Annotated in this window: 48 protein-coding genes (2 of these 48 only partly in view); 23 read left to right on the top strand and 25 right to left on the bottom strand. The window is 61.3% G+C overall.

All coding sequences use genetic code 11. The annotated features are described in order from the left end of the window. Both HDF16_RS02120 and HDF16_RS02115 read left to right on the top strand, forming a co-directional pair. Positions 1–141, top strand: the 3' portion of a protein-coding gene (locus tag HDF16_RS02120; protein ID WP_221312427.1) for a lactonase family protein. 1125 nt of this gene lie to the left of the window's left edge; only the last 141 of its 1266 coding nucleotides appear in the window; the start codon falls outside the window, past its left edge; the stop codon is at positions 139–141. A 116-nt stretch (positions 142–257) separates the two neighbouring features. Continuing rightward, positions 258–1544, top strand: coding sequence for an SH3 domain-containing protein (locus HDF16_RS02115; protein ID WP_246408584.1), 1287 nt, complete (start codon positions 258–260; stop codon positions 1542–1544). Between the two features lie 54 nt (positions 1545–1598). Here the strand turns inward: HDF16_RS02115 and HDF16_RS02110 are convergent, their stop codons facing one another. After that, complete coding sequence (locus HDF16_RS02110) at positions 1599–2768, bottom strand: DegT/DnrJ/EryC1/StrS family aminotransferase (protein WP_348641218.1); 1170 nt, start codon at positions 2766–2768, stop codon at positions 1599–1601. Between the two features lie 225 nt (positions 2769–2993). On the opposite strand from HDF16_RS02110, the gene hfq reads away from it, so the two are divergent. The 8 genes from hfq (at position 2994) to atpC (ending at position 10321) form a co-directional block, all read left to right on the top strand. Then, a complete protein-coding gene (hfq, locus tag HDF16_RS02105; protein ID WP_184213507.1) occupies positions 2994–3323 on the top strand; it encodes an RNA chaperone Hfq in 330 nt (109 codons plus the stop codon). A gap of 619 nt (positions 3324–3942) precedes the next feature. Continuing rightward, a complete protein-coding gene (locus HDF16_RS02100; protein WP_184213506.1) occupies positions 3943–4407 on the top strand; it encodes an ATP synthase F0 subunit B in 465 nt (154 codons plus the stop codon). 11 nt (positions 4408–4418) lie between these two features. Beyond that, a complete protein-coding gene (locus HDF16_RS02095) occupies positions 4419–5123 on the top strand; it encodes an ATP synthase F0 subunit B (RefSeq protein ID WP_246408582.1) in 705 nt (234 codons plus the stop codon). After that, positions 5123–5662, top strand: a complete 540-nt coding sequence (atpH, locus tag HDF16_RS02090) for an ATP synthase F1 subunit delta (protein WP_184213505.1) — start codon at positions 5123–5125, stop codon at positions 5660–5662. The genes HDF16_RS02095 and atpH overlap by 1 nt, the downstream gene beginning before the upstream one ends. 49 nt (positions 5663–5711) lie before the next feature. Then, a complete protein-coding gene (gene atpA, locus HDF16_RS02085) occupies positions 5712–7262 on the top strand; it encodes a F0F1 ATP synthase subunit alpha (RefSeq protein ID WP_184213504.1) in 1551 nt (516 codons plus the stop codon). 3 nt (positions 7263–7265) lie between these two features. Next, on the top strand, positions 7266–8357 hold the full coding sequence (locus tag HDF16_RS02080) for a F0F1 ATP synthase subunit gamma (protein WP_184213503.1): 1092 nt from the start codon (positions 7266–7268) through the stop codon (positions 8355–8357). A gap of 22 nt (positions 8358–8379) precedes the next feature. Next, positions 8380–9822 (top strand): F0F1 ATP synthase subunit beta, encoded by a 1443-nt coding sequence (gene atpD, locus HDF16_RS02075; RefSeq protein ID WP_184213502.1) that lies wholly within the window; start codon positions 8380–8382, stop codon positions 9820–9822. A gap of 64 nt (positions 9823–9886) precedes the next feature. Further along, on the top strand, positions 9887–10321 hold the full coding sequence (gene atpC / locus HDF16_RS02070; protein WP_184213501.1) for an ATP synthase F1 subunit epsilon: 435 nt from the start codon (positions 9887–9889) through the stop codon (positions 10319–10321). A 196-nt stretch (positions 10322–10517) separates the two neighbouring features. Here the strand turns inward: atpC and aroE are convergent, their stop codons facing one another. After that, positions 10518–12116 (bottom strand): shikimate dehydrogenase, encoded by a 1599-nt coding sequence (gene aroE / locus HDF16_RS02065; protein WP_184213500.1) that lies wholly within the window; start codon positions 12114–12116, stop codon positions 10518–10520. A gap of 176 nt (positions 12117–12292) precedes the next feature. On the opposite strand from aroE, the gene pgeF reads away from it, so the two are divergent. Beyond that, positions 12293–13162 (top strand): peptidoglycan editing factor PgeF, encoded by an 870-nt coding sequence (pgeF, locus tag HDF16_RS02060; RefSeq protein ID WP_246408579.1) that lies wholly within the window; start codon positions 12293–12295, stop codon positions 13160–13162. 130 nt (positions 13163–13292) lie between these two features. Here pgeF and HDF16_RS02055 read toward each other — a convergent pair whose 3' ends face one another. Continuing rightward, a complete protein-coding gene (locus HDF16_RS02055; protein ID WP_184213499.1) occupies positions 13293–13637 on the bottom strand; it encodes an HU family DNA-binding protein in 345 nt (114 codons plus the stop codon). Between the two features lie 153 nt (positions 13638–13790). Further along, on the bottom strand, positions 13791–14840 hold the full coding sequence (sppA, locus tag HDF16_RS02050; protein WP_184213498.1) for a signal peptide peptidase SppA: 1050 nt from the start codon (positions 14838–14840) through the stop codon (positions 13791–13793). A 194-nt stretch (positions 14841–15034) separates the two neighbouring features. Between sppA and HDF16_RS02045 the strand changes: the two genes are divergently transcribed. The 3 genes from HDF16_RS02045 (at position 15035) to HDF16_RS02035 (ending at position 17401) form a co-directional block, all read left to right on the top strand. Next, complete coding sequence (locus tag HDF16_RS02045) at positions 15035–15880, top strand: dolichyl-phosphate beta-glucosyltransferase (RefSeq protein WP_184213497.1); 846 nt, start codon at positions 15035–15037, stop codon at positions 15878–15880. Between the two features lie 244 nt (positions 15881–16124). After that, a complete protein-coding gene (locus HDF16_RS02040) occupies positions 16125–16961 on the top strand; it encodes a proline dehydrogenase family protein (protein WP_246408577.1) in 837 nt (278 codons plus the stop codon). A gap of 62 nt (positions 16962–17023) precedes the next feature. After that, positions 17024–17401, top strand: a complete 378-nt coding sequence (locus HDF16_RS02035) for a DUF2185 domain-containing protein (RefSeq protein WP_184213495.1) — start codon at positions 17024–17026, stop codon at positions 17399–17401. A 45-nt stretch (positions 17402–17446) separates the two neighbouring features. Here the strand turns inward: HDF16_RS02035 and HDF16_RS02030 are convergent, their stop codons facing one another. The 3 genes from HDF16_RS02030 to HDF16_RS02020 are packed head-to-tail and all read right to left on the bottom strand — an operon-like array spanning position 17447 to position 24729. Beyond that, positions 17447–18823, bottom strand: coding sequence for an ethanolamine ammonia-lyase subunit EutB (locus HDF16_RS02030; protein WP_184213494.1), 1377 nt, complete (start codon positions 18821–18823; stop codon positions 17447–17449). A 31-nt stretch (positions 18824–18854) separates the two neighbouring features. Further along, positions 18855–19433, bottom strand: coding sequence for an outer membrane protein (locus HDF16_RS02025; RefSeq protein ID WP_184213493.1), 579 nt, complete (start codon positions 19431–19433; stop codon positions 18855–18857). Positions 19434–19467: 34 nt separating this feature from the next. Beyond that, complete coding sequence (locus tag HDF16_RS02020; RefSeq protein ID WP_184213492.1) at positions 19468–24729, bottom strand: Ig-like domain repeat protein; 5262 nt, start codon at positions 24727–24729, stop codon at positions 19468–19470. A 312-nt stretch (positions 24730–25041) separates the two neighbouring features. On the opposite strand from HDF16_RS02020, the gene murC reads away from it, so the two are divergent. Further along, a complete protein-coding gene (gene murC / locus HDF16_RS02015) occupies positions 25042–26436 on the top strand; it encodes a UDP-N-acetylmuramate--L-alanine ligase (RefSeq protein WP_184213491.1) in 1395 nt (464 codons plus the stop codon). Positions 26437–26862: 426 nt separating this feature from the next. After that, positions 26863–28962, top strand: a complete 2100-nt coding sequence (locus tag HDF16_RS02010) for a SpoIIE family protein phosphatase (protein ID WP_184213490.1) — start codon at positions 26863–26865, stop codon at positions 28960–28962. A gap of 176 nt (positions 28963–29138) precedes the next feature. Here the strand turns inward: HDF16_RS02010 and HDF16_RS02005 are convergent, their stop codons facing one another. Both HDF16_RS02005 and HDF16_RS02000 read right to left on the bottom strand, forming a co-directional pair. After that, on the bottom strand, positions 29139–29894 hold the full coding sequence (locus HDF16_RS02005; RefSeq protein ID WP_184213489.1) for a carbohydrate-binding family 9-like protein: 756 nt from the start codon (positions 29892–29894) through the stop codon (positions 29139–29141). Positions 29895–30026: 132 nt separating this feature from the next. Then, positions 30027–30419: a hypothetical protein gene (locus HDF16_RS02000; RefSeq protein ID WP_184213488.1), complete on the bottom strand. Its 393-nt coding sequence runs from the start codon at positions 30417–30419 to the stop codon at positions 30027–30029. 237 nt (positions 30420–30656) lie between these two features. Between HDF16_RS02000 and HDF16_RS01995 the strand changes: the two genes are divergently transcribed. The 6 genes from HDF16_RS01995 (at position 30657) to tsaE (ending at position 39227) form a co-directional block, all read left to right on the top strand. Beyond that, positions 30657–31997, top strand: coding sequence for an FtsQ-type POTRA domain-containing protein (locus tag HDF16_RS01995; RefSeq protein WP_348641217.1), 1341 nt, complete (start codon positions 30657–30659; stop codon positions 31995–31997). Next, the gene (gene ftsA, locus HDF16_RS01990; RefSeq protein ID WP_184213487.1) at positions 31994–33223 is read left to right on the top strand and encodes a cell division protein FtsA; all 1230 of its coding nucleotides are present in this window, start codon (positions 31994–31996) and stop codon (positions 33221–33223) included. The genes HDF16_RS01995 and ftsA overlap by 4 nt, the downstream gene beginning before the upstream one ends. Before the next feature lie 172 nt (positions 33224–33395). After that, positions 33396–35678 carry a cell division protein FtsZ gene (ftsZ, locus tag HDF16_RS31765; protein WP_432432228.1) on the top strand — a complete coding sequence of 761 codons (2283 nt, stop codon included), beginning with the start codon at positions 33396–33398 and terminating at the stop codon, positions 35676–35678. Between the two features lie 224 nt (positions 35679–35902). Further along, the gene (locus HDF16_RS01980) at positions 35903–37147 is read left to right on the top strand and encodes a penicillin-binding transpeptidase domain-containing protein (RefSeq protein ID WP_246408575.1); all 1245 of its coding nucleotides are present in this window, start codon (positions 35903–35905) and stop codon (positions 37145–37147) included. Between the two features lie 35 nt (positions 37148–37182). Continuing rightward, a complete protein-coding gene (locus HDF16_RS01975) occupies positions 37183–38781 on the top strand; it encodes an NAD(P)H-hydrate dehydratase (protein WP_184213486.1) in 1599 nt (532 codons plus the stop codon). Next, positions 38778–39227 (top strand): tRNA (adenosine(37)-N6)-threonylcarbamoyltransferase complex ATPase subunit type 1 TsaE, encoded by a 450-nt coding sequence (tsaE, locus tag HDF16_RS01970; protein ID WP_184213485.1) that lies wholly within the window; start codon positions 38778–38780, stop codon positions 39225–39227. The genes HDF16_RS01975 and tsaE overlap by 4 nt, the downstream gene beginning before the upstream one ends. Before the next feature lie 155 nt (positions 39228–39382). Here tsaE and HDF16_RS01965 read toward each other — a convergent pair whose 3' ends face one another. The 7 genes from HDF16_RS01965 to HDF16_RS01935 all read right to left on the bottom strand — a co-directional run bounded on the left by HDF16_RS01965 (position 39383) and on the right by HDF16_RS01935 (position 47595). Continuing rightward, entirely contained in the window at positions 39383–40132 is a 750-nt protein-coding gene (locus tag HDF16_RS01965) for a class I SAM-dependent methyltransferase (RefSeq protein ID WP_184213484.1), read from the bottom strand. Between the two features lie 10 nt (positions 40133–40142). Next, positions 40143–40499 (bottom strand): metal-sulfur cluster assembly factor, encoded by a 357-nt coding sequence (locus HDF16_RS01960; protein WP_184213483.1) that lies wholly within the window; start codon positions 40497–40499, stop codon positions 40143–40145. 6 nt (positions 40500–40505) lie between these two features. Beyond that, positions 40506–41480, bottom strand: a complete 975-nt coding sequence (locus HDF16_RS01955; protein WP_184213482.1) for a polyprenyl synthetase family protein — start codon at positions 41478–41480, stop codon at positions 40506–40508. 24 nt (positions 41481–41504) lie between these two features. Next, positions 41505–43193, bottom strand: coding sequence for a hypothetical protein (locus HDF16_RS01950; protein WP_184213481.1), 1689 nt, complete (start codon positions 43191–43193; stop codon positions 41505–41507). A 32-nt stretch (positions 43194–43225) separates the two neighbouring features. Next, entirely contained in the window at positions 43226–43765 is a 540-nt protein-coding gene (locus HDF16_RS01945) for an MOSC domain-containing protein (protein ID WP_184213480.1), read from the bottom strand. A 5-nt stretch (positions 43766–43770) separates the two neighbouring features. Next, the gene (locus HDF16_RS01940; RefSeq protein WP_184213479.1) at positions 43771–46380 is read right to left on the bottom strand and encodes a penicillin acylase family protein; all 2610 of its coding nucleotides are present in this window, start codon (positions 46378–46380) and stop codon (positions 43771–43773) included. 120 nt (positions 46381–46500) lie between these two features. Continuing rightward, entirely contained in the window at positions 46501–47595 is a 1095-nt protein-coding gene (locus tag HDF16_RS01935; RefSeq protein ID WP_184213478.1) for a CPBP family intramembrane glutamic endopeptidase, read from the bottom strand. A gap of 95 nt (positions 47596–47690) precedes the next feature. On the opposite strand from HDF16_RS01935, the gene HDF16_RS01930 reads away from it, so the two are divergent. Continuing rightward, positions 47691–48677: a phosphoesterase gene (locus tag HDF16_RS01930; RefSeq protein ID WP_184213477.1), complete on the top strand. Its 987-nt coding sequence runs from the start codon at positions 47691–47693 to the stop codon at positions 48675–48677. Between the two features lie 92 nt (positions 48678–48769). Here HDF16_RS01930 and rseP read toward each other — a convergent pair whose 3' ends face one another. The 9 genes from rseP to HDF16_RS01885 all read right to left on the bottom strand — a co-directional run. Continuing rightward, a complete protein-coding gene (rseP, locus tag HDF16_RS01925) occupies positions 48770–50128 on the bottom strand; it encodes an RIP metalloprotease RseP (protein WP_184213476.1) in 1359 nt (452 codons plus the stop codon). Positions 50129–50187: 59 nt separating this feature from the next. Next, on the bottom strand, positions 50188–51372 hold the full coding sequence (locus HDF16_RS01920; RefSeq protein WP_184213475.1) for a 1-deoxy-D-xylulose-5-phosphate reductoisomerase: 1185 nt from the start codon (positions 51370–51372) through the stop codon (positions 50188–50190). 96 nt (positions 51373–51468) lie between these two features. Next, the gene (locus HDF16_RS01915) at positions 51469–52311 is read right to left on the bottom strand and encodes a phosphatidate cytidylyltransferase (protein WP_184213474.1); all 843 of its coding nucleotides are present in this window, start codon (positions 52309–52311) and stop codon (positions 51469–51471) included. Between the two features lie 185 nt (positions 52312–52496). Continuing rightward, positions 52497–52715: a hypothetical protein gene (locus tag HDF16_RS01910; RefSeq protein WP_184213473.1), complete on the bottom strand. Its 219-nt coding sequence runs from the start codon at positions 52713–52715 to the stop codon at positions 52497–52499. A 69-nt stretch (positions 52716–52784) separates the two neighbouring features. Then, positions 52785–54446: a phosphoglucomutase (alpha-D-glucose-1,6-bisphosphate-dependent) gene (gene pgm, locus HDF16_RS01905; RefSeq protein WP_184213472.1), complete on the bottom strand. Its 1662-nt coding sequence runs from the start codon at positions 54444–54446 to the stop codon at positions 52785–52787. Between the two features lie 103 nt (positions 54447–54549). After that, a complete protein-coding gene (locus HDF16_RS01900; protein ID WP_184213471.1) occupies positions 54550–54891 on the bottom strand; it encodes an Hpt domain-containing protein in 342 nt (113 codons plus the stop codon). A gap of 36 nt (positions 54892–54927) precedes the next feature. Further along, on the bottom strand, positions 54928–55302 hold the full coding sequence (locus HDF16_RS01895) for a response regulator (protein ID WP_348641216.1): 375 nt from the start codon (positions 55300–55302) through the stop codon (positions 54928–54930). A gap of 121 nt (positions 55303–55423) precedes the next feature. After that, positions 55424–57220 (bottom strand): ATP-binding protein, encoded by a 1797-nt coding sequence (locus HDF16_RS01890; protein ID WP_184213469.1) that lies wholly within the window; start codon positions 57218–57220, stop codon positions 55424–55426. Between the two features lie 156 nt (positions 57221–57376). After that, positions 57377–57671, bottom strand: the 3' portion of a protein-coding gene (locus tag HDF16_RS01885; RefSeq protein ID WP_184213468.1) for a 1,9-bis(guanidino)-5-aza-nonane synthase. Its footprint extends 779 nt past the window's final position; the window shows 295 of its 1074 coding nt (coding positions 780–1074); the start codon falls outside the window, past its right edge; its stop codon occupies positions 57377–57379.

The raw sequence follows: 57671 nt of genomic DNA, 5'->3' as shown, positions 1-57671 counted from the left end.
ACGGCGTCGGGAGGAAGCCCGGACCTAGAGATGTTCAGCTTCGATGCGACGACTGCGGGCAAGCTGGATACGTCGACGACGGCTTCGACTGGCGATCCGACGGAGCCAGCGGGAGCGGTGGCGATCGCCCTGACTCACTAGTTCCGATTGCGTGATGAATTCGGCAGGTGATCCAGCGGAGTAATACGCTGGGACGATGCAGCGCGCGATAATGAGTCTCAGGGCAGCAGGTGTGCGGAGCGCTGCCCGGAGGCCTATTGAAGCGTTTCGGATGGATGGTGGGGCGGGGACTGGCATTGGGGTTTGCAGTGTTGCTGGTCGGGGGCTGCTCCCGGTTCAAGAGCAAGCCGGAGGCGGTGTACGTCTACGTCACGGCGAAGCAGACGTTTCTCCGGGACCGCGTTGCCGCCGTCTCGAACCGTACCGGCACGGTGGAGAATGGCCAGCGTCTAGCGGTGCTCGAGCGCGGACGGCGGTTCCTGCGGGTGCAGACGGACAAGAACGAGACCGGGTGGATCGACGAGAAGGCAGTCGCGACGCAACAGATCTATGACGAGTTCACGAAACTCGATCAGGATCATGCGAAGGATCCGACCGTGGCGTCGGCGGTGGTGCGGGACGAGGTGTACCTGCACATTGCTCCGGGGCGGTCGACGGAGAAGTTTTACCGATTGGCGGAGGGCGAGCGGCTGAGCCTGATCGCGCGGGCGTCGCTGCCGAAGGGCGGTGGGCCGAATCCGAATGCGAAGCCGGCGCCTGCCCGGAATCCGAAGCAGGCTGCGATTCCGGGGGCGGCTACGGGAATTCCGAAGGCTGGCACCGAGTCCACCCCAGCGGCAAAGGCACCTGCGGCACCTGCGTCGGATGCGAAGGCCGGTAAGAGTGCTACCAGTGCGTCGACCGAGAAGGCGGCAGGTGCCGAGCCAGAGCCGCCACCGCCGATGGAAGACTGGTGGCTGGTGCGGGACTCGCATGGCCGTGCGGGGTGGATGTTGAGCCGGCTGATGGACGTGGACGCGCCGGACTCGTTGCTGCGGTATGCGGAGGGGCAGAGGATCGTCGGGGCGTACCTGCTGGCGAAGGTCTACGACCCGGATGCGCCGCAGGATGACAAGAATATTCCCGAATATCTGACGGTGATGAGCCCGTACAAGGCTGGGCTGCCTTATGACTTTGACCAGATCCGAGTGTTCATCTGGAACGTGAAGAAGCATCGGTACGAGACGGCGTTTCGCGAGAAGAATGTCGAGGGGTATCTGCCGGTCGAGCTAAAGATGATGGAGGATACAGGTGGGAAGGCCGCGAACTCAGCGACACCGCTGCCGGGATTCAGCTATAGAGTACTGAGGGCTGACGCTCCGCCGGTGGTGCCAGACCCGATGACGGGATCAATCGTTCCGGGAGCCACGGTGACGAAGGCCTACCGGCTGGAGGGGAACATCACTCGCCGGATGGTGCCGCCGCTGGGTGTCGCTTTGCCGGATCTCGCGCATCCGGAGCCGGTGACGGAGAAGAAGGATAAGAAGAAGGCGAAGCGACGGTAAGAGGCGAAATGCGGGGATTCTTCGTTAGCTCAGAATGACGGCCAGGTAAGTTGATCAGGCGTAGAAGCTGGCGATGGCGTCTACTACTGTGCGCTGCTCGTCTTCGCGGAGCTCGGGGTAGATGGGGAGAGCGAGGACCTCAGCGGCGGCGGTCTCGGTGACGGGGAAGTCGCCGGGCTTGTAGCCGAGCGAGGCCAGGCTGGTCTGCAGGTGCAGCGGAATGGGGTAATAGATCTCGGTGCCGATCTGGCGGTCGGTAAGGTGCTGGCGGAGGGCGTCGCGGCGGGGAGCGCGGATCACATACTGGTGAAAGACGTGTCCGGCGCGTGGGTCGGTGATGGGGAGGACGATGCCGTTCTGGGTGTCGGCAGCGGCTAGACCGGCGGCGGTGAAGAGCGAATCGTAAATCGCGGCGCAGGTGCGGCGGGCGGCGTTCCAGGCTGGAAGGTAGCGGAGCTTTACCTCGAGGACGACGGCCTGGATGCTGTCGAGGCGCGAGTTCCAGCCCACTTCCTCGTGGATGTACCGTTGCCTCATGCCATGGGCGCGGAGTAACTGGGAACGATCGGCGATCGCCGCATCGACCGTGGTCACCAGGCCGGCATCACCAAAAGCGCTGAGGTTTTTTGTGGGATAAAAGCTGAATGCGGCGGCATCGCCGAGCGATCCTGCGGGCGATCCGTTCCAGTTTGCTCCAAAGGCTTGGGCCGCGTCTTCGATCAGGCGGAGCGAAAATTCTTCTTTGATAGTGCTGAAACTGTCCCAGTCGGCACACTGGCCGTAGAGGTGAACGGGTAGGATGGCGGCTACGCGAGTTCCGGGGAGGTTGCCCTGGATGAAGCGGATTGCATCTCTGACAGCGACGGGCGAGAGGTTGAAGGTGGCGGGGTCGATATCTGCGAAGACCGGCGTTGCGCCACAGCGCAGAATGGCGCTGGCGGTGGCGAAGAAGCTGAAGGGCGTGGTCACGACGAAGTCTCCGGGGCCTACGCCAGCGGCGGCCATGGCGAGCCAGAGGGCGTCGGTTCCGCTCGCACAGCCTACTCCGAACGGGGCATTGCAGGCCTGGGCGGCGGCGTGCTCGAAGCTGGAAACGGCAGGGCCGAGGATGAACTTCTGGCTAACACAGACCTCTTCGACGGCGGCCATGACCTCCTCGCGAATCGCGGAAAACTGGCGGCTGAAGTCGAGCATCGGAACAGGAGCGGAGGTCGCGGTGGTCACAGTACAATGGTACAACCACGAAAGTGGCATTGCCGGATCGCATACCTTGTTGAAGAGATTCCGTCTCTTCAGTTGAAAGTTCTTGTATATCCCCGTATCGTTGTGACGTCCAGTTGCATTAACTGCAAACGCCCTTGCCAATGACTGCCAGGTAGAAGGACTTTTTACGGTCTGGCAAGATTCGCATTCAACCCCAGAAGGAATTGAATAGAGGAGATCGGCACTATGGATTCCAAGCCGGCACAGAATATCCAGGACACGTTTCTCAATACGGTCCGTAAGGATAAGAGTCCCATCACGATTTATCTTGTGAGCGGTGTGAAGCTGACGGGAAAGATCCGCTCTTTCGACAAGTACTCGGTATTGCTCGAGAACAACAGCCAGGAACAGCTCATCTTCAAGCACGCCATCTCTACGGTGGTGAGCGGGCGCGCGGGGATGCATCTTGACCTTCGCCCGGAGAAGGCGGAAGGCCGGGTGGTGCCCTCGTCGGGCGGCCACGTCGGTTCGGCGAGCGCTATGCACGCCGATGGTGCCGCTTCTCTCGATCGCTAGGACACCACTGCCTGTGAGTCGTCGGATGATCGGCTGATTAGCGTCTCATTTCGGGACGTTTCGTACTATCTCTGATTTCCCTTGAGGTCCACTGTGCCTCGGCTACCGGTTCGCGTCCCCGCTTGCGGGGATGCGCATTCACCTGTCGGCGCATGCTGAAGCGATCAATTCGGGAAGCTAAAATTTCTCCTCGCGCAGCGACAGCGTGATGGCTGACGGGCGATGATGTTTCCGTGTACTATTCGTGGGTCAGATCAGGAGAAGTGCAGCTGAAATTAGAACAGGCCGCCTGAAGGGGAGCGGAGGTGGTGTCCCCTGTCACGCGGCCTGTGCGACCCAGATCATAGGGCCTTCAGATGAGTTTTATTTTAGGCTGCTGACGGCGAAAGTCAACCGTTATCGGCGGAGAATTGAACAAAATTCGTGCGTCCGGTAATCGCGATACTTGTGCGATTACCGTCGTTTGATTCATTGACACTCTAGTGAGTGCTTTGCTAAAAATATAGGGACACGACTGTAATAAAGCTCTTCCACTCAACGCTGGCGCACACCCCCCGCCTTGGCCAGCCAGGCAACAGGAATCATAACGGCATAGATCTACCCGCTAGCCGACCTCACTATGGAACAAATACTGAATCAACTTGGTGGACTTATGCTCGGCTCCGTGCCGACTATCCTGCTGTTTCTGCTGCTAATTGCCGCTTATAGCGTGTTGGTGCAGGGACCTCTCAATAAGGTGCTGGCAGAGCGCCGGGCGCGTACCTCTGGAGCAGTAGAGCAGGCGCGCGGTGCCATCTCCGCGGCGGAAGCTGAGACGGCCGTGTATGAGGACAAGCTTCGCGCGGCGAAAGCTGAGATCTTCCAGGCCCGCGAGCAGAAGCTTAAGGCGCTGAACAGCGAGCGAGACTCCAGTTTGGAGCAGGCGCGCACAGCGACACAGGAGCGGCTGAAGGTCGCGAAGAACGAGATTGAGCAGTCTGCGGCAAGCGCGCGGCAACAGATTGAAGGCGCGAGCGCGGCGCTGAGCACGCAGATCCTGCGCGCGATCCTTCCGGCCGGCGTGCCTCCGGAGGCAATTCAGTGAGGCTATCCGGTTTGAAGAAGCTATTTTTTGCAGTGATGTTTGCCGCTTTGCTGGCGAGCCCTTTGCACTCGATCAGGGCGCAGGAACCCTCGAACGGCAAGGTAGCGGCTACGTCCACGCCTGAGTCGCGTGAGGCTAAGGGCGTTGAAGAAGAAGAAGACGAGACGGCTTCGTTCAAGCACTCGGCTTCGGTGAAGAAGATTGGATCGATGCTCGGCATGAGCACGGACCAGGCTGCCACGGCGTTTGAAGTCGCGAACTTCGCGGTCCTGGCGATCCTGATTGGACTGTTCCTGGCGAAGGCGCTGCCGAAGACCTTCCGTGGACGCAATGCGACGATCCAGAAAGATCTGGTCGATGCGCGCACCGCTACTGAAGAGGCGAACAGCCGCTTGAGTGGCGTTGAAGCGCGGCTGGCCAAGCTGGACGGCGAGATTGCCGCCATGCGCGCGAAGGCCGATCAGGACTCTGTGGCGGACGAGCAGCGCATCAAGGCCAACGTCGAGGAAGAGAAGAAGAAGATTCTTGCTTCGGCCGAGCAGGAGATTGCAGCGGCTACGACGCACGCGCAGCGACAGATTCAGAAGTACGCAGCAGAGCTGGCAATCGAGCAGGCCGCTAAGAAGCTGGTCATCACTGCTGAGACCGACCGCTTGCTGATCCAGAACTTTGCGCGGCGCGTCGGTGCGGACGACTCGAAGGAAGGGCAGAACTAATGGCTGTCATTACCCTTCGTTACGCGCATGCGTTTGAGCAGGTTGTGGTGTCGGGCAAGCTCGATGGAGCCGCCGCGCTTCAGCAGTTGCGGGACTTTGCTGGAACTTTTGCGGGCAGCGCTGATCTTCGTGAAGTGCTGATGGATCCTTCGGTGCCGAAAGAGCAGAAGCTCAAGGTGCTCGATGCGATCGGCGTGAAGATCGGGATGTATCCGCAGGTGCGTAACTTCGTTGCTGTGATCACGGAGCACGACCGGCTGCACGAGTTGGATGAAATCATCAACGAGTACGCGCAGGTTGCGGACGTCGATGCTGGAATCTCGGATGCGGAGATTACGACGGCGCTTGCGCTGAATGACGACGATCGCGCTCAGCTTGAAGAGCAGGTTGGCAAGCTCGCAGGCGGCAAGGTGCGGGCGGTTTATACCCAGGATGCGGGGCTGCTTGGCGGCGTGATCGTCAAGATGGGTTCCACGGTTTACGATGGCAGCGTTCGCGGCCAGCTTGAGCAGATGAAGCAGAGACTTATCAACGCGTAGAATTTCGTGCCGGATACGGCACAGAGAAAAGACCAGGTAAAGAGAAGACATGGCACAGATCAAGGCTGATGAGATAACTGAACTGCTTCGCCAGCAGATTGAGAACTACGACCAGCGCATCACCGTCGACGAAGTCGGCACGGTGATCTCGCTGGGTGACGGAATTGCGCGTATTCATGGCCTGGACAAGGTCATGGCGGGTGAGCTCATTGAGTTCCCGCACGGCGTTGCCGGTCTCGCGATGAACCTGGACGAAGACCAGGTGGGCGCGGTGCTGCTGGGCGACTACACTGAGATCTCCGAAGGCGATCAGGTAAAGCGGACGGGCAAGATCATGTCCGTGCCGGTAGGCGAAGCGTTGATTGGCCGCGTTGTGAACGCACTTGGAGCGCCGATCGACGACAAGGGACCCATCAACACGACGGAGTTCCTTCCCGTTGAGCGCCTTGCTCCTGGAGTTATCGATCGCCAGGGTGTCAAGGAGCCGATGGCGACCGGTATCAAGGCCATCGACACCATGATTCCGATTGGCCGTGGCCAGCGCGAATTGCTGATCGGCGACCGCCAGACGGGTAAGACCGCGATTGCGCTCGACACGATCATCAACTCCGCGAAGAACAACCTGATCTGCATCTACTGCGCGGTTGGACAGAAGCGTTCGTCGGTTGCGCAGGTTGTGCAGACGCTTGAAGAGCACGGTGCGATGGCGTACACGATCATCGTGGCCGCGACTGCTTCCGAGCCGGCTCCGATGCAGTACCTCGCTCCGTTCGCCGCAACGGCGATGGGCGAGTACTTCCGCGACAACGGCAAGCACGCGCTGATCATCTACGACGATCTTTCGAAGCACGCTGCCAGCTACCGCGAAATTTCGTTGCTGCTGCGCCGTCCGCCAGGCCGTGAGGCGTACCCGGGCGATGTGTTCTATCTTCACTCGCGTCTGCTTGAGCGCAGCTCCAAGGTTTCTGACAAGCTGGGCGGCGGATCGCTGACCGCTCTGCCGATCATCGAGACCCAGGCGGGCGACGTTTCGGCGTACATCCCGACCAACGTCATCTCGATCACCGATGGACAAATCTTCCTCGAGACGGACCTCTTCAACTCCGGCATCCGTCCTGCTGTGAACGTCGGACTTTCGGTATCGCGCGTCGGCTTCTCGGCTGCGACCAAGGCAACCAAGCAGGTCGGATCGACACTGAAGCTTGATCTTGCTCAGTACCGCGAACTGGCTGCGTTCTCACAGTTCGGATCGGACCTCGACAAGGTGACGCTGAACCAGCTCAATCGAGGACAGCGTTTGACTGAGTTGCTGAAGCAGCCTCAGTTCCAGCCGCTTCCGTTTGAGAAGCAGGTGGCGATTCTTTACGCCGGCGTCAACGGTCTGTTGGATGATGTTGAAGTTCGCGACTTGCGCGCGTTTGAAGATGGCTACTATCCGTATCTCGAGTCGGCGGCTCCTGCGATCTTGACGGATATCGCGACCAAGAAGGCGCTTGATGACGACATCAAGAAGCGGCTTGGCGATGCAATCAAGGCTTATAAGAAAGACTTTCTGGACGGGCTGAAGTCGAAGCAGCCAGTTGCGGCGGCCGCAAAGTAAACCATGGCAAACGTACTCGATCTACGCAGACGCATCCGCAGTGTGAAGAACACGCGGCAGATCACCAAGGCCATGAAGATGGTCTCGGCGTCGAAGCTGCGCCGTGCGCAGGACCGCACGATGCGTGCGCGCCCGTACGCGGAGATGCTCTCGAACGTCCTTGAATCGCTGGTCCGCCGGACTGATCTTTACAACAACGAGACGGGCGAGATTATCCACCCGCTGCTCGTCGAACGGGAAGAGAAGAACGTCCTGCTCATCGTCATCGCGGGCGACAAGGGATTTGCGGGCGGCTTCAACTCGAACATCGGCAAGGCGGCGCAGAAGTTCATCACAGAGCGAACCGGCAAGGGACAGAACGTCGACCTCGAGCCGGTCGGCAAGAAGGCCATCGGCTTCTACAAGAAGCGCTTTCCTGCGGCGAACTACGAGAAGACGGAAGAGCACTACGACAACGATCTCTCGACGCACTACGAGACGATCCGGCATCGCGCGCAGCAGATTGAAGTTGCTGCCGAACACCTCGACCTTCTGCTCAAGGCGGACTTCGGTGCGGTCGCGGAGATTGCTCGCGACATCATCGCCCGCTATGAGCGCTCCGAAATCGACGCTGTCTACATCGTCTACAACGAGTTCAAGTCGGTCATTCAGCAGCGCATCGTCGTTGAAAAACTTCTGCCTATTCGCAAGCTCGGTTCGCATGAGATTACCGCTTCCGAAGAGATGACCGATGAGCAGCGCGAGGCCGCCGTGAAGGCTGCAGCGTCTGAAGGAATCTCTACGCACGCATCCGAGGATAAGGAAGCCGAAGAGGAAGCCAAGAAGTTTGGCACCGCGGATGTCGACTACATCTTCGATCAGTCGCCGGAAGAGATCTTCAGGAACCTGATGCCGCGATATGTGACGACACAGATCTTCCATGCGCTGCTTGAGAGCGTGGCGGCGGAACATGCTGCGCGTATGACGGCGACGGATGCGGCGACGAAGAATGCTGGAGATTTGATCGACTCGCTGAGCTTGACCATGAACCGGGTTCGTCAGGCGGCGATCACCAAGGAAATTATCGAAATTGTGAGCGGCGCGGCAGCGCTGTAACGAAGAGAAAGACAAAGAGACTATGGCTGAGAATATTGGAAAAGTAATCTCGATCAGCGGCCCGGCCGTTGACGTTCAGTTCGAAGAGGGGCACATGCCGCCCATCTTCCAGGCGCTGCGTATTATCAGCGATGGATTTGTGGTTCCTGCGCCGCTCGACGTGGTGGTTGAGGTGCAGCAGCACCTTGGCGAAGGCCGTGTGCGCTGCATCGCCATGGTTGCGACCGAAGGCATGGTTCGCGGCATGAAGGCGATCGACACCGGCGCTGGCATCACCGTTCCCGTGGGTCGCGAGACGCTGGGCCGCGTGCTCAACGTGCTCGGCGAGCCTGTGGACGAGCTTGGCCCGGTCAACGCCAAGGAGCATCGGCCGATTCATCGCCAGGCTCCCGCGTTTGACGAGCAGTCGACGTCCGAAGAGATGTTCGAGACCGGCATCAAGGTCATCGACCTGATCCAGCCGTTCTTGAAGGGCGGAAAGATCGGCCTGTTCGGCGGCGCTGGCGTCGGCAAGACCGTCATCATCCAGGAGCTGATCAACAACGTCGCTCAGCAGCACGGTGGCTTCTCGGTGTTCGCCGGAGTGGGCGAGCGCACCCGTGAGGGCAACGACCTCTGGCACGAGTTCCAGGAGTCGGGCGTTATCGACATCAACGACTTCACCAAGAGCAAAGCGGCGCTGATTTATGGCCAGATGACCGAGCCTCCAGGGGCGCGTTTGCGCGTGGCGTTGACCGGCCTGACGGTTGCGGAGTACTTCCGCGACGAGGAAGGTGCGGACACGCTGCTCTTCATCGACAACATCTTCCGCTTCACGCAGGCAGGTTCCGAGGTATCGACGCTGCTTGGCCGTATGCCTTCGGCCGTCGGATACCAACCGAACCTTGCAACCGAGATGGGTGAGTTGCAGGAGCGCATCACGTCGACCAAGAAGGGTTCGATCACCTCCGTGCAGGCTGTGTACGTTCCTGCCGACGACTTGACCGACCCGGCTCCGGCGACGACCTTTGCTCACCTCGATGCGACGACCGTGCTTTCGCGTCCGCTGTCTGAGTTGGGAATCTACCCCGCTGTAGACCCGCTCGCTTCGACCTCGCGCATTCTGTCTCCGCGCGTCGTTGGCCAGGAGCACTACGACGTGGCGCAGGGTGTGAAGAAGATCCTGCAGCGCTACAAGGACCTGCAGGACATCATCGCCATCCTCGGTATCGATGAACTGTCGGACGAGGACAAGACGACCGTCGCGCGTGCGCGTAAGGTACAGCGGTTCCTCTCGCAGCCGTTCCACGTTGCTGAGATCTTTACCGGCATCCCTGGCGCGTATTGCAAGGTCGAGGATACGGTCCGCAGCTTCAAGGAGATCATCGAAGGCAAGCACGATGATATCCCGGAGCAGGCGTTCTACCTCAAGGGCGGTATCGAAGACGTAATCGCGGCTGCTGAGAAGATGAAGCAGACGGCGTAAGAGCAGGGAATAGGGGTAGGGTGTAGGAGACTGCAACTACCCCAACAGTTTCGATGGGACGGTAATGGCGGAGACTACAAACAATTCGGGGCAGTTGCAGGTTCGGCTGGTGACGCCGGATCGGGTGCTGCTGGATGCGACTGCGGATGCTGTCGAACTGCCTTCGGCTTCGGGATACCTTGAGGCGCTTTATGGGCATGCTCCGCTGCTGGCGGAGTTGGGCGCGGGTGAGGTGCGGCTGCACGGCGGAACTTCGGGCGACAAGAAGTTCTTTGTGGCTTGGGGGTTCGTCGAGGTGCTGCCAGAGCGGGTGACAATTCTGGCGGAGACGGCTCTGCCGCCTAGCGACATTGACGTCGCTGCGGCGCAGCAAGAACTGCAGCAGGGGCAGAAGATGTGGTCTGAGGCTGGCGACGACGCGCATAAATACGACGAGGCCAATGCGGTTACGCGTGAGGCTGAGGCGTTGATTGCTAGTGCCGAGGGCAAAGCGGTATAACAATGGTTGAGATCAAGTAAAAGCCCGGCTCATGGAGCCGGGCTTTTCTCTTTGGTCAAGGAGCTGGAAGCGGAAAGAACGAAATGCGGGGGTCTCTCCACTGCGTCCGCAAAAGCGCGGACTCCGGTCGAGATGACGTTTCTAATAGCTGTCGACGTTTTGTACATCTGCCGACGTTTCTTGTTGCTATGCTAACCTACTTTGCTGTTTTGGCCTTCGCTTTGGGTTTTTCTGCTGGCGCTTCCGGCTCTTCGGCCTTCTGCTTCAATGCGTGGAGGACTACGCGAAGCATCTCTTCTTCGGGAGCGGGCTTGCCGGTCCAGATCTCGAACTGTCGAGCTCCCTGCTGGACGAACATCTCCACACCCGCGACCACAGGAATACCCTTGGCTCGGGCCATGGCGATCAGCGGTGTTTCGATAGGGTTGTAGACGAGATCGAAGACCAGCTTGGTGTTCAGGTCCTTGGCTTCAAGCATCTGCGCGGCCTTATTGCCGGCCATGCCAATCGGAGTGGCGTTGACGATCACGTCGAAGGCGGTCTTGGCGACGGCTTCCTTCTTGATGACCTTCGCTCCAGCCTGCTTTGCGAGCTTCGCGGCGGTCTCAGGCGTGCGGTTGAGTATGTGGACCTCGGCTCCCTTGTCGCGCAGGCCGAAGACGGCGGCGCGGGCGGCGCCACCTGCGCCCAAGACGAGTACCTTCGCTCCGCGGAGCGGCATGCGGCGCTCCAGCGGGGAGATGATTCCGGCGACGTCGGTGTTGAAGCCGTAGAGCTTGCCGTCCTGCGCGCGGAGGACCGTGTTGCAGGCACCGATCTTGGCTGAGAGCGGGTCGGTCTTCTCGAGGTGCGCCATGATCTCCTGCTTATGCGGCATGGTGACGCTGAGGCCCTGGATGGGGATCTCGTTGACCAGCGTGAGCAGGTCGGAGAGCTTGTCGGCCTGAAGGCCGAGATAGACGGCGTTGACCGTCTCGCGGCGGAAGGCGGCGTTCATCATCAGCGGCGAAAGGGAACTGCGGATTGGATTTCCAGCGACGCCGTAGACCTTGGTGGCGGCGTCTACCTGGTCGATGCGGTAGGTTTCGATGAGGGTGCGGGCGGCGATCTGGCCGGGGGCGGTCTCTTCGCCGGGGGTAGCGGCGGCGAAGGTGAATGCGCTACCGGCGCGGACGCCGAGGACGCGCGAGATGATGCCCGCATCGCCCATACAGACGCCGACGATGTTGCTGTGATCATTCATGCGTTCGAGGAAGCGCATGAGGGTGACGTTGTCGGTGAGGGACTTAGCGGTGGGAACGATCTTGACGAAGTCGGGCTCGAAGGGCTCCATGCGCTTAAAGATGGCGTCGAGATCTTTGGTCTGCTTGAAGTCGTGATAGCTCACGATCAAGGCAATGCCGGTCTCGCGGAGGTGCTGGAAGTCGGCCTTCTTGAGCGCTTCGGCTGACTCGAGTTCGAGGTCGGCCAGATGGAAGCCGGAGGCTGCGGCTTTCGAGAGGATCTCAAGCTCAGCGGCGAGATTTCCTTCGAACTTGCCGCCGTTGGGCGCGCGGCGGCAGGTGGCGATCGCGGTCACGGCGGTCTGTTCGGCAAGGAACTGCTTGAGCTTCGGCAGCGCCGCCAGGGGCTTGTCGAGGTAATCGAGACGGAACTCTAGGAAGGTCGTTTCTTTGGTCGCCTGTGCGGCGCGCTCGATCATCTCGGCCACGGTCGAGCCGGTGATGGAGACGCAAATCTTACCGATGCGGGAGCGGATCATCTGTGGAGTCGTGCTGAGTACATTTGTTTTCATAAGGCAATCGCGTGATAGTAACGCTGTGCCCGTCTCATTGCAACTGCCTTGAGACGGCGCAGCCTGAGCTTGGACTCCTTGGAGATGCAATTCGAGAGCGGCGGAGAATCTCGACGATCATACGCTGAAGTTTGCAGGCGGCAAGTGGAGATCGGCGCTTTCGTACAATCGTCGGGATGATTGTTTATGAAGCGAAGAGGGACGAGATGACGTTGCTGGCGGATAGCTCCGTGGTGCAGATACCTGGGTGGAAGGATTTCTCGTGGCTGCGGCATGGGTTCAGCACACGAAGTGGCGGGGTATCAACGGTTTACCAGGGGCAAGAGGCAACAGGCGGGTATGGCGATCTGAATACGGGATGGACTGCGACGGATGATTCGGCGAATGTGGTGGAGAACCGGCGGAGGCTGATTGCGGCGGTCGCGGGTGGTGACTCTACACTGGTGACGGTGCGGCAGGTGCATTCGGCGAAGTCGCTGGTGGTGCCGGAGGATGTGTCCGGATTCTTCAACGACCAAGGTAGAGCGGCTCTCGAAGCGGATGGGTTGATGACAAAGGTTCCGGGCGTCTTGCTTGGGATTCAGACGGCGGATTGTGTTCCTGTGTTGATGGCGGATACGAGGCTGCGGGTCGTCGCGGGGTTCCACGCTGGGTGGCGCGGAACGGTTGCTGGGATTGTGGAGAAGGGGATCGCGCAGATGTCCACTGACTTCGGTAGCAGTCCGGAGAACCTTGTCGCGGCGGTTGGCCCGTCCATCGGAGCCTGCTGCTACAGCGTGGGGGATGAAGTACGCGAGGCTTTTGCCGATCGTTTCGACTACGCGGGGGAGTTGTTTGAGTCGCGGAGTGAAGATCTATTTCTCGATTTGTGGGAGGCGAATCGGCGGCAGTTATTGAAGGCGGGTGTGCCGGAGGCGGGGATTGAGTTGGTGGGGGAGTGCTCGGGGTGTGCGGGGCTGCCGGGGCGCAGGAGGTATTTTTCGCACCGTTGTGAGAATGGATTTACGGGGCGGATGATGAGCGTGATCGGAGTTGTCGGGGGGTAATTAGTGGCTCTGGGGAACGAGGCAAAAAGTGAAATGCGGGTGCCTCTCGACCGCGCATTGCGGCATCATCGCAATGCGCGGTCGAGAGGACGTTTCTCTTGCAGGGTTCAGAGATGACGTTGCGTCATGTCTACATAGCTGGCGGGTGATGAGGGTCGATGTGGTCGGGGTCTACGGCTGGCTCGGTATGGGTGCCGGGCTTGGCGTTGACCAGGTCGCGGAGTTCCTTGGATGGCTTGAAGAAAGGGACCTTCTTCGCCGGAACGTCGACCTTCTCGCCGGTCTTGGGGTTGCGGCCGATGCGGGAGTTTCTCTGGCGGGTGCGGAAGCTGCCGAAGCCGCGAATCTCTATCTTGTCGCCGGACTTCAGGGCGCCAATCACGGACTCAAAGAGGGTATCGACGATGATCTCTCCGTCGCGGCGGGTGAGGTCGCCAAGTGCGGTCACTTTGTCGACGAGGTCGGCTTTGGTCATCGGAGACTGCTCCTGAGTATGTTGGGTGCAGCTTACTTGATGCTTGACGAGTCAGACGATTAGAAGGTCACAGAGGCCCACAGGCTGATTGTAGACGGGATACGGGAATCCGTCAGTGGCTAAGCGAGAACCCGGCGAGGAAAAATCGCGAGTCTACTTCCAGAGGAAGTAGAAACCGGGCGAGTGGTTCAGAAGCTGGCTGGGGTTGGGGAAGATGTCTTCGCCGTCGGAGGTAAGCATGGCGATGAGGCCCTTCTTCTGACTGGCCGGGCGCGCGATGGAAGGCTCACCGGAGATGCCGACGCTCTTGGCGGTGTCCATGAGGGCGCTGCGAAAGCCGCCGACGTGGTCGATGAGGCCGAGAGGAAGCGATTGTTGGCCGGTCCAGACCTGTCCGGTAGCGAGCGGCTTGATCTTCTCTTCGGGGAGATGGCGGCCGGTGGCGACGTCGTGGATGAACTGGCCGTACATGTTGTCGACGAGGCCCTGGAAGTAGACCTGCTCCTGCGGGGTGACGTCGTGGGTGGGGTCGCCTGCGTCTTTCAGTTCGCCTGCGTGGATGACGACGGACTTGAGCTTGGCCCAGCGGTAGAGTTCGCCGTAGTTGGTCCACTCCATGATGACGCCGATGGAGCCGACGACGGAGGCGTCGTTGGCGTAGATGCCGTCGCAGGCACTGGCGATGTAATACGCGCCGGAGGCGCCAACGCTCTCGATGGAGGCGACGATCTTCTTGTGCTTCTCCTTGCGAATGCGGAGAACCTCGTTGTAGACCTCCTGCGAGGCCGCGGCGCCGCCGCCGGGGGAGTTGATGTGCAGGATGATGGCCTTGACGGAGTCGTTTTCTGCCATCTTGCGGATCTGGGTGTCGAGCTTGTCGGCGTCCATGATGACGCCGGAGACGTCGATGACGCCGATCTGGTCGCTGCCGGAGCCGGTGACGGTCATGTCGCCGTTGAGGCTCTTGCCGACGCTGCGTCCGACCGCCCAGAGCATGATGCCGAAGATGCAGATAGACGCGGCGATGATGGAAATATAGAACCAGGCCGAGCGCCGTGGGCGCGGCGGAATGGCGTAGGAAGCAGCGTACTGCGGCGGATACGAATACTGCGGCGGATACGAATACTGCGGCGGATACGGAGCCGGCCGTTGCTGGGGTGGCAGAGGAGGTGGAGGCGGCTGGTTGCTCGGATCTTCCGTCATGGCATCGAGTCTATCAGGCTGGGCGGAAGGTGATCGACCGGGCGCTGTGCCTTCGGGTAGCTCGAAAGCAATTGCGACTTATTGCACTGTTCGATAGTCCAACGATTGAAGTATGATTGCCGCGATCATTCCCCGGCCCGGTATTGCTTCAAGTCTTTTGAAAGGCGACTCTCCCCTGAGAGTCTTCGTACGGCATGCCACATCCCTACCTCAGCATCGTGATCCCGGCATTTAACGAGAGCGCGCGCATTGAAGAGACTCTGGCGCGCGTGATGGAGTGCGTGGAGATGCGGGGATGGAACGCTGAGGTGCTGGTCGTCGATGATGGATCCAGCGATGATACGGCGGAGATCGTGCAGCGATGGATGCGGCGGTACTCACGGCTGAACCTGGTGAAAAACCCTGGAAATCGTGGCAAAGGGTATTCGGTTCGTAACGGGCTGCTGCAGGCGGCGGGTGATGTGGTGATGTTTACCGACGCTGATCTGTCCGCTCCGATGGAAGAGGCGGAGCGGTTGATGGACTCGATCGAAGGCGGGGCGGATGTGGCGATCGGTTCGCGATGGATGGACCGGACGCGGCAGACGATTCATCAGCCGATGTACCGGAGGTTCTTCGGGCGGTGCTTCAACCGGCTGACGCGGACGGTGATGGGTCTGCCCTTCAAAGACACGCAGTGTGGGTTCAAGGCGTTCCGGAGGCCTGCGGCGCAGGTCATATTCCGGTTGCAGCGGATCGAGCGCTGGGGCTTCGATCCGGAGATCCTGTTCATCGCGCGCAAATTGCACTTCCGAATCTTTGAGGTGCCGGTGACGTGGGGGCACGACGAGCGAAGCCGGATCTCGTATCTGAAGGACGGCATAAAGATGCTGGAAGAGCTGGCGTTGATTCGGTGGAACTCGCTCTTTGGGCGGTATGACGGGGGGATCGCCGCGCGGAAGGATACGAGCGGCATGGTGACGCCACAGGTGAAGGGCAGCCAGACGGCGACGCCAGTGGTTCCGATCTCCATCCGGAAGGTCGGCAAGGCCAGCCGGTAGAGGGGCGCGGCGGGTATCATGGAAGCTGCGGTGGACCTTGAAGTCTGTTGCTTCCGATTTCAGAGACAAGACCCAATCAAGATCATTTGAGAGTAATGCGGGCGGCGCACGTTGCTGTTTCCCCTCGAGGTATTGTGCTGTGTTGCGTTCGTTTTTTATAGCTTTGTCGCAGAATAAGGCCCTGCGCTCGTTCTCTGAGAAGTCATCGCTTGGCCGGACAATGTCGAGCCGCTTTGTTGCAGGGATGTCGGTTGATGACGCGTTGCGTGCGGCGGTTGCGTTGAATCGCGAAGGGATCGCTGTCTCGCTCGACTCACTGGGAGAGAGCGTGATGACCGAGGTGGAGGCGCGCAAGTCCGCGGCGATCTATCACGAGCTGCTGGACGCGATTGAGCAGCGCCAGTTGAACGCGAATGTGAGCGTGAAGCTGACGCAGATGGGCATGGACTTCGACCCGGCGCTGGCCGAGACGATCGTGCAGGAGATGGTGGAGCACGCGGCCCATGCGGACTCGTTTGTGCGCGTGGATATGGAGGGAACTCCGCTGACCGAGGCGACGCTGCAGCTGGTCGAACGCATTCACGCGAAGCCGGGTCTGTTCGGGCGCGTAGGAGCAGTGCTGCAAGCTTATCTCTATCGCACGGAGAAGGACACGGAACGGCTGCTGGCGCAGGGCATCCGCATGCGGCTGTGCAAGGGAGCGTACAAGGAAGGGCCGGAGCATGCCTTCCCGCTGAAAGCCGAGGTCGACGCAAACTACGTGAAGTTGATGGCGCGGATGACGACGTTCGTCCACCCGGATCTGAAGCGGCCTGTCTTCTGCGGGCTGGCGACGCACGATGAACGCGTCATCGACACGATGGTGCGCTATGTGCAGCAGCAGGGGATTCTGAAGAGTTCGTTTGAGTTCCAAATGCTGTATGGAATTCGGCGGGATCTGCAGCGGAAGCTGGTGAAGGAAGGTTTTGGCGTGCGGGTCTATGTGCCGTTTGGGGCGGAGTGGTATCCGTACTTCATGCGAAGGCTGGCGGAGCGACCGGCCAATGTGATCTTTCTGGTGAAGAACTTCTTTAAGAGTTAAAGGGAGACAGAGCCGTGGAAGCTCATCACTCTGGTTTGCTTGACCGTGAGACGAGGAAACGCATGGCCAAGAAATACTTTCGAGACGGGTCGACTTTCAACGATATCGCCGTGGGCTTTGGAAGTTGCATCGCTTCCGATCGTATTACCGCTGACGGCGCTCTCGTTGGCTTTATGTATCGCGAACAACCGGATGATCAATATGACAGCGGCTGGAGATTTCTAGCTGGTGATGAATCCGACGACTATGCGAACACGCCTAAGAATTTGGGCCTGTACGATGTAAACACGATCGCTAATTACGACTCAGCGATCATTGAACATCTCGATGCACCCTTTGGAACAGCGTTCGTACGAGAGGGCAGCATCCTGATCGTCGATCACACGTCTGTCATTCCACGCCACGATACCCAGCCAGACGCTCGGGTGCCCCATCCCTGATGGTTTATCGTATGGGGTGAAAGTAAATCGCTCGCGCCACAGTCTCTATCTTGCCAGCAACCCCTGGACCGCCAACCCCATTACCTTTCCCGTTTCCATCCACTCCTGGAACTCCGGAGCAGGCTTCAGGCCCAGCACTTCACGGATGTAGAGCGCATCGTGGAAGCTGGTCGACTGGTAGTTCAGCATGATGTCGTCCGCACCCGGGACGCCCATGATGAAGTTCACGCCTGCGGCGCCGAGCAGCGTGAGAAGTGTGTCCATGTCGTCCTGGTCAGCTTCGGCGTGGTTGGTGTAGCAGATGTCGCAGCCCATGGGCAGGCCGAGGAGCTTGCCGCAAAAGTGGTCTTCGAGACCTGCGCGGGCGATCTGTTTGCCGTCGTAGAGGTACTCCGGCCCGATGAAGCCGACCACCGTGTTGACCAGCATGGGATTGAAGTGGCGGGCGATGGCGTAGGCGCGGGCTTCGATGGTCTGCTGGTCAATGCCGAGGCCGTCCGCCCCGATGTGTGCGTTGGCAGAGAGCGCCGAACCCTGACCGGTCTCGAAGTAGAAGAGGTTCTCGCCGCCAGTCTCTTCTCCAATGCCGCCGCGCTTCAGCGAGCGCGCTTGCTGGTTTGCCTCTTCGAGCAAGGAGAGCGAGACGCCGAAGCTGGTGTTGGTAGCCTCCGTTCCTCCCACAGACTGGAAGAGCAGGTCGAGCGGAGCTCCCTGGCGCATGGCTTCCATCTGCGTGGTGACGTGGGCGAGGATGCAGGACTGGATGGGCATTCCGTACCGCAGGCGGGCACTGTCGATGAGTTCGAGAAGCTGGGTGACGCGCTGGGCGCTATCTGAGACCGGATTTATGCCGATGACCGCGTCGCCGGAGCCGAGCATCAGGCCGTCGAGCATGGAAGCGGCGATGCCACGTGGGTCGTCCGTGGGGTGGTTGGGCTGGAGGCGCGTCGACAAGCGTCCGGGCAGTCCCACGGTGGTGCGAAAGCGGGTGACGACGCGGATCTTGCGGGCGACGAAGATCAGGTCCTGCACGCGCATGATCTTTGAGGCGGCGGCGACCATCTCCGGGGTGAAGGCCCACTTCAGCGAGGTGAGGACTTCGCCGGTGGCTTCGTCCGAGAGTAGGAAGTCGCGCAGCTCGCCGACGGTCAGATGGCCGATCTGGGCGAAGGCGGTGGGGTCATGGGAGTCGACGATGAGGCGAGTAACCTCGTCGGTCTCGTAGGGGATGACGGGTTCAGTGAGGAAGTGCTTGAGGGGGAGATCGGCGAGGGCCAGCTGGGCGGCGATGCGCTCCTGGGCGCTGGTCGCGGCTATGCCTGCGAGCTCGTCCCCGGAGCGGGCGGGCGTGGCCTTCGCGAGCAGCCGTGCAAGTGTAGGGAAGGTGTAACGCTGGCTGCCGATTGTGGAGGTGAAGGCCATCTGGGTAGAAGGCTATCACTGCTGGTGCTGGCTAGCGGTAGTGGTGGTGATGCCAGCCGCCGGTGTGGAGGATGCGATAGCTGAGACCGGCGCTGACGCCGTAGGGCGAGATGGAGCCTAGAGTAAAGTTCGGCCAGTACTGATATTCGAAGTCGATGGCGCGGAGCTTGAGATTTTCGGTGAGCTGGTAGTCAATACCACCGCCTCCGCCTGCGATGACATAGTTGCCGTAGCCGAGGTTGTAGGGAAAGGTGAGTTTGCCGTTCCCGATGAATGCCTTTGCGTAGGGTGAGAAGCGGCCATAGTGGAGTTCGACGCGCGGGCCGATAACGTAGGTCGTCTGATTTGAGCCCGCGATGGTGTTCTGGCGAAGGTAGTGGATCTCGCCTTCAAGGCCGACGTAATGACGGAAGTTGAGATCGACGTAGATGCCAGCTCCGCCCTGGACGCCCTGCGGATACTTTGCCTCGAAGGCAGAGTACGTGCCGCCGACGGTGATGGAGGCTCCCGGAGCCGTGGCAGTGGGCAGCTTCTGGCCAGCGGCTGAAGCTGCGACCGCGAGCATCGCGAGAGCGAGCTTCAGCATGGTCGGAATACCGAACTTGGTCATCTGGATATCATCTCATTGCGGTTTGGCAGCCGCGTCACTTCGTCACGGTCATGGTGACTGGGATCGACTGGCTGACGCCGGTCTTGCCGGTGGCCGTGATGGCAAAGTTATAGACGCCCGGAGGAGTGCTGGTTAGCTTGATGGTGCCGCAGCCGGTCAGGGCCGTCGACATGCCGGCCAGCAGAAGGCAGAGCATCAACAGGCCGCCGAAGCTGCGGAGCCTGCGGAAGCGCATTCCAACGAGGCCGAGCAGCAGGCCGCCGGGAAGGAAGCAGGCGGCTATGAGCTTCGTCGCGGAGCTGCCGATGGCCCCGGGGGCCTCGTTCTTTGCCTGGGCTCCCGCGAGCAGCGGGTTGCCAGTATCCACGGTGAGCTGGACGGACTGCATCCCACCGGGGGTGAGCATGAACTGGTCGGTCGAGAAGGTGCAGGTGGCGGCGAGCGGAAGGCCGAGGCAGCCGAGCGAGATGGTATCGGTGAAGCCCTTCAGCGAGGAGAGGGTGACGGTCATCATCTGGTGCTGCGTCGTCGCGACGTTGACGACCGGGGGATTGGCGATGAAGTCGAAGTTGGCCGCTGGGCCGATGGTGACGAGATCCGTAGAAGACGTAGACGTGGCGTAGGAGGCGTCGCCACTATAGATCGAGGAGAGGTTAGCGGAGGTTCCGTAGAGCAGCACAGTTACGGTAGCCACGCCGGTGCTGTCAACCGGCGCTGTTGCGAGTGTCTGCGTTCCGTTGATGAAGCTGACGGTGCCAGTGGGTGTCGCCGAGCCGGTCCAGCGGACGACTGAGATCAAAGTAAGCTGCTGGCCGCCGGTGAGAGACGAGGCAGAGGTGGTTAGGGTGTCCGTGGTGGAGCGGAGTTGAACCATTTCGCTGAGAGCGGTCGAGGTGCTGGCGAAGTTGATGGCGTCGCCGGAGTAGGTCGCTGTGAAAGAGTGCGTCCCGGCAGAGAGCGAGGTCACCGCGAGCGTTGCCGTTCCGGCGGCGGTGACGGGCACGGTCGAGACGGCGACGGAGTCCTGCAGGAAGGTGACGGTGCCGGTCGGCGTGGCGCCGCCGCCATTTGCGACGGTTGCTGTGATGGTGACGGGTGCGAGGGTGAGCAGCGGATTCTGGCTGGAGGCAAGAGTTACGGTGGAGGTGCGTTCGACCACCTGCACCAGGGTTGAGGAGCTGGCGGGCTGGTCGTTGCTGTCGCCCTGGTAGGCAGCGACGATGTTGTGGCTACCTGCGGCAAGAGTCGAGGTGGAGAAGGTGGCAACGCCGGTCGAGCTTAGAGCTCCTGAGCCGATGGTGGTGCCATTGTCCTCAAACTTGACCGTGCCGGTAAGAGGTCCTGCGGTGCTGGTCGCCGTGGCAGTGAAGGTGAGCAGGTTGCCGAAGGTGGCGGGGCTCGCGCTCGAGGCCAGTGCGACCGAAGTGCCCGCTGCGTTGATGGTCTGCGGGTAGGCACTGGAGGTGATGGCCTGGGTGCTCCCGTCCCCAGCGTAGGAGGCAATGATCGAGTGAGTACCGACCGAGAGCGAGGCGGTGTCAAAGGTTGCTGTTCCGCCGTTGATGAGGCCCGTGCCGAGAACGGTCGCGCCGTCCTTGAAGGTGATCGTACCGGTCGGCTGGATGCCCTGGAGCGCGGTGATCGTCGCGACGAAGTGGACGTTCGAGCGTGCGATGGAGGGGTTCGGACTGGTGCTGGTCAAGGTCAGGTTGGCGGTCTGAAGGACCTGGATGTTCAGTACTGACGAGGTCGCAGGCAGATCGTTATTGTCGCCGGAGTAGCTTGCGGTGAACGGATGGGTGCCATCGGTCAACGTCGAGGTAGCGTAGGTCGCGACGCCGCTGGTGTTGACTGGGACGGTCTGAACGTTGCTGCCGCCGTCAGCGAAGGTGACAGAGCCGGTGGGCGTGCCGCCGTTGCCGGTCACGGCTGCGGTGAGAGTGAGCGACTGGCCGAAGTTGGTGGGGTTCTGCGAGGGCGCGAGATGGACGGCGGTGGTCGCAGCGGTGATGGTGATGGTGAGTGCGTTGGACGTTGCGGCGCTGTCGTTGGTGTTGCCCTGGTAGACGGAGGTGATGGTGTGCGTGCCGACGGTGAGGGCGGTCGTGGTGATGGTAGCGATGCCGTTGTTGGAATTGGCGGAGCCGATGGCGGATGCGCCATCCATGAAGGTGACGGAGCCGCTGGGCGTCCCGCCGGTGCTGGACAGCGTGGCCGTGAAGGTTAGCGGCTTGGTGGCGATGGCAGTCGATGCGCTGGAACTGAGGATCAGGCTCGAGGTGGCGAGAACGATGCTCTGGGAGAGGGCGCTCGAGGTGCTTCCGATGTAGTTGGTGTCGCCGCCATAGGCAGCGGTTACGTTGTGCGATCCGGTGCCGAAACTTGATACAGGGATGATGACGGTTGCGGTCGCGGGGCCGGAGCCGCCCGCTGCGAGAGCGCCGGTGCCGAGCACGGTTGAGCCGTCCATCAACGTTACCGGGCCGGTGATGGTGACGTTCGGTGAGGTGCTGTTCGCAGCGGTGACGGTGACGGTAAAGCGGACAGTCGCGCCAGCGTTGGCGGGATTCGCGCTGGAGATCACGGCGGAGGTCGTCGCGACCTTCTGGACGGTCTGAGTGAGCGGGGCGGAGGTGCTGGAGCTATAGTCGGTGTCGCCCTGATACGTGGCGGTGATGGTGTGCGTACCCGTGCTGAGAGTTGACGTGGTGAGTGTCGCGATACCTGATCCGTTTACACCGATGGTGCCAATGGTGGAGGTGCCGTCCTTGAAGACGATGTTGCCGGTGGGAATCGAAGAGCTGTTGCCGGTGACCTGGGCGGTGAAGGTGACGGGAGCGGTGAGCAGGACGCTGGCGTTTGAGGTAGCGAGCGTCGTCGTCGTCGTCGCTACGTTGACGACCTGAATCAGCGCGTTCGAGGTCGCGGGCAGATTGTTGATGTCGCCCGTGTAGGTTGCGGTGATGGTGTGCGATCCAGCCGCGAGCAGCGACGTCGTGTAAGTGGCCGTTCCGTTGGCGATCGCGATGGTCCCGTTGGGAAGCAGGGAGCCGTCAGCCGAGAAGACGATGCTGCCTGCGGGTTGCGTCCCGCCGGATGGCGTCTCGGTGACGGCGACTGTGAAGGTGATGGCGTCGTAGACGTGGGCCGGGTTCTCGTTCGAGGAGAGGGCGAGCGCGGCGGTCTGCTTGACGACCTGGGTGAGAGGATCGCTGGTGCTGGTGGCGCTGGAACCGTCGCCGGAGAAGACGGCGGTGATGGTGTGCGAGCCCAGGGTGAGGCTGCTGGTTTGCACGGACGCGGTGCGGCTGTTCGAGTTGAGGTTTCGCGCGGAGCCGCTAATCAACGTCCCATCGGCGTAGAAGCTGACCGTTCCTGTCAGTTGTGTTGCCAGGCTGGAGACCGTCGCGGTGAAGGTCACCGTCTGGCCCACTGCGGAGGGATTGACGCTCGACGCCAGTGTGGTGGTGGTGGGCTCAATGTTGAGCGAGTTGCCGACGACGTAGACGGTGTCGGCGGAGTTTGCGGCGTTCGATGCGATAGAGATGGAGCCGGTGACGGGCGAGCCGACGACGGTGGGCTTGAACTCGACGCCGATGACGCACTCGGCTCCGGGGGCCATGGCGGAGGTGATGTTACATGTGGTCGAGGCGTTGTCAATGGCGGCGTTTGAGACGGGCGCGATGCTGGTCAACTGCAGCGGTGCGTTGCCATCGTTGTCGAGGGTCTGGCTGACAGACGGCGAGGTGTTGGTGACTTTGATGTCTTTGTAGACAATGCGGCCGACGTTGCCGTAGACCTCGCGCACACGCAGGCCAAGGCGGTCCGCGATGAAGAGATCGCCGGCGGAGTCGAGAACAAGGCCGTAAGTTTTATTCATCGCGGGCAGACCACTGTCCGCGTTGACGCCATCTCCCGAAGAGTCGGCGGCGGAGTTTCCAGCAAGGGTAGTTATCCTGCCGCTTGCTGCGTTCACCTTGCGGACGACGTTGTTTTCGGAGTCTGAGATGTAGAGATTGTTGCCCGCGTCGACGGCGACGGCGGCTGGGTGATCCATGGTCGCGCTTAGGGCTTCGCCGGTATCGCCGGTGTCTCCGACCGCGCCGTTGCCGGCCACGGTGGAGACGATGCCAGCGGGGCTGATGGCGCGGATGCGATTGTTGAGGAAGTCGGCAATGTAGAGGGTTCCGTCGCTGCCAAAAGAGATTCCGTACGGCTGATTGAAGAGGGCGTTGGCGACGGTCTGGCCATCTCCTGCGAAGCCCGGATTGATGTTTCCGGCGAAGGTGGAGATGGTGCCGTCGGCGGCGCTGACCTTGCGGATGACGTTATTTCCGGTGTCCGCGATGAAGAGGTTCTGGGACGCGTCGAGGGCAATGCCCTGGGGCATGTTCAGGTGGGCCGAGGTGGCGAGCCCGCCGTCGCCGGTGTAACCCTGGGTGCCGGTCCCGGCGATGGTGACGAGGCGACCGGTGGCCTGGACGATCTCTCGGACGGTGCTGTTGCCGATCTCGGTGAAGTAGACGTTGCCTGCTCCATCGACGATGATGGCGGCTGGTTCGCTGAGCTGCGCAATGACGGCGAGGCCGTTGGTACTGTAGCCAGGAGAGCCGGTTCCGGCGATGTAAGTCAGTACGCCTGAGGGATCGACCTTGCCGATGCGGTTGTCGCCGGAGTCGGTGTAGTAGAGATTGCCTGCGCCGTCGAGGGCCTCGGAGAGCGGCTCGCGGATAACGGCGTCGGTGGCCTGGGTGCTGAGTGTGGAGCCGGAGAGATGCCCATTGCCGGCGACGGTGGTGATCTCACCGGCGGTAAGCACGCTGAGTGGACCGACACCTACACCGTGGATGAGTTGGACTCCCATCGGATTGCCGGAACCGTCGAGGACGACGACCGCGCCATCGCGGATGCCGGGATAGCGCGGAGTCATGGAGACGTTGAGGATGCAGGTGGCGCCTGCGGAGTAGGTTGCGCCGGTGGCGCAGGTGCCGCCTGAGGCGGCGGAGTAGTCAAGGTTTGGAGCGCCCTGGGTGAGTACGTTGATCGAGCCGACGGTGCCTGCCGCCTGGATGTTCACCGTTATCGGTTGAACCGAGGAGGTGCTGCCGACTCTTATCGAAGCAGGTAAGGAGAAGCCTGATTGGGCGGAGGCAGGTGATGCCAGTCCGAGCACCGCGGAGATCGCAAAGAACAGCGAGAGGATGACCCGGAGTGGAGTCGTTCGTCCGGCGCCTGACGGCTTGATGGCGGGAAAGATGCTTGCCGGGAAGACGGGTTTCGAACTCTCTATGCGCATGTGCGGTGATACTCCTTCGGGGCCTGGATCGCCGACAGCGAAAGGAGAACGGAGTCCGCGTCAACGCTGACTTCATCATTCCTGAGCATGAAGAGAGCGCCGATTAGCAACCCCCGCTTCAGAGACCGCTATGTGCGACGTGCCGACTACAACCTGAAGTTAGCAACCAAAGTAATGTGTTTGAAGTGCACAAACGGGGGACCTAACCCCCATTGGTGGGATTGTTGGACGACGAAGGCGTCAGCCTGCCCGCGCTGCTAGAGTGGATGTTTGGGCTCTAAAGCGGGCCAATTTTAGGAGCACACGTCATCTATGTTTTTGCCAGGACACTTCCACTTCGGGCCGACACAGCGCATTCACTTTATCGGGATCGGAGGGATCGGCATGAGCGGGATCGCCGAGATTTTGCTGACGATGGGATATCCGGTCTCCGGTTCCGACCTCCGCCGTTCGGCTGTAACCGACCGGCTGAGCGGGTTGGGCGCACGCATCTTCGAGGGCCACGTGGCGTCGAATGCGTCGGCGTGCGATGTAGTGGTGACGAGTTCGGCGGTATCGCCGAAGAATCCAGAGGTGTTGGAAGCACGCGCGCGCAAGGTGCCGGTGATTCCGCGAGCAGAGATGCTGGCGGAGTTGATGCGGCTGAAGTACGGCATCGCTGTCGCGGGCATGCACGGCAAGACGACGACCACGTCGATGATCGCAGCGGTACTGGGCGGCGGCGGATTGGACCCGACGGTGGTAGTCGGCGGACGCGTGGATTCGATGGGATCGAATGCGCGGCTGGGGAACTCGCAGTATCTAGTTGCAGAGGCCGATGAGAGCGACCGGTCGTTCCTGAAGCTGTCGCCGATTCTTGGCGTGGTGACAAACCTCGATCGCGAGCACATGGACTGCTACAAGGACATGGAGGACGTGGAATCGGCGTTCCTGCAGTTCATGGATGGTGTGCCGTTCTATGGAGCGACGACAGCGTGCCTCGACAACGCGCAGCTTGCGGCTCTGCTGCCTCGTGTACGCCGGAAGGTCTACACCTATGGTGAGTCGGAGGCTGCGGACTTTCGGCTCAAGCCTCTGGCAAAGCAGCCGCATTGCCACTCGTTCTTTCAGGTCACTTTTGGCGGCGTAACGATGGGGCCGTTCAGCCTGCATGTCCCGGGACGGCACAATGTCTTGAACGCGACGGCGGCGATCGCGATTGGCGTGCAGCTAGGGGTTGCGCCGGAGCAAATCATGGCGGGGCTGGATACATTTCGTGGCGTGGACCGCCGATTCCAGATCAAGGGCGTCGTCAATGACGTCACCGTGGTGGATGACTACGGCCATCATCCGACGGAGATCCTGGCGACCCTTAGAGCCGCGAAGGACTGCGGCTACGGCAGGGTGCATCTTCTGTTTCAGCCGCACCGGTATACGCGGACGCGCGATCTTCTGGCGGAGTTTGCCGGGGCGTTTGGCGATGCCGATACAGTGCAGGTGCTGGATATCTATGCCGCGAGCGAGGAGCCGATTCCCGGCATCAACGGCGAGTCGCTCGCGGAGACAATTCAGCAGCATCATGCGGGCAAGGTGAGCTATGCGGCGAGCATTCCGGCTGCGGTTGCGGCGCTGGTGGCGGAGGCAAAGGCTGGTGAGGTGATCGTGACGCTAGGGGCGGGGAGTGTCTCGCAGGCGGCGCCGTTGCTGCTGGAGGCGCTGGCCTCATAAGCTGCACCTAACGAGTTCGTTATGCCGACGGTCTCCGGAAGTTCTCCCTTTCGGGAGCGCATCAGACTGTCCGCTTCAACGAATTGTCCGTTAGGCCGATCCAGGTTCTACAGGCTTCTGGCGGATACGCCGTAGTACCTTGCGATGGGGCATCGGGACCTGATCACCATGAGCCTTGACCACAGATTTACGAGTGCGGGTTTCATGATGAAAGGTATACCCGGCCCGCAGTCGCGTTGTCACTCAACCATTTGGTTGATTTTTGATGTCCGCTCAACTACAGCTACATCGGTCCAGTGGCCGATTGCCAACCCAGTTTCCGAAAACAACGACTTTACGGAAGTCCTCCGAGGCATATTCACTCCTCTCAGGATCGAACTGTTGTCGATCTTTAGGGAGTTATAGTACGGATGAGGATCAAACCCCTTGCACGCACTCGCACGCCCCAGCCTGAAGCAGCTCTCTGTTCTTTTTCTGTCTTTCCTCTGCCTCAGCACCCTCGCGCAATCGCCTGCGCCAAAGCTCGCTGAGCCAAAGCCCGGCGACCCAGTCTCCGACGGTATCGACCACATCACCCTCGGCCAGTCCGTCTTCCCGCTCAACGGGCCGTACAAGTTCAGCATCGGCGACTCGCCGCTAGACCCCGCCACGCGCCAGCCGCTTTGGGCCGAGCCCGGCTTCGACGACTCCCACTGGGAGAACGTCGACCTCACCCCGCCCGAGGGCTCCTTCGACCCCGTCTACGGCCTCTCCGACTTCGTCCCTGGATGGACGGCGAAGGGCCATCCAGGTTACTCCGGGTACGCCTGGTACCGCATCCGGGTGAAGGTCGAGGGCCTCGCTGGCCGCAAGCTGGCCCTCGCCGGCTCGAGCAATGTGGACGATGGCTTCCAGATCTTTGCCAACGGCAACCTTCTGGGTAGCTTCGGCGACTTCTCCACCAGCCATCCCATCGTCTACAACTCTCAGCCGACGCTTTTCCCCATGCCGCCTTCCGCCGACAGCACCCAAGTCCTCGCCTTCCGCCTCTGGATGGAACCCTCTACGCTCAACTACAACGCCGATGCCGGCGGCTTCCACACCGCTCCTCTGCTGGGCCAGGCAGGAGCGGTTTCCGCCAGCTACCAGGTGCGCTGGCTGGAACAGATTCGCTCCTATGCGCTAGACATCGTCCAAGCCTCTCTCTTTTTCTTGCTGGCGGTGCTGGCCATCAGCCTCTCCATCTTCGACCGCTCCGACAAGGTCTACTACTGGATCGCAGCCGTCTACGCGATCACAGCCGCTGGCTTAGGAGTGCAGGCTGTCGGCTCCCTAGGCCAGTCCATCAGCACGTTTACTTACAACCTATTGATGGACGTTCTATTCATCCCGCTCATCCTCGCGGTCTGGGTGATGGTCTGGTGGGTCTGGTTCCAGTTGAAGCGACCAACCCGGTTACCGAAGGCGGTCGTTCTGCTCACGCTGCTCTACATGGCGGGCAACCTGCTCGGCGAAGAAATCGTCTTTGGCCTCGTCCCGCACCCGGTCGCGGTGAAGTTTCATCTGCTTTCGGCAGCGGTTCGGCTGGCCTTCCTCGCGCTTCTGGTGCTGATCGTCGTCCTCGGCGTTCGCAAGCACGGGCGCGAGGGATGGGTCGCTCTTCCCGCCGTCCTCATGCTCGGCGTGTCCAGGTTCCAGCATGAACTGGATGTCCTTCATATCAAGCGCAGTTGGTTTCCTTTCGGGATACAGGTCAACCTTGGTATTGTGGCGCAGCTTCTGCTGGTGTTCGCGCTCTTCGTCCTTCTGCTGCGCCGGATGTTCGTCTCGCTGCGCCTGCAGCGCGAGCAGGCGCTCGACATCAAGCAGGCCGCCGAGGTGCAGCAGGTCATCCTTCCCGAGTCCCGCACCGTCTACCCCAGCCTGCTCATCGAGACCGAGTACCGCGCTGCCCGCCAGGTCGGGGGCGACTTCTTCCAGATCATCCCGCACCCTGCGGACGGAAGCGACAAGACTGGCAGCACGCTCATCGTCGCCGGAGACGTGACCGGCAAGGGACTCCAGGCCGGCATGACCGTCGCCCTGCTCATCGGAGCCATCCGGAGCACTGCGGAACTGAACTCCGACCCTCTGATCGTCCTCGAAGCTCTCAACCGACGGCTTATCGGCCGCGAGTCCTCGCAAGCCACCTGCCTTGCGCTCAGCATCGCCGCCGACGGCTCCTGCACGCTCGCTAACGCCGGCCATCTGCCGCCTTATCTCAACGGCAAGCCGCTCGACATGGAAGGCGCTCTCCCGCTCGGCATGATCGACGGAGCGGAGTTCTCCGTCATGCACTTCAACCTCGCCGACGACGACAAGCTGGTCATGGTCTCCGACGGAATCCTCGAAGCCACAAACGAGAAGGGAGAGTTGTTCGGCTTCGACCGCGTCGCTGAACTGCTCCGGAACAACGGTGCGGTAAAAGCGCTTGCAGACGCAGCCCAGCTCTTCGGCCAGGAAGACGACATTAGCCTCGTCGCCGTCACTCGAACTGTCGGTGTGTGACAACCTGTGCCCGAAGCGGAGAGTTTCGCTTTCATGGCGCGGGCAACGTGGCGCGGCGTTGCCCTAATTCACTGTCTCCCGCGAAACGGCGTTCTAGGAAATCTCGAGCGGCAAACGCCTTCTGCATGGGGGTGGCGAGGGCAGGATCTATAGCGTCAGCGATGCTGAGAGTTGGCTTAGCTGGGCAGTAGGTGGAGGTAGCCCCACCGCTCGGGGACGTGCATGTTGATGATGCCTTGAGGGGTCCATACCCAGTTATCTTCCCTGGGTTTGCCGGTGGTCCACTCGACGCGGCTGAAGTTGATGCGCCAGTCGGAGCCTGATGTGGGGTCGGGGGTGGGAAGCCGGGTGGTGAACGATTGCCATGGGATGGCGAGCTCTATGGTCCAGCCGTGGTCGGTGTCGGTGGATTGGTTGAGGGTGCCCTGGACGTTGACGGCAGATTGAAGACCGGGGATGGCCCAGGAGTTGTCGGGCAGGCCACCTTCGCGGTAGGGCTTGTTGAGAAAGAGGTCCCAGCTGGTATTGAGGGCGTTGATCTCGAACTCAAAGTAGCCCGGGTTGGCGAGGGGAGGCTTGAGGAAGAGCTCGAAGTCGTTATCGTGGAAGATGACGGAGTCGTGCCGGGTCAGGGTGGCTTTGACATCGGGCTCTTCAAGCTCGGCGGCGATATAGAGGTTCGTGGCGTCGTAGAGAATTTTGGCGCGGGTTCGGAGACGAGGGAGTGGTTTGGCGGGGCCTTCGATGTCGACGAAATCGGTGGTCCAGGGGGCCTGGAGCCATGCTGGGTCGTCGAGCTTGCCGTCGATGCGTGGAGGATGTTCGGTGCGGTGGCAGGGGTAGGTCTTCGGTGGGTCCAAAACAGGCGCAATCGGGGCCTGGGACTGGAGGGCTGTGGCGAGGATCAGGATGGTGGTGAGAGTGGCGTGCATGTGCGGAGCCTGCTTGAAACGATCGTACCTTGAAGTTTGTTTGCGGAACTGAAGTTTCCGCTAACACCGACTTTGCGGGAGCAACTGCACAACGAATCATGGTGGAGTATTGAGTCAAGCGCCCCCGGAGCATTACTCGGAGTCGCCCTCTTCCTCTTCATGCCACTGGCTCAAGTCGTCTACAGGGCTGGGGAGTCGTCCTTCTAACCACTCGGTGCAGGTCGCGGGAGTGAAGTCCGAACTGACACATTCGATCACCCAGGAAAGGAAATCCTGCGGCCCTCCGTTCATGTACGGGGGTGGGGATACCGGCTTGAATATAGTTGGAAGCCTTTCCTCTAGGGACAGGTAATTGAGTACGAATCCAAACTCTTGCACCACGTTCCATGCCAGTGGATGGGTAATATCAATTGTGAACTTGGCCCACCATTCGCCCTTGGCTGAGACACCACAACCAATCGTTCCCGTAATCGATGGGACTTTGGATAGAAAGCCCAATAGAGGCTTGAAGATGTCATCTGTCATCGTTTGGGTAAGCTTATATCGTTGCCGTCAGTGTGCCGATCCTCGAAAACGGGGATATGGGAAACTCCAAGTCTGAGTCCCCGCCGTGCCTCCGATGGGTGAGTTGCTGAACCGATACCCCTTGCGCTATCTCTTCGCCGCAAGCCAGTTGCGGCGGTTTATAGTCACGAAAGCGATTCTTCGCGACCCTGCTCAGGTTTGCGACAAAACGATCCATTTTCGAAGCGCGGAAGTGCGGTGCTTGATGCGCCGGAGGAGATGTATGCTCCTTCGCCAACCACCGCCCGACGCCGTCCACGGCTGACGGAAGCCGAACCTCGCGTGGACTCCGGGAGAGACTTCGACGACGACTTTGCCGATGGCCTGCCCGAACGGGTTGAAGAGGCTCCGGCCAGTTCGCGCCGTCAGCGCGGGAGGCGGTTCCGCTTCAATGGCCGTCCCGTGCGCCTGCCGAAGACGCTTTGGGGACGGGTCTTCAGCGCTGCCGGAGTGCTGCTGTTCCTCGCGGTCGTGGCTGCGGGAATTCTCGCGGTTCGAAGCTTCTTTCTGCACGATCCCCGCTTCGTGATCGAGTCCTCTTCCGCCATCGAAAGCGTTGGCAATACGCATGTGACACGGGCGCAGCTACTCAGTGTCTTCGGCGAAGATGTCGAGCGCAACATCTTCAACGTTCCGTTGGCGGAGCGCCGCGTCCAACTGGAGCGGATGCCCTGGGTAGAGCATGCGACGGTGATGCGTCTGCTGCCCAACCACATTCGCATCCTGATCACGGAGCGGACACCAGTTGCGCTCGTTCGCCAAGGAACGCAGCTCAGCATGGTGGATGCGAATGGCGTGCTGCTGGATATCCCAGCCGATATGCCGAGCGATCCGCACTACTCGTTTCCTGTGATTACAGGAGGCATCGGGGCGGACGAGCCCCTCTCTACGCGGGCCGCTCGGATGAAGATCTTCGGCCAGTTCATGGGGGATCTCGACAGCGGCGGAGACCAAGTCTCGAAGAAGATCAGCGAGGTTGACCTCTCCAATCCTGAGGACGTGAAGGCGCTGCTCTTCGAGGGCTCAAACGACGTTCTCGTCCATTTTGGCGATTCGGACTTCCTCGATCGCTATCGCAAGTTCGATCAACACCTGGCGGAGTGGCGAACACAGTATCCAAAGCTCTCGTCGGTCGATATGCGCTACGACCGGCAGGTGGTGCTGGATATGCAGCCGGGCAGCGAGGTGCCGATCAAGGCGGCGACTACGCCTGTAGTTGAGCAGGGCGGAAAGGCAGCTGCAAAGCCGGTTAGCAAGTTAGCGAGTCAGCCGGTAGCGAAGACCGTAGTGAAGGTCCCGGGTGTTGCACCGCACAAGCCGATCTTGCCTGTCGCGAAAGCAGCGGCGCAGCATCCTGTGAAGCCCGCCACAAAGGCACCTGGGAAGGCTCCCGCCAAGCCGTTGACGCAGGGCAAGAAGTCAGCGAAACCGGCTGCCGAAGAGTGGCACATGGTCGTGGTTAAGCCGCATACTAAGGCTGCGGCGTCGCTTGCAGCGAAGGCGAAGCCGACGCACTCTCCTCAAGCGAGCCGGCAGTGACCCAGAAGCCTGACAGTCTCATCACGGTGCTCGACGCCGGGAGTTCGAAGTCGGTGGTGCTGGTGGCGGAGCTTCATGACGGCGTGCTGCGCTACCGCGGTCACGGCATCGAGGTCTCGCGCGGAATGCGCAAGGGGCTGATCTCGAAGCTTGAGCCTGCAGCCGAGGCGATTAATAAGGCTGCCTTGACAGCAGAGCGGCTGACCAAGGCGGGCATCGAGAGCTGCGTGGTGGGCATCGGCGGAACCCATGTGAAGGGGATCAACAGCCGGGGCGGCATCAGCATGGGCAGCCGGATGAAGGAGATCACGCGCGAGGAGGTTCGCGCCTGCGTCGATCGTGCGCGATCAATTGCGCTGCCACCCGATCGCGAGGTGCTGCATCTGCTGCCGCAGGAGTTCATCCTGGATGACCAGGAGGGGATTCACGATCCGATCGGGATGGTCGGCAACAAGCTTGAGGTGAACCTTCATCTTTCGACCTGCTCGGGAGGGATCGCGCAGTCGGTGGTGACGTGCGCGAACCGCGCCGGGCTCGAGGTGATCGACACGGTGTATGAAGGCATCGCTGCGGCAGAGGCGGTGCTCTCTGCCGACGAGCGGGAGCTTGGCGTGTGCATCGCGGATATCGGTGCGAGCACGACGGAGCTTGCGGTTTTTTTCGAGGGTTCGATCGCGCATACGGCCGTGCTTCCGATTGGCGGCGACCACTTTACGAACGACCTCGCGGTCGGGCTGCATATCTCGGTCGAAGAGGCCGAGTATCTGAAGAAGACCTTTGGCAACTGCGTGGTGACGGCGGTGCCACAGTTAAACGAGATTGAGATTGGCGGCAACGTCGCGGACCCGAACGCGCATCCCGCGCGGATGGTGCGGCAGCGCTTCCTGGCGGAGATTCTGGAGCCACGGGCGCGCGAACTGTTTACGATGCTCCGCGACAACTTGCGCCAGGGCGGCGTGCTGGAGGCGCTGGGCGCGGGTCTGGTGCTGACGGGCGGCGGCGCGAATCTGCAGGGTTTGCAGGACAATGCGGAGAGCCTGCTGCGGGTCTCATCGCGAATAGGCCGCCCGGTGCCGCTATCGAGAATGCCGGAGGAGTTGGTGCGGCCCGAATTTTCGGTCGCCATCGGAATGCTGCTTTACACGCATCGGACACAGGTGCGGCGAGCGAACGAAGAGCAAGGATTGAAGTCGAAGTTGAAGTCTATTTTTGGCGGGAGTTTTTAGCAGAGGCCGATTCTGTAGTCCGCAGTCCTTCCCCCGCAGGTGTCCCAATTTCGAACATCCTTTGGTTCAAGTACGCGCAAATACCCGGCTTTCTTCTTCCCACGGTGGGAGAATGAGCTTGTCGAATTAAGAAATCAGCATTCAGGCAGTTCAAGGCAGCAAGGAGTTTCCGATGACCATTCAAGCCGAAGATCCCCTCCGCATTCAGTATCACGAAGATCCTCCGCATGGCGCACGCATCAAGGTGATTGGTGTCGGCGGCGGCGGCAACAATGCCGTCAATCGCATGATCGCAGCCGGGGTGGAGGGCGTTGAGTTCATCACAGCCAACACCGACGTGCAGGCGCTGAAGGCTTCGAACGCTCCCATCAAGCTGCAGCTTGGGGTGAAGTTGACGAGCGGCCTGGGCGCGGGTGCGAATCCGGATGTAGGCCGGCGTGCGGCGCTCGAAGACTCGGAGAAGATCATCGAGGCGCTTGAGGGTGCGGACATGGTCTTCGTCACCGCTGGACTGGGCGGCGGCACGGGAACGGGCGCGGCTCCGGTGATCGCATCGCTGGCAAGTGAGATGGGAGCGCTGACGGTTGCGGTCGTGACGCGGCCTTTTGGCTTTGAAGGCAAGCGGCGGATGGCGCAGGCGGAGCGCGGCCTGCAGGAGCTGTTGGAGGCGGTCGACACGCTGATCGTGATCCCGAACGAGAAGCTGCTGGCGGTCGCGAAGGACGCGGGATTCTTTGAGAGCTTCCAGATCGCCGACGACGTGCTGCGCCAAGCGGTGCAGGGGATCTCGGACATCATTACGATTCCTGGCGTCATCAATCGCGATTTTGCCGACGTGAAGACGACGATGGCGGGCATGGGCTATGCAGTGATGGGTACGGCGTCGCGTTCGGGCGAGACTCGCGCGAAGGACGCTGCTGCGGCCGCGATGGCTTCGCCGCTGCTTGAGGCTGGGGCGATCGATGGGGCGCGCGGCATCCTGATCAACGTGACCGGATCGAGCTCGCTGAAGCTGAGCGAGGTGAACGAGGCTTCGACCATCATCCAGTCCGCAGCGCATGAAGACGCGAACATTATCTTCGGCGCGGTGCTCGACGAGCGGCTGGGCGACGAGGTGAAGATTACCGTCATCGCGACGGGTTTCCGCGAGATGCCGCACGCGAGGCCGGCTGCGCCGGTGTCCGCGTCGGAGCCGGTGCCAATCGCCGCCGCTGCCCCCAAAGCGCCGGTTCTCCCGGAGCCGGTTCCAGTGGTGGAGGCTGCGGTTCCGCCGCCAATCCCGGTAGCTCCCCCGGTTGCGGTCGCTCCGGCAGCAGAGCCAACGCCCGTGGTCGAAGAGCAGCGATTCTTCCGGCCGGAGCGGCGTGAGCGCATGCTCGCCGATGCCGCGCTGCCCACAATCCGCCATGATGAGGTTCCTGTGCAGCCACGGGCTGTGAGTGGGATTTCAAGTGTGCGTGCAGCAGCGGAACGTTTCGCCGCAGAACATGCCGCATCCGCAGCTCCGGCAGTTCCACCCGCTCCGGCTGCTGTCGCACCTCCTCCGCCCGCGGCTACGGTACCTGCTGCGCCTGTTGCCCAGCCTCCAGCACCCGTCGCTGTAACTCCCGTTGCTCCCCCCCCGCCGACTTTTTCGGTGACGGCCTTCGCCGTGCCGACTCCAGTTCCTGAACCAATACCCGCATCAGTTCCAGCGGCGATAGAGCCCGTGGTCGCCGCGCCTGCGGTGGTCGCTCCGCCAACGGTTACCTCGGAGGCCGAGGAGCCGGATTTCCGAGTATCCGTGGTGTCGGCGGCGATGGCCGAGACGCATCGCTGGGCCCCGGCAGTCTTTGCCGCAGCTCCCCAGGTCGGAGCAGCTCCGGATGAGACAACCCCGGTCGCGACACCGGTCGCAGCTCCAGTTACAGCCCAGGTGCCAAGAGAGCCTGTGGCGGCTTCTTCGCTGACCACCTCGGCGGCCGAGGTAACGCCCCGGCCACGAGCAGTAACTCCCCCGGTCGCGCCCGAGCCCGAGCTTCGTTCCGTTCCGGCTTCCATCTTCGACGACGAGTTCTTCCGCTCGCCGGCCCCTGCGCGGCAGGAAGAACGGGTTGAGGAGCCGAGACCTGTCTCCTCCTTCTTGAGCAGCCCGGCGTTCCGAACCTCGACCCCGCCAACTCCACGTCCGAGTGAGGCAAGCGGTTACGAGCTCGCCGCAGGTCATGAACGGCCCGCTCCACCTCTGCGGCCACAGTACGTCGAAGCGCAGCCCATCGAGCGCCCGGTTGAGCGCCTTGTCGAACGTCATATTGAACCTGAGATTGAGGCACCGGTTGCGCCCGAAAGGCCCAGGCAAGAGGCCCCTGCGCGCAGTTCCTTCTTCTTTGGCAGAAAGCCTGCCCCGGTCGAAACGATAGAGACTGCCGATTCGGATGAGCTTGATATTCCAGCATTTCTGCGTCGCGGGCGTTGACGAGCAGGTTGCGCAAACGATGGTGTTCTTCTATCCACTGACGCTGGCGAGAGTCAAAGGGAAGGGGCTTCAAAACGGGCAAGTGGCTGGGCAGATATCCCCCAGAAGAAGAATGGCCGTGCCGCGCGGGATGAACGTAAGATTAAAGTGTGATCACTCCCTGCAAGGTTTGGGTGGCATCCACCGTGCAGACATGGCGTCTGGTGTCAAAAGAGGAGTCAATCTTGGTTAAGTCTTCCCGATTTGTTGCTTTTTGTCTGTTTGTGCTCGCCTTGGTGATCGGACGTGAAACCGCCTTTGCGAAGGTGGTTCATCACCCACACGCGGTTGCGAAGACGAAGGGCCATGTGGCCGCGACGAAGACCTCCCATCGGGTGGCACGCGCTTCAACCGCAAAGGCCGCCACGGCCAAGGTTGCGGTTGTTCGCTCTGGTCGCCGTGGGGCAGTGAAGACTAAACTCGCTGTCCGGCGCACACGCTATACCGAGCGTTTTACCGGTAACTCCTTTGCTGACATCGACAACCTAACGCTCGGGGATGTGACCCAGGGAGAAGATCCGGTGGTCCGGGCGGCAGCGATTGAAGCTCTAGGCAACATGAATGGGACAGCGCTGGCGATCGATCCTTCGAGTGGTCGGATCCTAGCGATGGTGAACCAGAAGCTGGCACTCTCGCCCGGCGCGGAACCCTGTTCGACGATCAAGCTTTCGGTCGCGCTTGCGGCGCTTGAAGAGGGAATAGTGACCCGCGACACGCCGGTGAATCTCGGCGGTCACTATCATCTGACGCTGACCGAGGCGCTGGCGCACTCGAACAACCTTTATTTTGAGACACTTGGCCGCTCGCTTGGCTTCGAGCGGGTGAAGCACTACGCGAACCAGTTCGGCCTGGGCGAGCTCGCTGGTTACAACATTCAAGGCGAGCAGCTTGGCACCTATCCCGACCACGAACTTCCTGCCTCGGCAGGCGGCGTGGGCCGGATGTGCAGCTTCGGAGAGAGTGTCTCCATGACCCCGCTGCAACTTGGAGCGATGGTGGCGGCGATCGCCAACGGCGGCACGCTCTACTATCTGCAGCACCCGCAGACGCCAGAAGATATTGCAAGTTTCAACCCGAAGGTGAAGCGGATTCTCGACATCGCTCCTCTGCTGCCGGATATGCACGTCGGGATGGCGGCGGCGGTCCAGTATGGGACAGCGCGGTCGCTGAAGGCGAACTTCACCGAGTTTCCCGTGATGGGGAAGACAGGGACGTGCTCGAATAACGGCGTGCGTTATGGCTGGTTTGGTTCGTTCGCTGATACACCGACGGGACGTATCGTTACGGTGATCTTCCTTGAAGGCGGTCGGCCAACCTTCGGCCCCAAGGCGGCGGAGCTGACAGGTCAGTTCTATCGCGGAATGTGGGAGCGCGCTTACTTCCAGCCGAAGGTACAGGCTGTCACGGACACTACCACCGGCACCCGCTAAAGCGGCGAACTCCCGTACTCTTACATCAGAGAGTTATGGGAAAATACGAGATATTGACTGCGGCCGATATGGCTGAGACTGACCGGCGGACGATCGTCGAGTGCGATATCACGATGTCCACGCTGATGGGGAACGCGGGCACTGCCGTAGCGCGGTTCATCGAACGAAGCTATCCCGAAGCGAGTCGGCTGCTGTTTTTGTGCGGCAAGGGCAATAACGGCGGCGACGGGATTGTTGCTGCGAAGGTGCTTGCGGTGACGGGGCATCGTGAGATTACGATTGCGATTTTGGGCGAGGTCTCCGACCTGAAGGAGACGCCGACTGCGGAGCTACGGGCGCTGATGGCTGCTGCTCCTCACGTGACGGTTGTGGGCATGAAGGAAGGTTCGCTTCCGGAGGCTGAGAGCTTCGACCTTATCGTCGATGCGATTGTGGGCACGGGATTCAAGCCGCCGCTGAAGGGATTGGGAGCAGAGATTCGCGACCGCGTTGCTTTGCTGCGGACGCCTGTCGTCGCGGTTGACCTTCCCTCCGGCTGGGATGCGGACTCGACAGAGCAGAAGTCGCCTGATGCGTTTCGGGCGGATGCGGTGGTGACGTTTACCGCGCCGAAGCTCGCGCATGTCTTTGGTGCGCTGACGCGAGGGAACGTCTTCGGGCCGGTGGTGGTGGCGGGGATTGGATCGCCGGATGCGGTCATTGCCAGTTCAGGCAATCTGCACTGGGGCGGAGCTTCCAAGACGATCGCGGAGATGCCCAGGAACGTCAACTCGAATAAGGGCAAGTTTGGACATGTCTTGCTGGTGGGTGGGTCGTATGGAACGGCGGGCGCGCCTTCGATGTCTGCACTCGCGGCAATGCGGACCGGGGCCGGACTAGTGACGGCTGCGGTGCCGGATAGCATTGTGAATCTCGTTGCCCAGATTGCTCCGGAGTTGATGATTGCGCCGCTGACGCAAGGCGACGAGGGGGCGGTTGACCTGAGGAACCTCGACCGGCTTGATGTGTTGATGAAACGCATCTCGGTGGTCGCTATTGGGCCGGGGCTTTCGACCAAGGGTGAGGCTTCGGAGTTTGCGCGGCAGCTTGTGGCGAAGACGACGGTGCCGATGGTGATCGACGCCGATGCTTTGAACGCCTTTGACGTGACTCGCACCCATTTTCTTGATGGCGTTGGCCGCACCATCGTGCTGACACCGCATCCGGGAGAGTTTGCGCGGCTAACCGGGCTGACGGTGAAGGAGGTTGAGGCTGACCGCATCAACCTTGCGCGAGCCTTCGCGACGAAGCACCAAGTCACGCTAGTGTTGAAGGGATGGCGGACGTTGATCGCACATCCGGATGGCAGTATTGCGGTGAACACGACCGGAAATCCGTCGATGGCGAAGGGTGGGAGCGGCGATATCCTTACGGGCATCGTCGCCGCGATGCTGGCGCAGTTCCCGGATAATATTGCCGAGGCAGTGGAAGCGGCAGTGTATCTGCATGGGCTTGCTGGCGACTTCGCGGCCCATGCCATGGATGAACACACGGTGTTGGCGACGGACACGGTCGCGAATCTTTCGGACGCATTTCGCTATCGGACGCGTGATGAGGACGGATTTACCTGGATTACGGGATTGAACAAGAGATGATTGACGCAAAGCACGAGAAGCGGTTTAAGACACGGTCTGTGAATGGGACTATGGCAATTGCGGAGCGCGTGGCGGAGATCCTGATGCCGACGCCTCGGCTGGTGATCCTGCGTGGGGAGATGGGCGCGGGGAAGACGACGCTGGTGAAGGGGATCGCGGCAGCGCTTGGAGCGGCTGACCCTGAGGAGGTCACCAGTCCGACATTCACGCTGGTGCATGAGTATCAGGGTACGAAGGTGAAGATCTATCACCTCGATCTCTACCGGCTGGAGACGGAGCGAGAGCTGGCGACGCTGGGCATTGAGGAGATGATCGCGGAGCCGGACGCTCTGGTGCTGGTGGAGTGGGGTGAGAAGTTTCCGCGCGTGGTGGAGATGGCGAACGGTGAAGTGGCGATGGAGAACCTTGGCGGCGACGAACGGCTTATGGTGATCGGAGTTAAGTAAGTAAAAGCCCGCTATGCGCGGGGCGGTCACTTCGTGACGTGTATTGGACTTCGCATGGCCCTCCCTTTGGTCGGGATGAAGATATTGCGACCGAAAGGAGCACCACGCAAAGCGGTATACAAGTCACGAAGTGACCGCCGCCCGCGCAGGGCGCCTTAAGCAGCTCTTGCCGTAGTTCCACGCCCAACATAGCGATAGATGGCGCACTCTTCATCGCCAGTCGATCCATAATCGCGCTGCTGAGCGATGGCTTCGAGATCGGCGGCGTGGTCTTCCGCGGACATCGCGACCTTGCCGAACCAGAGCCGCGTGAACGCCGGGTTGCGGTCGAAGACGGAGGCGCACTCGGCGTTGACGTAGAGGATGTCGAGGTCGCCGGGACGGTGAGCGAACTGGCTTTCCATTCGAGTAAGAAGCTTGCGCATCAGGGGAGCTTCAAAGGGGTGGAACATGAAGGCGATGCAGGGCGTTCGCGGGAAGTCAAACTCGAGCGCGTCCTGTTCGACGAGGCGGACGGGAGCGTGAGGTAATGCGGTAGGATCGGCGGCGTGGGTGTCGATCCAGTGGTCGACGTTGCGCTGCGCGATGTCGGCCATGGAGGGGTTGAGCTCGATGCCGATGACCTGGCGAAAGGGAAGTTCGCTGGCCACGAGAATAGCTCGGCCCTTGCCTGCGCCGATGTCGATGAAACTGTAGCGCTCGATGGGATGCGCAGGAGCTGTGTCGAGCCAGAGCTCGACGAGGCTGCGCAGGATGGATGGCGCGACGCCGTAGTAGGCGGTGACGTGCTTGTCGCTGCTGTGGCCGGTGATGAGGTCGCCGGCGGGGATGAGGCCGCTGGTCTCGACGCCGTGCATGGAGTCGAAAGGATGGATTGGGTCGGGCGCGCTCTTTCGCTTCGCCACTAGGCCGCCCTCAAGGTTCGATGCCCAGAAGCTTGCGGCCTTCGGGGGAGATGCGTGCGGGGCTCCATGCCGGCTCCCAAACGAGGTCGACCGAGGTCTGGCTAACGGTCTCGAAGGCGCTGAGGCGGCCTTCGATCTGCGCGATGATCTGGGTGTGGGCGGGGCAGCCCTTTGATGTGAGGGTCAGGCTGATGTGAATCTTGTGGCGTGGAGGAACGCCGGGGATGCCCGCGCCGGGAGCGTCGGGATCAGGCGCGACGGCGACGCTGTAGACAAGGCCGAGGTCGACGATGTTGCAGGGGACTTCGGGGTCGTAGCAGTCGCGGAGGGCGTCGCGGATGGAGTCTTCTGTGATCTTTTGATTCATCGCAGATTAGTTCGTTCTCTCAACAAGATATTGCGCGATTGCCTTGAGGCCATCGGCGGCTGCGCCGAAGGGTTCAAGTTCGGCGAAGGCATCGGCGATGAGAGTCTTTGCGTCTTCGTTCGAGCGCTCGATGCCGTAGACGGCGGGCCAGGTGGCTTTGACGGTTGCGGTGTCCTTGCCGGCGGTCTTGCCGAGTTGCGCGGAGTCCTGCGTCATGTCGAGGACGTCGTCGACGATCTGGAAGGCGAGTCCTGCCTTTTCGCCGAAGGAGCGCAGCCGCCCGATGGTGTCGGACGATGCGGTCGATTCGGTTGAAGCGGAGCCCGCGCCGTAGAGGCCGCCAGCGACGATGCTGACGGCGATGAGAGCGCCGGTTTTGGCGCGGTGGATGGCTTCGACGAGCTCCGCCGTCGGCGTGTGGCCTTCGCCTTCGATGTCCATGACCTGGCCGCCGATCATTCCCGGGGGAAGTCCGGTCTGGATGTCACCGACCGTGCCCACGCCGGTGGAGACGGCGGCTGCGATCTCGCGCAGGATGGCGACGGTCGTTGCTGGCGGCGGGCGGAGGTTGCCGATTGTCTGGAAGGCGAGTGTCTGAAGGGCGTCGCCTGCGAGGATGGCTGTGGCCTCTCCGAAGGCGACGTGGCAGGTCGGCTGGCCGCGACGGAGAACATCGTCGTCGAGCGCCGGCAGGTCATCGTGGATGAGCGAGTAGGTGTGCAGCATCTCCAACGCCGCGCCTAGCTCGGCTACGCCTTCAGGGATCGCGTCTATGAGAGCGGGATTGGAATGGGCTGCCACCATACGGGCTGCTTCCATGCAAAGGATGGGCCTAAGACGCTTGCCGCCGGCGAAGACGCTATGGCGCATGGCGCGATGGATGGAGTGGGGAAGGACATCCGTACCAGGCAGCAGGTGTTCCAGGGCGGCGTCGGTGGAGGCGGCACCGGAACGTAAAAGAGATTGAACAATCGAATTCATCAATCTCCGATGATACGCGAGGGGCTATGGACTCGGCTCGGAGGCAGAGATGCGTCGACGGCGCGCGGCGATGGCGATTGCCGCGCAGAGTGCGACGAGGGTGATGCCGTCGCCGAGTTTGCGGTCGAGAGTCATCGCGTAGGAGATGGCAATATCGGATCGGCCTGCTTTGATCGGAACCGCGATGAGACCGTCGGCACGGTCGACTCGTTGCGTGCTGACGTTGCCGTTTATCCGGATCAGCCATGCGGGAAAAACACGCAGGTTCAGGACGACTACGGCGTCGCGAGGTGTGGTAATCGCGAAATTCATCGGCGACGTGCCTTCTCGTTCTCCCCGGGCTGACGGAAGGCCATTGCCGTCTTCGGTTAGCCAATAGGGAGGATTGACGTGGGAGAGGGCTTCGTTGTCGGCGTTGGTGGGGGTGTACTCATCGGTTGGGTCGGTACCCATGTGGGTGCGAAAGACCGCGAGTCGGGCGGCGACGTTGTCTTCGTCGTCGCATGACTGAGTGAAGGCTTTCGCAGCAGGCCACATGACGCAGGGAAGTACGATGACGGCGAAGATGCCGAGCCACAGGCTTTGAACGCTGACGCGCGCAAGAAGCAGAGCAAGTCCGGAGCAGAGGATCGCAGCGAGCACGGCTGTGAGTCGCCAGGGGAACTGCAGGAAGGTCATCTCCGGCGCGATACGCCAGAAGATGGCGCTGGCTGGTATCAGCAGAACTCCGATGAGAATGCCCAGAATGCTAAGGGAGATCGCATGGCGGCGCGTGTCCGGCGACGCATTCGCTCGCGTGGGGCGTACGAGGAGCGTGGCGAGGATGACTAACGCTGCGGCGAGGATGGCGACAGCGATGAGCGAGGCTGTGTGCAGGACTTCGTCGTGCAGAGCGTCAGTGGTGTGGTGGAAGAGGAAGTTGTCTTCGATCCTCATGCCTTCGATGGTGGCCATGGCGATCTGCACCCAGCGGCGTTCATCGGCCGCGGGCAGGATATAGAAGGCGGCGAGGCCGAGGCCGAGGGCGAGCCCGGCAAAGATTCGCAGCGCGAGAGCGCTAGTAGCCTTGAGTCGCGAATCGCTGCGGTCGTCGAGCCACTGCCAGAGCATGCGAAGCACAGCCAGCACGGCGAGCGCATAGCAGCCCATCACGGCGGCGGGAGCGTTGGTCAACCATAGGAGAGCTACGGGTACGGCGATGCGGAGGGGCGTGATGCGATCGCGCAGGATAGCGGAGAGCAGCAATGGTATCCACGCGGCGGCGAGGAGTTCGGCATACGCTGTGCGCTCGTACGCGGTGAAGAGCATGTAAGGATTCGCGAGATAGACCAGCGATGCGATGAGGGCTGCGTGCTCGCTGACTTTGAGAGTTCGCGCGAGAGAGTACATGGCAAAGCCGGATGCGGTGAGGGCGATCCACGTGTAGTTGATGGGAGCCGTGGACCAGCGCATCAGGCCGAGGATTGCGCCGAGCGACCACGATATCGGCGGGTAGAAGACGAAGCGCGGTTCACCCGCGTTCCATGCGGGAGAGAACGCCCAGGAGGGATGCAGGTTGCCCCGTTTGAACTGCGACGCGGCTTCCATCCAGCTGACAAGGTGGAAGTCGAAGTCGTGGCCGCAGGAGCAGCCGTGCAGGATGAGCGGAAGGACGGCGAGGAACGCTGCGGTGGGGATCAGGTAAAAGACGAGTGGGATCGGGCCGCGGCGCATGAGTCAAAGGGTATCGCAGTCTTGGGCGGTTCTTACACGCATGCCATGGGACGCCAGGGTTGCGGTGGCAGTTCCACATGGATGGTGTCGCTGGGCCGCACCACGCCGCCCGCGACGACGATGCCCATGATGCCTGCCTTCATACGCGGCTTACTGCCGGGCACTCGCTCGATCACTGCCTGCATCAGGCCGGGCCGTAGATCGTTCATCTGAACGCAGGGGTTGCGGAGACCGGTGACCTCGACGACCGCGTCATTGCCGATCTTCAGGTGCGCGCCGGTTGGCAGGCCTAGCAGGTCGAGGCCGGAGGTGGTGATGTTCTCGCCCATATCTCCGGCGGCGATGACGATGCCTTTCGAGGCGAGTTCCTCGAACAGCTCTGAGTGGATGAGGTGCACCTGGCAGAGGTTAGGCCGCGTCGGATCTTTTCTTAGGTGGTAACGATGCTTTACCAGAGCGCCGCAGTGCGCATCGCCTTCAACGCCGAGGCCGGTCAGGAGAGCGATCCGGTCCACGCCCTGCTTGCTGAAGGTGTGTTTGCCACTAAGGCTTACTGAGACTACGCAGGACATCCGATTTACGGCACCAGCGTCAGCGTGTGTGCTGTCGCTGCGGAAGTTGCCGCCTGCGAGAACGGCATCGGCAAGGTCGTGCCGTGGTACCAGCCAGGCCACTGGTCCATAAACCATGGGCTCTCAGGATTGGGAGATTCGCCGAGCACGACGTTCAGGGTGGAGTGGTCGAGATCGCCGAAGTCGACCGTCAGGCGCTCGGATGGCCCGAACTTGCGGCCTACCTGTTTGATCGTCGAGCTATCGCCGCTCTGCGGCTGCACGCCCGTGCCGACAGGCATGCCGAGGACCAGGCGAAGCGCAGGGGACTGCGAAAGGATGGGGTGCTCTATATCGACGGGACGGACATTGCCGTAGTGCCACTTCTCGAGGTCCGAGGGGGCCTTGGCGTCGGCCAGGCCCTTTTCGACGGCGGCGGTGAGCAGGGCATTCCAGTCCGCGTACTTTGCGGGAAGCCAGCGCGCGGGCTGGTGGACGATGATCTGTTCCTCTGCGTATAAGCTCTCACCCCAGCTATAGAGATTGACTGGGTTGTCTTTGCCCAGGCTAAGGGCCACGTCATCTGTGATGCCGAGCTTTGAGCCGAGGACAAGCCGCAGGAAGGCGCGGCGTGCGCTGTCGGTGATGGCGGCGGCGGAGCTGTCGATGGCCACGGTGCCATCCCAGATGCGGAGGATGTCGGCGGCTTTATGCAGGCGCTTGGCCCGGGCGGCGTCGTGATTTGCGTCGACGTTGGCGTGGTCGATGGCGTAGGCGAGACGCTGGGCGACGACCTTATCGAAATCGGAGTAGACGTCGGTCTGAAGGATAAGCATGTCCGCAGGAACAAGGCCGGACTTCGCCTGCAGGACCTTCCAGATGCGTTCGTTGCGGTACGGCTCGGCCCAGTCGAGGGTGAGGGGGAATGGATAACCATCCGGGGTAACGCGGGAGTTTGCCGTGGCGACGATGCCGCCGGGGGGATCGTAAGACTGCGGCATAGCGTCGAAGGGGATGTAGCCGGCCCATTCGCCGAGGAGGTCGCGGCCGTCGGTGGGAACCGGGCTTAGCAGCGTAGGAGTAGTCATGGAGCCGCGCACCGGTACGCGACCGATGGCGTGATAGCCGATGTGGCCCTGGTCGTCGGCGTACTGCAAGTTCTGCGCTGGACCGCCAAAGAGTGAGGTGGCGGCACACAGGCTCTTCCAGTCGCTGGCGGAGTTGATCGCATAGAAGGGCGAGGTGACGTTGGCGGGATCATAGAGGGTCCAGCGCAGGGCGACGGACCGCTTATCGTGCGGATAGATGGGCGAGAGGATGGGCGTTGCTACGTTGCCGTGCTGGGTCAGCGAGACATCGAGGTCGATGTCCTTGCCGCCCTTTACCTTGATGACTTCGGACTGGTGCAGCAGAGGATGCCAGCTTCCGTCGGCAGCCTGGAACTCCGCGCTCGAGCCGGTGCCGCGAGTCTGTTCCACGTAGAGGTCCTGCACCTTCGCGCCGAGGTTGGTGAACCCCCAGGCGATGTGCTGGTTGTGGCCGACGATGACGAAGGGCGTTCCGGGGAGGGTGACGCCGGAGACGTGGAAGCTGCCCGATTCGAGGCTGGCCATGTACCAGATGCCAGGGACGTTGTGTGAGAGGTGCATGTCGCTCGAGAGCAGCGGCTTGCCGGAGGCGGTCTTTGCTCCGGAGACGGCCCATCCGTTCGAGCCAGAGATGCAACCCTCGCAGGCGTAACGGGCGGACACCTGGGCGAGCGTGGCCTTCGCGTGTTGAAGGTCGCGGAGGTGGTCTTCGAATTGTTTTGGGAAGTTCAGCTTGCTTTGCGACTCGTCGAGCGGGACCTGCTCGATCTCGGGCTGCGGGGCAGTGAGATCGACGGTGGGCTGACCGACGGGATGGTCGCGCCAGGAACCGACAGGGTAGAGGTCGGCAAGGAGGTCAGGCGAAAGCTTTGCCGAAAGGGCTTCGCGGTCAAGTTCATCGGGGAAGGTGGTGGTGAGGTCCTGGAACATCGCGATGCCGACGAGCAGGGAGTCGCGCGGCGTCCAGGGTTCGGGCGTGTAACGGAGTATCTTGAACTCGATTGGGAGGTGATCGTGCTGGGCGGCGATGGAGGCATTGACGCCGCTGGCATAGATGTCGAGCCAGTGTTTCTGGTCTGCGGGAAGGACGGCGAGGGCGCGGTCGGCGGCGGCGCGAAGTTGCAGGGTTCGCTGCATGGTGTCGTGCTCGACGAGGCCGCTGCCGAGGATCTCGGCGAGGGTGCCGCCGGCGTGGCGGCGCAGAGCGTCCATCTGCCAGAGGCGGTCGCTGGCGGTGATGTAGGCCTGGGCGAAGACGAGGTCTTCGACGGTGGCGGCGGTGATGTGGGGGACGCCGTGGGCGTCGCGCGCCACGGTGACAGGCGCGGAGAGGCCGGTGACGGCAAGCTGGCCGTCGACCTGCGGGAGGCTGTCGTGCAGTGCGGCCTGCATCCAGTGACGCCCGTAGAAGAAGCCGCAGACTCCAAGGATCACGAGGAGAATGAGGAGGACGGCGAAGCCTGTGAGCCAGAGCTTCGCGCGGCGGGGCTTGCGCGGCGAGATTCTGTTGGAGGCAGGAAGGTCTTGAGCGCGTGAGTTGGAGTCCATGGGCTTAGCCAAAGTCTATATGGCTGTCGTCTGGATTGGACTAGGCAAGGCGAAATGCTGGGTCTCTCCACTGCGCCTCCCGCGATAAGACTGCGAGAGGCTTCGGTCGAGATGACGGATCTATGGGGCCGAGGTTGCGGGTTCAGTGGAGAGAGCTGCTGAGGCGGATGCCCGCTGTGATGGAAGCGTCAGGAAGACGGCGCCGGTGACGACCACAAGCAACGGCAGGATAAAGATGCTGCCCTCCGGGCCGGTCGCTCCGCCACTCATAAGGACCTTGCCGACCGGGTGGCTTGCGAACAGATGGCCCTCCACTATGGTGCCGCTGTCGGCCACGCCGAAGAGGAAGGACTGCGCCCAGTCCCACGAGGCATGGAAGCCGAGCGCCCACCATAGCGAACCCGTACGCCAGAGTGTGAGGCAGAAGATCAGGCCAATGAGCCCGGCGGAGAGCAGGCCGATGGGCGATTCCCCAGGATTATTGCCATGCCCGAGGCCGAAGACGAAGGAGAGGATCACGGCGGCGGTTCCGAAGCCCAGAGCCTCGCCATGAGTAGTGTCGAAGAGCATGTTGTAAATCGAAGCCAGACCGCGTGAGAGCGTGATCTGGAGATAGCCGCGCAGAAGGTACTCCTCAAAGAGGCCAACAAGCAGGAAGCCCAGCGCCCAGATCGCGCCATCCCGCAGGATGGTCGGCCCCTGCAGCAGCCGGCCATCGAAGACGAGCAGGCCTGCCTTCCAGAGCGCGCCGACGAGTATCGAGAGGAAGACCGCTCCCCACGCCAGCCCGGCGAGGAAGGGAACGACCTTGCGGCTGCCGCCGAAGCCGTAAGTGCCGACGGGGCGGCTCTCTACCCGGCCCATGATCCAGGTAGCGATCGCGACCAGCGAGAACGAGATTCCCTCGGTGATCAGCGACGATTCGGCGCTCTGCGGGACGACCGTGCCGCTATGCGGGGCGGCTGCCTTTGCAGGGTGATGGAACTTGTGGACGATGGCACCTGTGGTCGCCGAGAGTCCGATGATCAAAGCGATGAAGAGCAGAAGTCCCCAGCCCGGACGCAGTCCCGAGGGGCCGAACAGAATCTGGTGCCAGATGGGGCGGTGCAGTGGTTCGGGCGCAGTAAATGCGTCGCCGGAAGCCACTTCGGTCTGTTCCTGGACGGGCATAATGGGGGCAGCATTGCTGTCTTGCAGGATGACTTCTTCGCTCAAGGTCTTCTCTTCCTTATGATGATGGGAGTGTATACGCATCCCGGCTTGCAACCGTTCACTCGGGCTGGAGGATGTGAGATGGGAAGGAAGACATTTTGAATTGCCAGGTTTTCTATCACGATCATTGCTTCGACGGAGCCTGCTCCGCGTCGCTCTTCACGCGCTTCCATCGTGAGTGCATCCGCACCGTTGACAGCTTCTCCTACCAAGGGCTGGTTCACAAGGCGAACGGCGTGGTGAGCGAAGACGAGTTCACGGGCGATGAGAACGCGATCGTCGACTTCAAGTACGCGCCTTCGCCGAAGCTGACGTGGTGGTTTGACCATCACCAGAGCGCGTTTCTCACGCCGGAGTACAAAGCTCACTTTGAAGCAGGGCAGGCCGATGGATCGCAGAAGATGCGGCAGTTCTTCGATCCCAACTATGTGTCCTGTACCGGGTTTATCGCGCATATTGCGTCGACTAATTTCGGATTCGATATCGCTCCGCTCAAGGAGTTGATCTACTGGGCGAACATCGTCGACGGGGCGAAGTACGAGAGCGCGCAGTCTGCGGTCGAGATGGCGGAGCCGGCGATGAAATTGACCTTGGTGATTGAGAGCTCGCCTGATGAGACGATCATCCCCAAACTGATTCCGCTGCTGACTCAGTTGCCATTGCAGCAGATTGTCGACATGCCATTTATGCAGGAAGCGTTAGGACCTCTGATGCAGCAGCATCTGGGTGCGATCGATCTGATTCGCGATCGTGCGACTGTTGAGAAGAGCGTGTTGACCTTCGACATCACCGACCAGCCGACGGAGGGATACAGCAAGTTCATCCCGTACTATCTGCATCCCGAGGCGACGTATGTGGTGGGGCTGAGTAAGTCGTCGTTCAGGACGAAGATCTCGGTGGGGACGAATCCGTGGACGAAGCTGTCGCCGGACCACCTGGTGAATCTGGCCGCGATCTGCGAGCGGTATGGCGGAGGCGGGCATGCGCGTGTGGGAGCCATTAGCTTCAAGCCGGAGCAGGAGGCGGAGGCTAGGGCGGCTGCGGCTGAGGTTGCGGCGGAGTTGAAGGCGGCTGAGGTCTCGTAACCCCCCAAAAAGCAGATCCTTCGCAGATAGGATCACGATGAGGCTATGATCCTATCTGCGAAGGAGGACAAGGTTAGGATTTTGGTGATGCCTTAGGGCTTGAGCTTGCTGAACAGTGGCAGCTTCGTAACGTCGTTGAAGATCACCATCACCGCGAAGACCAGCAGGCAGACGAAGGCCACCTGGTAGACGCGCTCTTTCAACTGCTGATTGATGTCGCGTCGCATGGCCGACTCGATGAGCAGAAAGAGGATCATGCCGCCGTCGAGGATCGGAATGGGTAGCAGGTTGAAAATGCCCAGGTTGATCGAGATCATCGCCATCAGGCGTAGCAGCGTCCAGATGCTGTCGCGGGCGGCCATGCCGACCTGCTGGCCTATGCCGATGGGACCTTGCAGAGACTTTGGTGAGACGCGGCGCTGGGCCATGCCCTTCAGCACATCGCGGATCATCAGGGCGGACTTCAGGTTCTCCTGCGAGGACTCGGCGACAGCGGGGCCAAAGGGCAGGCGATCGACGTGGACCGGGGGGCGGACGAAGGTGAAACCGAGGCGGTAGCCCTTGGTGCCGTCAGAGGTGGTTTGCTCCGGAGTGACGGGCAGAATCTGCGACGCGCCGTTGCGCAGGATCGCCAACTGAGCGGGCTTGCCCTTCTCGTCCTGCATGTAGGCGAGCAGCATGGAGACGCTGTGGACCTCCACACCATCGATGGAGACGATCTGGTCGCCCGGCTTCAGGCCAGCCTTCGCGGCAGGCATGTTCGGAACAACTTCTACGACCGTGACGGGCATGTTCTGCGCGCGTGGCACGACGCCGAGGTGCTGCAGCAGGCCGATGATGTCGCCCGACGAAGCGTCGGCTTCGGTGGCGGCTACCTGGATGGTGGTGTCGACCTGTTTCCCGTCGTGAATGTACGAGAAGGGAACATTGCGGTTCATGTTTAACAGCGACCGCATCGCGATAGCTTCCCAGTCCGGGTTGTCGACATCCACATAATGGACGATACGGTCGCCAGGGCCGATGCCGGCCTTTGCTGCGGGGGTGTCGCGGACGGTGTAGTCGTTGATAGCGGGGCCGGAGAGGTAGTCGTCGATCTCGTGGTGGAACATCGCGACGATGGTCAGGATGAAGACCGCGAGGATGAAGTTCGCGACCGGGCCGGCGAGCGCGATCAGCATGCGCTGCCAGCGAGGGTGTGCGTTGAAGTCGCCGGGGTCGCCGCTGGGGGCTTCGCCGGGCGTGTCCCCGGACATCTTGACGTAGCCGCCGAGCGGAAGGACGTTGATCTGGTAGTCGGTGCCGCCGCGACGGATGCCGACGATCTTTTTACCGAAGCCGATGGCGAAGGTTTCGACGCGAACACCGCAAAGCTTGGCGACGGCGAAGTGCCCAAACTCATGCACCAGCACCATTATTCCAAGAACGACTAACAGCTCAACGACAGTGACCATAAAAAGTTAAACCTCTGGCTTCCGGAGTGGAAGCCCTTGCCAGCTACTCGTGATGCAACTCAGACGCGAACAGCCCTGTAGCTTTGAACGACTCCCGTGGCGTATGTCCGGGCCCATTCGTCGACCGCGAGAACCTCGGCGATCGATGCGGGATGGGTTGCAGGAGTCTCCGTCATCACCTTTTCGATTGTACGCGGGATGCCCATGAAGGGGATCTCCCCCTTTAGGAACGCGGCTACGGCTATTTCGTCAGCTGCGTTCAGGGCAACGCAGGATGATCCGCCCACGGCGGCGGCCTCGTAGGCAAGGCGCAGGCAGGGGAAGCGGTCGAGATCAGGCGGAGAAAAGTTGAGGTAGCTCAGGCTGGCCAGGTCGAAGGTGAGGTCGGAGGGCACGCGTTCCGGATACGCCAGGGCGTAGAGGATGGGCAGGCGCATGTCGGTGACGGAGAGCTGTGCCAGGATGCTGCCGTCGACGAACTCGACCAGTGAATGGATGGTGGACTGCGGATGGACGGTGACGCGAACTTTTTCCGGCGGAAGCTGGAAGAGGCGGCAGGCTTCGATGACCTCGAAGCCTTTGTTCATCATGGTGGCGGAGTCTATGGTGATGCGCTGGCCCATCACCCATGTGGGGTGCTTCAGCGCTTGGGCCGGGGTGATGGTCTCGAAGTCGACGGCCGGGGTGCTGCGGAAAGGGCCGCCCGATGCTGTGAGCCAGATCTGACGGACCTCGGCGTGGGTGCCTCCGCGCATGCACTGGTGGACGGCGTTATGTTCGGAGTCGATGGGGATAAGCGCTGCACCGTGAGTTCGGGCGGCGGCGATGATGAGCTCGCCGGCGGCGACCAGGCACTCCTTGTTGGCCAGGCCAATCGTTTTGCCAGCGCAGACCGCTGCGTAGGTTGCTTCGAGCCCGGCGACGCCCACGATGGCGGAGACGACGAAGTCCACTTCGGGAAGCGTTGCGGCGTAGATGGCTCCCGCTGTTCCCCACAGGACCTGCATCTCGGTCTGGCCCGCGGCGCGAAGCTGGATGGAAAGTTCTGCTGCGAGCTCTTCGGTCGCGACGGCGACGACCTTCGGCTTCCAGCGAAGACACTGCGACAGGATCGCCGCGTGATTTCTACCTGCGACAAGAGCCTCCACCTCGTACCGATTCGGAAAGCTCTCGACGATGGATAGGGTGCTGGTCCCGATGGAACCCGTCGACCCTAAAATGGCTAGCTTCTTCTTGTTCTTCACAGTCTCTATCTTCGCAGATTCACGCAAATCAGTGCTTAAATCTCCCACTTTTGTGGGACTTGATCAAAAGCGGGAGTCTGCCGCTAGAAGCGTCCCCTAAAACCGTCCCAGGTGCAGCCAGTCCTTGATGAGAAGGGCGTACCAGAGCACCGGAGTCGCCAGCAGGAGAGCGTCGATGCGGTCGAGGATGCCGCCGTGTCCCGGAAGCATGGTTCCGGAGTCCTTTACGCCCGCTCCGCGCTTGATCGCGGACTCGAGCAGGTCGCCGACCTGGGCGGCGGCGTTGATGATAACCGCCAGCAGCATCAACTGCCAGAAAGGCTCCTGAATATGGAGCACCATGTTGCCGCGATTGGAGAGGGCGCTTCCGAGCCAAAAGAGCAGCCCGGCGACGAGCATCGAACCGGCAAGGCTGGCGAACGAGCCTTCCCAGGTCTTGCCAGGGCTCAGCCGGGGGGCGAGCTTGCGCTTGCCGAAGTTCTTGCCGATGTAGAGCGCCGCGATGTCGCCCGCCCAGACGCAGATCATCAGGAAGAGCAGCAGTGGTTTGCCGTCGTCGCGGTTCCAGATGGGAGGGATCAGCGCGAGCGAGTAGGCGATGTAGATGAGACCGAAGAGGCCGATGGCGGCGTCGGAGAGGACGCGCTCCAACCGCGCCCGAAAGCCGACTACGGCAAAGAGGATCAGGGCGAGAGCGCTCAACAGCGGGAGTTGAGCGTCGGTGGGCCAAGCGTATCCAGCGACAAAGACCATTGCCGTGGCAGCTGCCATCCACCAGATCGGGATCTTCGCTCCGGAGTGTTTGGCGAGCTGGAGGTACTCGAAGGCGGCGAGTTCAGCGACCAGGGCGGCGAAGAGGGTGATCAGCCAAAGCTGGCCAAAGAAGATGATGGCGAAGACAACGGCGATGAGGACTACGGCGGTAAGGATTCGTTTCATTGCGCAGGTACAAGGATAAAGCAGAAGCGGATCCGCGACTGCTGTTGCGGATTCGAATCCCGAAGTGCGGAGGATAGCGTCTGTAGGGGCTACCCCGTGATCTGGGAACGGAGACTTAGCTCTGCTAGGGTTATCCGATGGGACTCGATGCTACCGTCTACGCAAAAGGGAGTGAAGACCCCGTATTAGAGGTGCGGCTGGGAAACATCGCGATGGTCGGATATGTTCGCCAACACCTTCTGGAAGCCGGTATAGATCAGGATGGTCCACTCTGGTTCTGCATAAGAAGCGGTTCGCATTCCGGCGATGAGATTGGTTTCGAGAGGGTCGCGGCCCTTCAGTCCGAGATTGAGGCCATGATTCAAGTCGTGCGGGATGCTGATGTGGGGACGTTCCTCCAGCAATTGAGAGAGTTGACTGAAGCGGCTTCGGCTAACGAAGGACCGATTTGTTTCGAGTAGCCCCGCCGAAACCTAAGCAATCGCTGCCGTGACTAGCGCCTGAGCTTCGGTCTGAATCCGTTTCAGGTGGTCTTCACCATGGAAGCTCTCGGCGTAGATCTTGTAGACATCCTCAGTCCCGGAGGGACGCGCGGCGAACCAGCCGTTCTCGGTGGTCACCTTGAGGCCTCCGATGGAGGCGCCATTGCCGGGGGCTTCGGTGAGGATCGCGGTGATGGGTTCGCCCGCTAGTTCTTTCGCGGTGACCTGCGCGGGAGAGAGCTTCGCGAGCTTTGCCTTCTGCTCCTTGGTCGCGGCAGCATCGATGCGCTGGTAGACGGGAGCGCCGTACTTTGCGGTGATCTCGTTGTAGAGCTGGCCGGGGTCTTTGCCGAGCTTCGCAGTCATCTCGGCGGCGAGCAGTCCGGGGATGAGGCCGTCCTTGTCTGTGGTCCAGACTTCGCCGTTCTTGCGCAGGAAGGTTGCGCCTGCGGACTCTTCCCCGACGAATCCTAAAGACCCGTCGATGAGGCCGTCGACGAACCACTTGAAGCCAACCGGAACTTCGAGGATCTTGCGGTCGATGCCTTTGGCGACGCGATCGATGATGCTCGATGAGACCAGCGTCTTGCCGATTGCCGTCTCCGCTCCCCAGCCCGGACGGTTGGTGAATAGGTAGTTGATGCAGACAGCCAGGTAATGGTTCGGGTTCAGCAGCCCGGTTGACTTCGTCACAACGCCATGACGGTCGTGGTCGGTGTCGCACGCCCACGCCACGTCGAACTTCTCCTTATTCGCGATCATCGACGCCATGGCGTAGGGGCTGGAGCAGTCCATGCGGATGCGCGAGTCCCAGTCGAGGGTCATGAAGCGGAAGGTTGGGTCGACGTTGGGGTTCAGGACTTCGAAGGGCAGGTTGTACTTCTCCGCAATGCGCGGCCAGTAGAAGACTCCTGCGCCGCCGAGGGGATCGACGGCGAGCTTCAACGTGGTGCCCTTGAGAACATCGAAGTCGATGACGCTGGCGAGGTCGTTCACATACGCGGTGATGTAGTCGTGGCGCTTGGTCGTCGAAGCCTTGAGCGCTTGTGCGTAGGGGACGCGCTTCACGTCCTTCAGGCCGTTGGCGATGAGATCGTTCGCGCGGTTCTCAATCCACTTCGTCGCGGTCGTATCGGCGGGGCCGCCGCTGGGCGGGTTGTACTTGAAGCCGCCATCCTCCGGTGGATTGTGCGACGGCGTGATGACGACGCCATCCGCCAGATTGAAGCGGCGGCCGCGGTTGTAGGTCAGGATGGCGTGCGAGAGCGCCGGCGTCGGCGTATACGCAAGCTGATCGTCGACCATGGTCTCGATGCCGTTGCCCGCGAGCACCTCGAGCGCAGCCGCGAAGGCTGGCTCAGACAGTGCGTGAGTGTCCTGAGCAAGGAAGAGCGGGCCGGTGACTGATTGATCCGTCTCTTTGTTGTTGCGGTAGTCGCAGATCGCCTGGGTGATAGCGGCGATGTGGTCTTCATTGAAGGCCGTCTTGAAGGAGCTTCCGCGGTGGCCCGACGTGCCGAAGCTGACGCGTTCCGCGGGGACCGAGGCGTCCGGATGCAGCGCATAGAACGCGGTCACGAGCCGGGGAACATTGACGAGCTGGGAGGCGAGAGGAAGCTGGCCCGGCTGGGCGGATTCGTTCGATGTCGGCATGGTAAGTCTCGATCCTTATGGGGTGTACGAAGATGCACTTGAACTATACCGCCCCTAAGTGAGGGAGGCCAAAGGCGTCGCGGAGATTCGAAGCGGTGGATGTTCAGGGAGCAGCGGGTGACGGCGAAGGGAAGAGCTCTTCCCGGAGTTGGCGGCTGAGCAGGGCGACGTAGGCGGAGTCCGGCGCGGGCACGTCGAGTGCGAGTTCGAGCTGGCGAGCAAGCCGCGTGCCCTCGTTGAAACCGAACATGCCAAGAGAGCCTGCGAGCTTGTGGGCGACGTTCATGGCGTCGATGCGTAACGAGTCAGGGAGCGGCTCGGCGTTGGCTGCTTCATCGAGGAGGTTCAGGCGGGCATGGATGATGGGGAGGTTGCGCTCCCACATCTCCTGCAACAGGGCCCGCGTCTTCTCAGGAAGTTGACTTGACGCCCCACTATCCGCCATCTGTCCGCCTCATGCTCTCAAGTATGCCTGAACGTCCTAGTCGGGCCATCCAAGAGCTTTGGATATTTGCGCGGCGAGTTGAAGCGGATCAAACGGTTTGAATAAGACGGCTGCGACGCCGAGATCGGCGAAACGCCTCTGGTCCTGGGCCTGGACTTTTGCAGTCAGGAGAATGACGGGGATGTGGGCGATGCTCGCGACCTGCTGCATGGCGCGAAATGCTGTTGGGCCGTCCATTCCGGGCATCATGACATCCATCAGGATGGCGTCCGGTTGAAGTCCCGGTGCTACGGCGATGCCCTGCGAGGCTGAGTTCGCCGTCGAAACTTTCCACCCCGCGACCGCCTCCAGCGAGAGAGAAGCTACTTCGCGTATGTCGTCTTCATCATCAATGATCAGAATGTGTCGCACAGTCACTAGCATCTCATGTCGATCGGCTTGCCGACGCTACCGGGTTACGCTCTCCCGGCGCGGTTGCGGTCCATTTCCGGATGGTGGTTGTGAGCCGACGTGCAAGCTCTACAAGGGAATTTCAACTTACAGGAAGGCCCGTGGACCGTTGCTGTCCTCCGCGATCCTCCGGATCAGATTTGTTATTGCCGCGACCTTGCGGGACCATCGTCAAAACTAGCAATTCCAGATCGCGTGACTGCACTCTTGCCTTGGTAAGGAACTTGGTGGGGCCAAGGCGAAGTTTGGACTGGTCGCCTTCTTCGAGTTCTCGGCCGGAGTAGACGATCAAGGGAAGCGAAGCGAGTTCAGGAAGACTGCGAAGCCACTCGACTAGCGAAAAGCCGTCGCCGTCGGGCAAAGTCAGGTCGAGGATCAGCAGGTCTGGCCTGCGTTCGCGGCACAATACCTTGGCGCGATAGAGAGTCGCGGCGTGTTCAACCAACACGTTCGTCTTGGCGAAGCCGCCGAGGACGACGTTGGCAAGATCGAGATCGTCCTCGACCAGGAGCACGCGACCGGGGCCACGATCGGAGAGCAGAGCGTGGCTGAGTTCGGCGAATAAATAGTCCTCGGAGAGGAGCGACGGAGACGAGGTAGGCCGCAGCGCGTTGGGCGATTGGAGGGCATCGTCGGCTTCGGCTCCCATGCTGAGGCAGACGACCGGGATGCTTGCGGTCGAGCCGTTTCTCGTCAGGAGTTTCAGGATCTCCCATCGCTTCATGTCGGACATCTGCAGATCGAGAAGGATGGCGCGGACCGGACTTTGAGCGGGGCGGTTTTTGGCGATCTCGATCGCCTCGTCCGAAGATCCAGCCTCGAGAACGCAATGTCCGCGCGCGCGGAGTTGGGTGACGATCAACGTGCGCTTGGCCTTGTTGTCGTCGCAGATCAGGATCGGAGTGTCGAGTACGGTGTCTGGGCGTGGAGCCGCCACAATCGATGGGACTTCTATGGATGCCGTATAGGCGCCTCCGACCGATGCGTCGTAGGTCCTCTGGTGACGCGGGAGTCGGATGCAGATCGACGCGCCTTTCGCCACATTCCGCTGTGCCCAGATGCTGCCGCCGTGCTGCTGGATGATGCTGCGACAGATGGCAAGACCGAGTCCGGTGCCGCCGATGGCGCGGGCATCGGGATGGTCGACCTGCTTGAAGCGCTCGAAGATGGATTCGAGTTGGTCTTCAGGGATGCCCCGGCCTTGGTCGACGACGCGGAAGATCAGCTCGTCGGGAGGAGTTTCGACCTCGAAGGTGACGCTCGAGGAGGCAGGCGCGAACTTGATCGCGTTCGAGAAGAGGTTGGTCAGCACCTGGAGGATGCGGTCGGGATCCGCGTCGAAGAAGACGTTCGGCATCAGGGCTTTCGCGCCGGGAGACACCAGGAGCTTGACCTGGCCGGCATCGGCGAGGGCAGACATCGTCTCCATGGCTTGGTTGACCAGTTCAGGCAGGGAACAGCGTCGCATCTGTAAGACAGCTGCGCCGGAATCCATGCGCTCAAGATCGAGCAGGTCGTTTATCAGCCGGATCAGGCGATCGGTATTGGTGAGGGCTATACGAAGTAGATTCTGCGACTTGACGTCGAGGTTACCAAAGACACCAGAGGACAGCAGGCCGAGTGCCCCTCGGATGCTGGTGAGCGGCGTTCGCAGCTCGTGGGAGACGGTCGAGACAAACTCGTCTTTGAGCGTGTCGAGGGCGGAACGCTGGGTGAGTTCGCGCTCATCTTCCTGTTGCCGCTGTCGCGCAGCATCAAGCCGGACGCGAAGTTCAGACGACTTGCGTCGCGTCTGGACGAGTACGCCAACAAGGATACCGATGATCAGTAGCAGTATCAGAAGTACAACTGCAGTCGGTGCCGGTATCGAAATCACCATCCCTCATTAATACTGCGCGAGCGGGTAATTTGAAACGTCAGGAGACGCTTTAGTAACCTGACTATACAAATTTGATGGAAGAAAGTCACCACATGCAGAAAAAAAGTTGGGCCGGCTGTCTAGCCGGCCCAACTTTTCTGTTTGTCCAGTTAAATTTTAGGCAGTTACCGGTTCGGCTACCTTGTCCAGCACCGAGGTCCAATTCTTGGCGGTGCGGGCGGCGTGAGCCTGCTTGTGGTACGCGTAGCCGGTGATCAGCGGAAGCGCGAGGGTGGCCTCGGAGTAAACCATCTGCTCGTAGGTCAGGTCGACCTTGCCCCAGCTGCTGGCTTCCTTAAGTGTGGAACCCGACAGAGCGCCGTCGCGGGAGTCGGCGACCGTGATTTGGATCGCGTACTTGTGCATCGGCGCATCGGAGCCAAGGATCTCGGCGGCGACGACGATGTCCTGC

The organism is Granulicella aggregans (assembly GCF_014203275.1).
Taxonomy (GTDB): Bacteria; Acidobacteriota; Terriglobia; order Terriglobales; family Acidobacteriaceae; genus Edaphobacter.
The sequence above is the reverse complement of the archived record's forward strand: the minus strand, read 5'-3'. Positions and strand labels throughout refer to the sequence as shown.

Bases quoted from the DNA above. Each gene is read 5' to 3' on its own strand.
- hfq (WP_184213507.1), top strand. From the start codon at position 2,994: ATGGATTCCAAGCCGGCACAGAATATCCAGGACACGTTTCTCAATACG.
- HDF16_RS02100 (WP_184213506.1), top strand. From the start codon at position 3,943: ATGGAACAAATACTGAATCAACTTGGTGGACTTATGCTCGGCTCCGTG.
- atpH (WP_184213505.1), top strand. From the start codon at position 5,123: ATGGCTGTCATTACCCTTCGTTACGCGCATGCGTTTGAGCAGGTTGTG.
- atpA (WP_184213504.1), top strand. From the start codon at position 5,712: ATGGCACAGATCAAGGCTGATGAGATAACTGAACTGCTTCGCCAGCAG.
- HDF16_RS02080 (WP_184213503.1), top strand. From the start codon at position 7,266: ATGGCAAACGTACTCGATCTACGCAGACGCATCCGCAGTGTGAAGAAC.
- atpD (WP_184213502.1), top strand. From the start codon at position 8,380: ATGGCTGAGAATATTGGAAAAGTAATCTCGATCAGCGGCCCGGCCGTT.
- atpC (WP_184213501.1), top strand. From the start codon at position 9,887: ATGGCGGAGACTACAAACAATTCGGGGCAGTTGCAGGTTCGGCTGGTG.
- aroE (WP_184213500.1), bottom strand. From the start codon at position 12,116: ATGAAAACAAATGTACTCAGCACGACTCCACAGATGATCCGCTCCCGC.
- pgeF (WP_246408579.1), top strand. From the start codon at position 12,293: ATGATTGTTTATGAAGCGAAGAGGGACGAGATGACGTTGCTGGCGGAT.
- HDF16_RS02055 (WP_184213499.1), bottom strand. From the start codon at position 13,637: ATGACCAAAGCCGACCTCGTCGACAAAGTGACCGCACTTGGCGACCTC.
- sppA (WP_184213498.1), bottom strand. From the start codon at position 14,840: ATGACGGAAGATCCGAGCAACCAGCCGCCTCCACCTCCTCTGCCACCC.
- HDF16_RS02045 (WP_184213497.1), top strand. From the start codon at position 15,035: ATGCCACATCCCTACCTCAGCATCGTGATCCCGGCATTTAACGAGAGC.
- HDF16_RS02040 (WP_246408577.1), top strand. From the start codon at position 16,125: ATGTCGGTTGATGACGCGTTGCGTGCGGCGGTTGCGTTGAATCGCGAA.
- HDF16_RS02035 (WP_184213495.1), top strand. From the start codon at position 17,024: ATGGCCAAGAAATACTTTCGAGACGGGTCGACTTTCAACGATATCGCC.
- HDF16_RS02030 (WP_184213494.1), bottom strand. From the start codon at position 18,823: ATGGCCTTCACCTCCACAATCGGCAGCCAGCGTTACACCTTCCCTACA.
- HDF16_RS02025 (WP_184213493.1), bottom strand. From the start codon at position 19,433: ATGACCAAGTTCGGTATTCCGACCATGCTGAAGCTCGCTCTCGCGATG.
- HDF16_RS02020 (WP_184213492.1), bottom strand. From the start codon at position 24,729: ATGCGCATAGAGAGTTCGAAACCCGTCTTCCCGGCAAGCATCTTTCCC.
- murC (WP_184213491.1), top strand. From the start codon at position 25,042: ATGTTTTTGCCAGGACACTTCCACTTCGGGCCGACACAGCGCATTCAC.
- HDF16_RS02005 (WP_184213489.1), bottom strand. From the start codon at position 29,894: ATGCACGCCACTCTCACCACCATCCTGATCCTCGCCACAGCCCTCCAG.
- HDF16_RS02000 (WP_184213488.1), bottom strand. From the start codon at position 30,419: ATGACAGATGACATCTTCAAGCCTCTATTGGGCTTTCTATCCAAAGTC.
- ftsZ (WP_432432228.1), top strand. From the start codon at position 33,396: ATGACCATTCAAGCCGAAGATCCCCTCCGCATTCAGTATCACGAAGAT.
- HDF16_RS01975 (WP_184213486.1), top strand. From the start codon at position 37,183: ATGGGAAAATACGAGATATTGACTGCGGCCGATATGGCTGAGACTGAC.
- tsaE (WP_184213485.1), top strand. From the start codon at position 38,778: ATGATTGACGCAAAGCACGAGAAGCGGTTTAAGACACGGTCTGTGAAT.
- HDF16_RS01960 (WP_184213483.1), bottom strand. From the start codon at position 40,499: ATGAATCAAAAGATCACAGAAGACTCCATCCGCGACGCCCTCCGCGAC.
- HDF16_RS01955 (WP_184213482.1), bottom strand. From the start codon at position 41,480: ATGAATTCGATTGTTCAATCTCTTTTACGTTCCGGTGCCGCCTCCACC.
- HDF16_RS01950 (WP_184213481.1), bottom strand. From the start codon at position 43,193: ATGCGCCGCGGCCCGATCCCACTCGTCTTTTACCTGATCCCCACCGCA.
- HDF16_RS01945 (WP_184213480.1), bottom strand. From the start codon at position 43,765: ATGTCCTGCGTAGTCTCAGTAAGCCTTAGTGGCAAACACACCTTCAGC.
- HDF16_RS01940 (WP_184213479.1), bottom strand. From the start codon at position 46,380: ATGGACTCCAACTCACGCGCTCAAGACCTTCCTGCCTCCAACAGAATC.
- rseP (WP_184213476.1), bottom strand. From the start codon at position 50,128: ATGGTCACTGTCGTTGAGCTGTTAGTCGTTCTTGGAATAATGGTGCTG.
- HDF16_RS01915 (WP_184213474.1), bottom strand. From the start codon at position 52,311: ATGAAACGAATCCTTACCGCCGTAGTCCTCATCGCCGTTGTCTTCGCC.
- pgm (WP_184213472.1), bottom strand. From the start codon at position 54,446: ATGCCGACATCGAACGAATCCGCCCAGCCGGGCCAGCTTCCTCTCGCC.
- HDF16_RS01900 (WP_184213471.1), bottom strand. From the start codon at position 54,891: ATGGCGGATAGTGGGGCGTCAAGTCAACTTCCTGAGAAGACGCGGGCC.
- HDF16_RS01890 (WP_184213469.1), bottom strand. From the start codon at position 57,220: ATGGTGATTTCGATACCGGCACCGACTGCAGTTGTACTTCTGATACTG.